57 protein-coding genes (2 of these 57 only partly in view) are annotated in these 57,671 nt (G+C 29.0%); 29 read left to right on the forward strand and 28 right to left on the reverse strand.

Annotated elements, in window-relative coordinates:
• The 4 genes from CHB63_RS06890 to CHB63_RS06905 all read right to left on the reverse strand — a co-directional run.
• On the reverse strand, positions 1-91 hold the 5' portion of the coding sequence (locus tag CHB63_RS06890) for an acyl-CoA thioesterase (protein ID WP_089377724.1). The gene continues 455 nt to the left of window position 1, outside the view; 91 of the gene's 546 nt are visible here — the first part of the coding sequence; its start codon is at positions 89-91; its stop codon lies beyond the left edge, outside the window.
• Positions 92-96: 5 nt separating this feature from the next.
• On the reverse strand, positions 97-444 hold the full coding sequence (locus CHB63_RS06895) for a 6-phosphogluconate dehydrogenase (RefSeq protein ID WP_089377725.1): 348 nt from the start codon (positions 442-444) through the stop codon (positions 97-99).
• 70 nt (positions 445-514) lie between these two features.
• Positions 515-2,689 (reverse strand): xanthine dehydrogenase family protein molybdopterin-binding subunit, encoded by a 2,175-nt coding sequence (locus CHB63_RS06900; protein ID WP_089377726.1) that lies wholly within the window; start codon positions 2,687-2,689, stop codon positions 515-517.
• Positions 2,686-3,168, reverse strand: a complete 483-nt coding sequence (locus CHB63_RS06905; RefSeq protein WP_089377727.1) for a (2Fe-2S)-binding protein — start codon at positions 3,166-3,168, stop codon at positions 2,686-2,688. Before CHB63_RS06905 ends, CHB63_RS06900 begins: the two co-directional genes overlap by 4 nt.
• 222 nt (positions 3,169-3,390) lie before the next feature.
• On the opposite strand from CHB63_RS06905, the gene CHB63_RS06910 reads away from it, so the two are divergent.
• A complete protein-coding gene (locus CHB63_RS06910; protein ID WP_176420293.1) occupies positions 3,391-4,311 on the forward strand; it encodes an SPFH domain-containing protein in 921 nt (306 codons plus the stop codon).
• A gap of 70 nt (positions 4,312-4,381) precedes the next feature.
• On the opposite strand, the gene tatA is transcribed toward CHB63_RS06910, so the two are convergent.
• The 4 genes from tatA to rnr all read right to left on the reverse strand — a co-directional run bounded on the left by tatA (position 4,382) and on the right by rnr (position 8,081).
• Positions 4,382-4,576: a twin-arginine translocase TatA/TatE family subunit gene (gene tatA, locus CHB63_RS06915; RefSeq protein ID WP_089377728.1), complete on the reverse strand. Its 195-nt coding sequence runs from the start codon at positions 4,574-4,576 to the stop codon at positions 4,382-4,384.
• Between the two features lie 105 nt (positions 4,577-4,681).
• Positions 4,682-5,356 carry a head GIN domain-containing protein gene (locus CHB63_RS06920; protein WP_089377729.1) on the reverse strand — a complete coding sequence of 225 codons (675 nt, stop codon included), beginning with the start codon at positions 5,354-5,356 and terminating at the stop codon, positions 4,682-4,684.
• A gap of 101 nt (positions 5,357-5,457) precedes the next feature.
• Entirely contained in the window at positions 5,458-5,847 is a 390-nt protein-coding gene (locus CHB63_RS06925) for a DUF302 domain-containing protein (protein WP_089377730.1), read from the reverse strand.
• 23 nt (positions 5,848-5,870) lie between these two features.
• The gene (gene rnr / locus CHB63_RS06930) at positions 5,871-8,081 is read right to left on the reverse strand and encodes a ribonuclease R (protein ID WP_089377731.1); all 2,211 of its coding nucleotides are present in this window, start codon (positions 8,079-8,081) and stop codon (positions 5,871-5,873) included.
• A gap of 112 nt (positions 8,082-8,193) precedes the next feature.
• Between rnr and CHB63_RS06935 the strand changes: the two genes are divergently transcribed.
• The 8 genes from CHB63_RS06935 (at position 8,194) to CHB63_RS06970 (ending at position 14,165) form a co-directional block, all read left to right on the forward strand.
• On the forward strand, positions 8,194-9,114 hold the full coding sequence (locus CHB63_RS06935) for a diacylglycerol/lipid kinase family protein (RefSeq protein WP_089377732.1): 921 nt from the start codon (positions 8,194-8,196) through the stop codon (positions 9,112-9,114).
• 750 nt (positions 9,115-9,864) lie between these two features.
• Entirely contained in the window at positions 9,865-10,302 is a 438-nt protein-coding gene (gene rpiB / locus CHB63_RS06940) for a ribose 5-phosphate isomerase B (RefSeq protein ID WP_089377733.1), read from the forward strand.
• A gap of 133 nt (positions 10,303-10,435) precedes the next feature.
• Entirely contained in the window at positions 10,436-11,347 is a 912-nt protein-coding gene (locus CHB63_RS06945) for a cation diffusion facilitator family transporter (RefSeq protein ID WP_089377734.1), read from the forward strand.
• A gap of 2 nt (positions 11,348-11,349) precedes the next feature.
• Positions 11,350-11,793 (forward strand): GNAT family N-acetyltransferase, encoded by a 444-nt coding sequence (locus tag CHB63_RS06950; RefSeq protein ID WP_089377735.1) that lies wholly within the window; start codon positions 11,350-11,352, stop codon positions 11,791-11,793.
• Positions 11,794-11,820: 27 nt separating this feature from the next.
• Entirely contained in the window at positions 11,821-12,411 is a 591-nt protein-coding gene (locus CHB63_RS06955; protein ID WP_089377736.1) for an NUDIX domain-containing protein, read from the forward strand.
• A gap of 208 nt (positions 12,412-12,619) precedes the next feature.
• Positions 12,620-13,333, forward strand: a complete 714-nt coding sequence (locus CHB63_RS06960; RefSeq protein WP_089377737.1) for a 3-ketoacyl-ACP reductase — start codon at positions 12,620-12,622, stop codon at positions 13,331-13,333.
• 72 nt (positions 13,334-13,405) lie between these two features.
• Positions 13,406-13,765 (forward strand): hypothetical protein, encoded by a 360-nt coding sequence (locus tag CHB63_RS06965; RefSeq protein ID WP_089377738.1) that lies wholly within the window; start codon positions 13,406-13,408, stop codon positions 13,763-13,765.
• 10 nt (positions 13,766-13,775) lie between these two features.
• On the forward strand, positions 13,776-14,165 hold the full coding sequence (locus CHB63_RS06970; RefSeq protein ID WP_089377739.1) for a YchJ family protein: 390 nt from the start codon (positions 13,776-13,778) through the stop codon (positions 14,163-14,165).
• A 22-nt stretch (positions 14,166-14,187) separates the two neighbouring features.
• On the opposite strand, the gene CHB63_RS06975 is transcribed toward CHB63_RS06970, so the two are convergent.
• The gene (locus CHB63_RS06975; protein ID WP_089377740.1) at positions 14,188-14,529 is read right to left on the reverse strand and encodes a cupin domain-containing protein; all 342 of its coding nucleotides are present in this window, start codon (positions 14,527-14,529) and stop codon (positions 14,188-14,190) included.
• A 95-nt stretch (positions 14,530-14,624) separates the two neighbouring features.
• Here CHB63_RS06975 and recA point away from each other — a divergent pair, with 95 nt between their 5' ends.
• The 5 genes from recA (at position 14,625) to CHB63_RS07000 (ending at position 19,070) form a co-directional block, all read left to right on the forward strand.
• Entirely contained in the window at positions 14,625-15,632 is a 1,008-nt protein-coding gene (gene recA / locus CHB63_RS06980; RefSeq protein ID WP_089377741.1) for a recombinase RecA, read from the forward strand.
• Between the two features lie 210 nt (positions 15,633-15,842).
• Entirely contained in the window at positions 15,843-16,289 is a 447-nt protein-coding gene (locus CHB63_RS06985; RefSeq protein ID WP_245856843.1) for an ATP-dependent zinc protease family protein, read from the forward strand.
• Complete coding sequence (gene rimK / locus CHB63_RS06990) at positions 16,290-17,165, forward strand: 30S ribosomal protein S6--L-glutamate ligase (protein WP_089377742.1); 876 nt, start codon at positions 16,290-16,292, stop codon at positions 17,163-17,165. It begins immediately after the preceding gene.
• Positions 17,155-18,114 (forward strand): succinylglutamate desuccinylase/aspartoacylase family protein, encoded by a 960-nt coding sequence (locus CHB63_RS06995; protein WP_089377743.1) that lies wholly within the window; start codon positions 17,155-17,157, stop codon positions 18,112-18,114. The genes rimK and CHB63_RS06995 overlap by 11 nt, the downstream gene beginning before the upstream one ends.
• A gap of 5 nt (positions 18,115-18,119) precedes the next feature.
• Positions 18,120-19,070 carry an ABC transporter ATP-binding protein gene (locus CHB63_RS07000; RefSeq protein WP_089377744.1) on the forward strand — a complete coding sequence of 317 codons (951 nt, stop codon included), beginning with the start codon at positions 18,120-18,122 and terminating at the stop codon, positions 19,068-19,070.
• Here CHB63_RS07000 and CHB63_RS07005 read toward each other — a convergent pair whose 3' ends face one another.
• The 6 genes from CHB63_RS07005 to CHB63_RS07030 form a co-directional block, all read right to left on the reverse strand.
• Positions 19,071-20,060, reverse strand: coding sequence for a sensor histidine kinase (locus tag CHB63_RS07005; protein WP_217898403.1), 990 nt, complete (start codon positions 20,058-20,060; stop codon positions 19,071-19,073). It abuts the gene before it with no gap.
• Positions 20,061-20,498: 438 nt separating this feature from the next.
• The gene (dut, locus tag CHB63_RS07010; protein WP_089377746.1) at positions 20,499-20,930 is read right to left on the reverse strand and encodes a dUTP diphosphatase; all 432 of its coding nucleotides are present in this window, start codon (positions 20,928-20,930) and stop codon (positions 20,499-20,501) included.
• Between the two features lie 34 nt (positions 20,931-20,964).
• Positions 20,965-21,405 (reverse strand): SRPBCC family protein, encoded by a 441-nt coding sequence (locus tag CHB63_RS07015; RefSeq protein ID WP_089377747.1) that lies wholly within the window; start codon positions 21,403-21,405, stop codon positions 20,965-20,967.
• Positions 21,406-21,425: 20 nt separating this feature from the next.
• Positions 21,426-22,259, reverse strand: a complete 834-nt coding sequence (locus CHB63_RS07020; protein ID WP_089377748.1) for an alpha/beta hydrolase — start codon at positions 22,257-22,259, stop codon at positions 21,426-21,428.
• Positions 22,256-22,633: a hypothetical protein gene (locus CHB63_RS07025; RefSeq protein ID WP_089377749.1), complete on the reverse strand. Its 378-nt coding sequence runs from the start codon at positions 22,631-22,633 to the stop codon at positions 22,256-22,258. Before CHB63_RS07025 ends, CHB63_RS07020 begins: the two co-directional genes overlap by 4 nt.
• 9 nt (positions 22,634-22,642) lie before the next feature.
• Positions 22,643-24,100 carry an oligosaccharide flippase family protein gene (locus CHB63_RS07030; RefSeq protein WP_089377750.1) on the reverse strand — a complete coding sequence of 486 codons (1,458 nt, stop codon included), beginning with the start codon at positions 24,098-24,100 and terminating at the stop codon, positions 22,643-22,645.
• A 104-nt stretch (positions 24,101-24,204) separates the two neighbouring features.
• Here CHB63_RS07030 and CHB63_RS07035 point away from each other — a divergent pair, with 104 nt between their 5' ends.
• From CHB63_RS07035 to CHB63_RS07060, 6 genes are all read left to right on the forward strand, one after another.
• Positions 24,205-25,074, forward strand: a complete 870-nt coding sequence (locus tag CHB63_RS07035) for a fructosamine kinase family protein (RefSeq protein ID WP_089377751.1) — start codon at positions 24,205-24,207, stop codon at positions 25,072-25,074.
• A 51-nt stretch (positions 25,075-25,125) separates the two neighbouring features.
• Positions 25,126-26,121, forward strand: a complete 996-nt coding sequence (locus CHB63_RS07040) for an NAD(P)H-dependent glycerol-3-phosphate dehydrogenase (protein ID WP_089377752.1) — start codon at positions 25,126-25,128, stop codon at positions 26,119-26,121.
• 95 nt (positions 26,122-26,216) lie between these two features.
• Positions 26,217-26,408, forward strand: a complete 192-nt coding sequence (locus CHB63_RS07045) for a cold-shock protein (protein WP_089377753.1) — start codon at positions 26,217-26,219, stop codon at positions 26,406-26,408.
• A 153-nt stretch (positions 26,409-26,561) separates the two neighbouring features.
• Positions 26,562-27,089, forward strand: a complete 528-nt coding sequence (gene hemG, locus CHB63_RS07050) for a menaquinone-dependent protoporphyrinogen IX dehydrogenase (protein ID WP_089377754.1) — start codon at positions 26,562-26,564, stop codon at positions 27,087-27,089.
• A gap of 42 nt (positions 27,090-27,131) precedes the next feature.
• The gene (locus CHB63_RS07055) at positions 27,132-32,048 is read left to right on the forward strand and encodes a hybrid sensor histidine kinase/response regulator (RefSeq protein WP_089377755.1); all 4,917 of its coding nucleotides are present in this window, start codon (positions 27,132-27,134) and stop codon (positions 32,046-32,048) included.
• Positions 32,045-32,959, forward strand: a complete 915-nt coding sequence (locus CHB63_RS07060; RefSeq protein WP_089377756.1) for a PD40 domain-containing protein — start codon at positions 32,045-32,047, stop codon at positions 32,957-32,959. The genes CHB63_RS07055 and CHB63_RS07060 overlap by 4 nt, the downstream gene beginning before the upstream one ends.
• Here CHB63_RS07060 and CHB63_RS07065 read toward each other — a convergent pair.
• Genes CHB63_RS07065 through pheS form a run of 3 tightly spaced genes read right to left on the reverse strand, consistent with a single transcriptional unit; the run spans position 32,948 to position 35,485 of the window.
• On the reverse strand, positions 32,948-34,000 hold the full coding sequence (locus CHB63_RS07065; RefSeq protein WP_089377757.1) for a lactonase family protein: 1,053 nt from the start codon (positions 33,998-34,000) through the stop codon (positions 32,948-32,950). The genes CHB63_RS07060 and CHB63_RS07065 overlap by 12 nt on opposite strands.
• 17 nt (positions 34,001-34,017) lie before the next feature.
• Positions 34,018-34,419 (reverse strand): hypothetical protein, encoded by a 402-nt coding sequence (locus CHB63_RS07070; protein ID WP_089377758.1) that lies wholly within the window; start codon positions 34,417-34,419, stop codon positions 34,018-34,020.
• Positions 34,420-34,465: 46 nt separating this feature from the next.
• Complete coding sequence (gene pheS, locus CHB63_RS07075; RefSeq protein ID WP_089377759.1) at positions 34,466-35,485, reverse strand: phenylalanine--tRNA ligase subunit alpha; 1,020 nt, start codon at positions 35,483-35,485, stop codon at positions 34,466-34,468.
• 263 nt (positions 35,486-35,748) lie between these two features.
• On the opposite strand from pheS, the gene gdhA (CHB63_RS07080) reads away from it, so the two are divergent.
• From gdhA (CHB63_RS07080) to gdhA (CHB63_RS07090), 3 genes are all read left to right on the forward strand, one after another.
• Positions 35,749-37,092: an NADP-specific glutamate dehydrogenase gene (gene gdhA, locus CHB63_RS07080; protein WP_089377760.1), complete on the forward strand. Its 1,344-nt coding sequence runs from the start codon at positions 35,749-35,751 to the stop codon at positions 37,090-37,092.
• Positions 37,093-37,219: 127 nt separating this feature from the next.
• A complete protein-coding gene (locus tag CHB63_RS07085; protein ID WP_089377761.1) occupies positions 37,220-40,249 on the forward strand; it encodes a PEP/pyruvate-binding domain-containing protein in 3,030 nt (1,009 codons plus the stop codon).
• 180 nt (positions 40,250-40,429) lie between these two features.
• A complete protein-coding gene (gdhA, locus tag CHB63_RS07090) occupies positions 40,430-41,767 on the forward strand; it encodes an NADP-specific glutamate dehydrogenase (RefSeq protein WP_089377762.1) in 1,338 nt (445 codons plus the stop codon).
• Positions 41,768-41,893: 126 nt separating this feature from the next.
• On the opposite strand, the gene CHB63_RS07095 is transcribed toward gdhA (CHB63_RS07090), so the two are convergent.
• Positions 41,894-43,198 carry a M18 family aminopeptidase gene (locus CHB63_RS07095; RefSeq protein WP_089377763.1) on the reverse strand — a complete coding sequence of 435 codons (1,305 nt, stop codon included), beginning with the start codon at positions 43,196-43,198 and terminating at the stop codon, positions 41,894-41,896.
• A gap of 79 nt (positions 43,199-43,277) precedes the next feature.
• Here CHB63_RS07095 and dinB point away from each other — a divergent pair, with 79 nt between their 5' ends.
• Entirely contained in the window at positions 43,278-44,372 is a 1,095-nt protein-coding gene (gene dinB / locus CHB63_RS07100) for a DNA polymerase IV (protein WP_262494205.1), read from the forward strand.
• A gap of 144 nt (positions 44,373-44,516) precedes the next feature.
• On the opposite strand, the gene CHB63_RS07105 is transcribed toward dinB, so the two are convergent.
• The 6 genes from CHB63_RS07105 to CHB63_RS07130 all read right to left on the reverse strand — a co-directional run bounded on the left by CHB63_RS07105 (position 44,517) and on the right by CHB63_RS07130 (position 49,660).
• A complete protein-coding gene (locus tag CHB63_RS07105) occupies positions 44,517-44,723 on the reverse strand; it encodes a hypothetical protein (protein WP_089378121.1) in 207 nt (68 codons plus the stop codon).
• Between the two features lie 13 nt (positions 44,724-44,736).
• Positions 44,737-45,867, reverse strand: coding sequence for an MBL fold metallo-hydrolase (locus CHB63_RS07110; protein ID WP_089377764.1), 1,131 nt, complete (start codon positions 45,865-45,867; stop codon positions 44,737-44,739).
• 55 nt (positions 45,868-45,922) lie between these two features.
• Positions 45,923-46,504, reverse strand: a complete 582-nt coding sequence (locus tag CHB63_RS07115) for a TetR/AcrR family transcriptional regulator (RefSeq protein WP_141107282.1) — start codon at positions 46,502-46,504, stop codon at positions 45,923-45,925.
• Positions 46,505-46,639: 135 nt separating this feature from the next.
• Complete coding sequence (locus CHB63_RS07120; protein WP_089377765.1) at positions 46,640-47,773, reverse strand: saccharopine dehydrogenase family protein; 1,134 nt, start codon at positions 47,771-47,773, stop codon at positions 46,640-46,642.
• A 159-nt stretch (positions 47,774-47,932) separates the two neighbouring features.
• Positions 47,933-48,661, reverse strand: coding sequence for a sulfite exporter TauE/SafE family protein (locus tag CHB63_RS07125; protein ID WP_245856845.1), 729 nt, complete (start codon positions 48,659-48,661; stop codon positions 47,933-47,935).
• A gap of 57 nt (positions 48,662-48,718) precedes the next feature.
• Positions 48,719-49,660 (reverse strand): TIGR01212 family radical SAM protein, encoded by a 942-nt coding sequence (locus tag CHB63_RS07130; protein ID WP_089377766.1) that lies wholly within the window; start codon positions 49,658-49,660, stop codon positions 48,719-48,721.
• A gap of 51 nt (positions 49,661-49,711) precedes the next feature.
• Between CHB63_RS07130 and CHB63_RS07135 the strand changes: the two genes are divergently transcribed.
• On the forward strand, positions 49,712-50,167 hold the full coding sequence (locus CHB63_RS07135; protein ID WP_089377767.1) for a 3-oxoacyl-ACP synthase: 456 nt from the start codon (positions 49,712-49,714) through the stop codon (positions 50,165-50,167).
• Between the two features lie 78 nt (positions 50,168-50,245).
• Here the strand turns inward: CHB63_RS07135 and CHB63_RS07140 are convergent, their stop codons facing one another.
• On the reverse strand, positions 50,246-52,390 hold the full coding sequence (locus CHB63_RS07140) for a prolyl oligopeptidase family serine peptidase (RefSeq protein WP_089377768.1): 2,145 nt from the start codon (positions 52,388-52,390) through the stop codon (positions 50,246-50,248).
• A gap of 86 nt (positions 52,391-52,476) precedes the next feature.
• Positions 52,477-52,842 carry a DoxX family membrane protein gene (locus tag CHB63_RS07145; protein WP_089377769.1) on the reverse strand — a complete coding sequence of 122 codons (366 nt, stop codon included), beginning with the start codon at positions 52,840-52,842 and terminating at the stop codon, positions 52,477-52,479.
• A gap of 150 nt (positions 52,843-52,992) precedes the next feature.
• Here CHB63_RS07145 and trxA point away from each other — a divergent pair, with 150 nt between their 5' ends.
• On the forward strand, positions 52,993-53,352 hold the full coding sequence (trxA, locus tag CHB63_RS07150) for a thioredoxin (protein ID WP_089377770.1): 360 nt from the start codon (positions 52,993-52,995) through the stop codon (positions 53,350-53,352).
• A 75-nt stretch (positions 53,353-53,427) separates the two neighbouring features.
• Here the strand turns inward: trxA and CHB63_RS07155 are convergent, their stop codons facing one another.
• Positions 53,428-54,432: an aspartate-semialdehyde dehydrogenase gene (locus CHB63_RS07155; protein ID WP_089377771.1), complete on the reverse strand. Its 1,005-nt coding sequence runs from the start codon at positions 54,430-54,432 to the stop codon at positions 53,428-53,430.
• A gap of 205 nt (positions 54,433-54,637) precedes the next feature.
• On the opposite strand from CHB63_RS07155, the gene CHB63_RS07160 reads away from it, so the two are divergent.
• The 3 genes from CHB63_RS07160 to CHB63_RS07170 form a co-directional block, all read left to right on the forward strand.
• A complete protein-coding gene (locus tag CHB63_RS07160) occupies positions 54,638-55,984 on the forward strand; it encodes a Kelch repeat-containing protein (protein WP_089377772.1) in 1,347 nt (448 codons plus the stop codon).
• Positions 55,985-56,129: 145 nt separating this feature from the next.
• Positions 56,130-57,161 (forward strand): oxygen-dependent tRNA uridine(34) hydroxylase TrhO, encoded by a 1,032-nt coding sequence (gene trhO, locus CHB63_RS07165; protein ID WP_089377773.1) that lies wholly within the window; start codon positions 56,130-56,132, stop codon positions 57,159-57,161.
• A 2-nt stretch (positions 57,162-57,163) separates the two neighbouring features.
• Positions 57,164-57,671: the 5' portion of a peptidase U32 family protein gene (locus CHB63_RS07170; protein WP_089378124.1), read on the forward strand. Its footprint extends 737 nt past the window's final position; 508 of the gene's 1,245 nt are visible here — the first part of the coding sequence; its start codon is at positions 57,164-57,166; the stop codon falls past the right edge of the window.

Genomic DNA, 57,671 nt, shown 5'->3' on the forward strand with positions numbered 1-57,671 from the left:
GAATTTTTCCACTAAAATTAGAATGTGAAGGCAGCATTAACTCTGTTAAAGTAATTTTGGATTCTTCAGGTTTTTTGAAAATTTGATCCATAAATACTATTCTGTTTTTTCAACCTTAATTATAAAATATTTGGTATCTCCTAACCAAGGAAATGTGCCAAATCGCTCTTTATATGTTAATTTTACATCTTTTCCTTGTAAATCCTGAAGCGATTTAATAACCTCTTTTTCTTTATCTTCAACTGAAAAGGTAAAAATTTGAGCTTCAGAAACACCTTGACTTATTTCTCCTTCCCAAGTTTTAAACATAATACCCTTATGACTGAATTTAACCAGTTCTCCTGCTCTATAACCTTCGCTGTATGTTATATAGTATATTACCGAAAAATAAAGCACCAAACCTAAAACTACAATTCCAATGAAACCAATTAGAAATTTTTTCATATGTTGTTATTAAGTCGGTAAATATAATAAATAAAGCAATGTGAGTTCTAATTCAAAAAAATCCGCTTCATTATTTCTTAATTGCTGCTAAAATTCGTTCAGGTGTAACTGGAATACGATTTACACGTGCGCCACAAGCATCAAAAACTGCATTTGCAATAGCACCTCCAACACAAATTATAGCTGGTTCTCCTCCACCTTGCGGCTTCGAATCCATTTTATCTCTAAAAACACATTCTATTTCAGGAGTTTTTGAAAATTTAGTTATTGTATAATTCTTAAAATTTTTCGACTTTACTTTACCTCCCACAAATTCAACGTCTTCATATAAAGCATATCCTAAACCCATAGTTAAACCACCTTCTGTTTGAACAGTTGCTCCATGTGGATTCACTACTTGTCCCATATCCTGAGCACAAACCATTTTTATTGGTGTCACTTCCCCAGTTGATTTATCAACAAATACTTCTGCTAAAATTGCAACACAAGTTCCTGCATCTTCTCCTAGTGCAATTCCATACCCATGTCCATCTTCTTTTTTCCGTGTCCAACCAAAAGTTTCAGCAGCTAGTTTTAACGTGACAATCATATCTACATTCTTCAAATTATTTAATCTGAATTCTAAAGGATCAATTCCAGCTGCTAAAGCAGTAGTGTCTATATGTGATTCTCGGGCAAACGTAGTAGAATTATTTCCTGGAGCTCTCCAGGCACCCGTTCCAAAAGGGTGAACACTTACATTGTTTAATCTATTTGTATGACTATCTCCCCTTACATTTTTTTCATTAAACATTCTTGTTCGGTTGTTTGGAACATCGTAAAAAAGTTTTGTTCCTCTAGTTCCTGCACAATAAATATCAAACTCCCATAAATTCAATTTTCCTTTATCATCAACTCCTGATTTAACATTCATTAATGCAGCTGGTCTAAACCTATCATACATAAATTCTTCTTTTCTACTCCAAACCAATTGTACTGGTTTTCCACAAGATTTAGCAATTTTAGCTGCTTCAATAGCTTGTTGGTTGTATATTTTACCACCAAAACCACCACCTAAAAATATTTGTTTGATATGTACATTTTCTAATGGAATATTTAAGGTATTTGCTAATTGCTCACGTGTACCAAAAGGTGTTTGAGATGAAACCCACATGGTAAGTTTATCCTTTTCAAAATAACAAGTTGCAGCATGTGTTTCAATTGGTGCATGCGCTTTATAACCATCTTGGTACGCAGTTTTTATTATTTTTGTTGAAGTTTTATTTCCTATTTCTAAATTTCCAGCTTCTTCATAAACGTTACTATCTTTAATATGTGCTTCTAAATATTGAAAAATACTTTCATTATCAGCTCTCGCTTCTGGTGCTTCCCAAGATACTTTTACTTTTTTAGCAGCTTTATTAGCTATTTCAGGATCAGCATGAATAACAGCTACCAAATCTTCTTCTTCAATTAGTTGAATTCCTTCAAAAGCAGCTAAACCAGATGCATCAACCTTAAGTTTTTTTGAACCATAAACTGCAGGCCTTACCACGGTAGCATACACCATGTTTGGTAGTTTAATATCTCCAGAATACATAGCTTTTCCTGTAACTTTATCAACAGCATCGGCACTTATGGTAGGTTTCCCAATAATTTTAAACTCTTTTGAAGTTTTAATTGAGGGTTTCTTACTTAAACTTTGAACAATTTTTTTTCCTTTGGTAATTTCAGCAAATGTTGTTTTTATTGTGGTATTGTTTTTAACAAAAATTACACCTTCTTCAATTGTTAATTCTTCTTTATTTACATTCAATTTTTCAGCCGCCAAATCGATTAAAATTTCACGAGCTTCTGCTGCTGCAGCACGAATAACAGGATCTGCAAAACGCGTTGTTAAAGAACCCCAGGTTCCGGCATCATAAGGGCATAATTCTGTATCACCCATAATCATATCAACCGAAGAAATTGGAACTTCTAATTCTTCAGCTAAAACCTGTGCCAAAGAAGTTATTATTCCTTGTCCCATTTCAATTTTACCAGTATAGCAATCTACCCTACCATCTTCTTTAACTCTTAAATAAGCATTAAAATTTAATTCATCTGCAGCATCATTTTGCCCCCAACCGTCTAAAAGTGAAAGTTTTCCTAAACAGAAAACAACAATAATTCCGCCGCCTAATTTCTTTAAAAATTCACGTCGGTCTAATCGAATAGGTTCATTAACATCGCTAAAATATAATTGGTCTATTTTATTTGGTTTCATATCTTAACTTTTTGGTTCATTTCTTTTGCTGCTAATTGAATTGCATCAATAATTCTATTATAAGAACCACATCTACATAAATTTTCTTCCATACCGTAAATTATTTCATCGCGTGTTGGAGTTGGGTTTTTGATTAATAAACCAAGAGCATTCATTATCATTCCTGGTGTACAAAATCCACATTGAAGGGCATCCAAGGTTACAAATGCTTTTTGAATTGGATGCAAAATTTCACCAGAAGCAAGTCCTTCAATGGTAATAATTTCTTTTCCTTCTATATCTTCTACTATAACCATACATGATCTTGTAGCTTCATTATCTATTAAAATAGTACAGGCACCACAATCTCCTAAACCACATCCAAATTTAGTTCCTGTTTTATCCAAATAAGTTCGAATTACAGTTAAAAGTGATTCATCTCCATTAACATCAACCGATACATTTTGATCGTTTAGTTTAAAACTAATAGTTTGTTTCATATCTTTTATTCTTAAATTCTATTAAAATTTAATACTAATTACTCTTATTTTATACTGTAACAAATTTAAGCATAAATTTTTATTTTAAAATTTTTAATTATTAAACAGCTAAACTGTAACATTATTAAACTTTCAACTACCTATAAGCTGAACAATGTTTTGATTTAGAAATTAAATCATTGTATCTTTAAGTCTTACATTAATCTCTAAAAAAAAATTAAAATGATTGGAACGTATGTTATTCTATTTATTGTTGTAGTTCTTATTGTATCTGGCTTGTTTACAGTAAAACAACAAACAATTGCTATTATAGAACGATTTGGTAAATTTCAAAGTACTAGAAGTCCTGGTTTACAACTTAAAGTGCCATTAATTGATAAAGTTGCTGGACGCGTTAGTTTACGAATACAGCAATTAGATGTAATTGTAGAAACTAAAACACAAGATGATGTTTTTGTACATTTAAAAATTTCAGTACAGTTTTTAATAAGACCAGATCACGTTTATGATGCTTTTTACAAACTTCAAAATCCGCATGAGCAAATTACAGCCTTTATTTTTGATGTTGTACGTGCTGAAGTACCAAAAATGATATTAGATGATGTTTTTGAAAAGAAAGAAGAAATTGCATTAGCTATACAACGAGATTTAAAACAAGCAATGCTTGATTATGGATACGATATTATAAAAGCATTAGTAACAGATATTGATCCTGATGAAAATGTAAAAATAGCCATGAACCGTATTAATGCCGCAGATCGTGAAAAAATTGCTGCACAACACGAAGGTGATGCACAACGTATTTTAATTGTTGAAAGAGCAAAAGCAGAAGCGGAAAGTAAGCGTTTACAAGGTAAAGGTATTGCAGATCAACGAAGAGAAATTGCCCGTGGTTTAGAAGAAAGTGTGGTTGTTTTGAATAGAGCTGGTATTAACAGCCAGGAAGCCTCAGCATTAATTATTATTACACAACATTACGATACTTTACAAAGTATTGGATCTGATACTAAATCTAATTTAATTTTGTTACCAAATAATCCAAATGCAGCAAGTACAATGCTTAATGATATGGTTACCAGTTTGGTTGCTGCAAATAAATTAAACGAATCGACTTTTGAAGAAACTCAAAAACCTAAAAAATAATTTAAATTTAAAGCATAAAAAAACCTGTACAAAATGTACAGGTTTTTTTTATGTAATAACAGTTTATGACCTACTTTTTATCTTCAACTTTTTTATTTTCTTCATCCTCTTCTTTAGTAGCTTTCTTAAATTCTTTAATTCCGCCTCCAAGACCTTTCATTAACTCAGGTAATTTCTTTCCACCAAACAATAACAAAATTGCAAGACCAATAATTATCCATTGCCAAGGACCAACCATTCCTAAAAATATATGTAATGCATTCATAATTTAAAATTTTGAGTTACAAAGATAGTAATTAATTAAGAACTAAACTTATCTTTTGTAAAACAGACAATTGTTTAGATTTTCATTAATAAATCAATAAAAGTTTTAATTTCTATCTTTAATTACTCCTCCAATAATTTTTTTAGTTTTAAGCACCTCTGGATTTCCTCTGTAATGGATTGTTCCACCAAAACGTACTATAGCATCTAATATTTCTGAAGCATTAACTTCAGTTCTAGCACCCGATGCAGCAACAACTATAGTTTGTTTACATTTTAGATTATAACCCTCATAAATACCTCCGGTAGTAGCTTCAATATTCTGATTTTCAGTAACGCCAGATAAATCTATAATTCCACCAGATACTGCTTTCACAGTTAAATGTCTGGTAGCTACAGCAACACTTATTTTAGCACCTTCCTGAGTTCTAACTTCCAAATGTTGTTGTTTAATTGTTTCATCTGATAAAATAGTTGCGCCCTCATTAGCATCTAAAACATCGATGTTTTCATTGTAAAAAAGAATAATTCTTAGGTCTTCAGAAGTAAAACCCTCTGGAAATTTTAAACGAATTTTTAAAACTCCATCTGAATTTTTAACAGTTACATGATCTGATTTAGCGCCTGAAATTTCAACTTTAGATTCTTTGGATTTTTGTAATTCAACCGTTAATCCATTAAATACTTTTAAGGTATTAAAATCACCTAAATTTTTTGAAATTGTTCCTTGTGCAAATGATATTGAACAAGTTAAAAATAATAGTAAAGCTAATTTTTTCATTTTTGAATAGATTTTTTATTATAACAAACTAAATAAACAATAATTGTGCCTTTTTAGTTAATTATTTCTCAATCTTTAATCTGCTTTAATTTAGTTTAGAACTATAAGTTAGCTATTACTTTTTTGAGTTTTTGTTGAATCTCACTTGCGATAGAACCTAAAGCTTCATTTTTAACAGAGCTCATAGATGCAATTGGGTCAACAGCTGATACTTCAATATCTCCATTTTCATGTGCTTCGACTATTACATTACAAGGTAAAAAGAGTCCAATTTTATCTTCGCTTTGCAAAGCTTTATAAGCAGCCCGCGGATTGCAAGCACCTAAAATTGTGTATTTTTTAAAATCTACACCAATTTTATTTTTTAAGGTTTCATCTATACTAATTTGAGTAAGTACTCCAAAACCTTCTTTTTTTAATTCCGCTGTTACAAGCTCAATTGCTTCATTGAAGCTTCTATCTTTTAGTATTTTGTTAAAATAATAGCTCATCTGTTTTTTTTATAGAGTATTAATTATTTTTCAGCCTTTCCTAATAAAGTAAAATCTAAATGTTTTCGTTCTAAATCGGTATTTTTAACTTTAATTAAAACGTGATCTCCAAGCTGATATAAATTTTTTGTTGATTGCCCAACTAAGGCATATTGGTTTTCATCATACAAATAATAATCATCTTTTATATCACGAATTCTAACCATTCCTTCACATTTGTTTTCGATAATCTCCACATAAATTCCCCATTCCGTAACACCTGAAATTACACCTTCAAACTCCTGATCTTTATGATCTTCCATATATTTCACTTGCATGTATTTTATAGAATCTCGTTCAGCTTTTGAAGCTAAATATTCCTGATTAGAAGCATGTACACATTTTTCTTCATAAGCTTCAGCTTTTGGAGATTTTCCACCTTCTAAATAATGTTGCAACAATCTATGCGTCATAACATCTGGATATCTTCTAATTGGTGAGGTAAAATGACTATAATAATCAAAAGCTAAACCGTAATGACCAATATTATCAGTTGTATAAACAGCTTTGCTCATGGTTCTAACCGCTAAAGTTTCAATCATATTTGCTTCACCGGTTCCATGAACATCTGTTAATAATTGATTTAAAGAAGATGAAGTTGTTTTTTTATCTTTTGTATCAATTACATTTTTGTATCCAAACTTACTAACTATGGTTTGTAGTTTTGCTAATTTTTCTAAATCCGGTTCATCATGAACACGATATATAAAGGTATTTTTAGATGGAACACCTTTTTTGCTTCCAATAAATTCGGCAACTTTTCGGTTTGCTAATAACATAAACTCTTCAATAAGTTTATTAGCATCTTTAGATTCTTTAAAAAAGACACCTATTGGCTCTGCTTTTTCATTTAAATTAAATTTAACCTCTACTCTATCAAAAGTAATTGCTCCCTGCTGTAATCTCTTCTTTCGAAGTTTTTTAGCAAGTTCATCTAATTGTAAAATGGCATCTACAATTTCTGGTTGCACTCTATAAGATTCTCCGGTAATTGAAACCTCTTTTGAAATAATATTACCTTTTGTTTCTATAATTTCCTGAGCTTCTTCATACGCAAAACGTTTATCAGAATAAGTTACTGTTCTTCCAAACCATTCGTTTAAAACATGCCCTTTTTCATTCATTTCAAAAACAGCAGAAAAGGTTAGTTTTTCCTCATTTGGGCGCAAAGAACAAACTCCGTTTGATAAAACTTCTGGCAACATTGGTACTACTCTATCAACTAAATAAACAGAAGTTGCACGGTCATAAGCTTCATCTTCTATTATTGTATTTTCTTTTACATAATGTGAAACATCTGCAATATGAATTCCTATTTCATAATTACCATTTTCTAATACTTCAAAAGACAACGCATCATCAAAATCTTTTGCATCTTTTGGATCTATGGTAAAGGTTAAATCTTTACGCATATCTCTTCTTTTTGCAATTTCTTCTTCAGTAATTTCAAAAGAAATTTTACTTACTTCATCTTCAACATTTTTAGGAAATTCGTAAGGTAAACCGTATTCTAATAAAATGGAGTGAATTTCAGTTTCGTGATCTCCAGGCATTCCTAAAATAGTAACTACTTCTCCAAACGGATTTTTAGAATTTGAAGGCCAATCGGTCATTTTAACTAATACTTTTACACCATCTTCTGCATTTTTTAATTTGTTTTTTGCAACAAAAATATCTGCATACATTTTAGCATCATCCGGAACTACAAAACCAAAGTTTTTATTTAGTTGTAAAACTCCCACAAATTCGGTTTTTGCTCGCTTAATAATTTCAACTACATCACCTTCTTGTTTTGTACTATTTCTTCGATTGTATAAATAAATTTTTACGGTATCTTTATCTAAAGCCCGGTTTAAATTACGAGCTGGTATGTAAATATCTTTTTCTAATTCTTCGCAAATAAAATAAGCATTTCCATTTGTAGTTGCATCTAAAGTTCCAATGTAATATTTATCCATTGGTAAAACTCTAAATTTTCCTCTATCAGCTTCTTCAACCTTTTTTTGGCCTTTTAATTCTTCTAATTTCTGAATAATTTGATTTCTTCCGTTTGCATCCGTAATATTTAATTTAGCAGCAATTTGCTTATAATTGAAACTGCTACTTGAATTTTGATTTAATAGTTTTAAAATTTTTCTAGTTAAATCCTTGATTACGTTTCCTTTCTTTTTATAATTTGATTTTTTATTTGTCATTAATTCTTTTAATTTATATACATCAAAAATACAAATAATTAAACATGAATGTGTTAAATAAATGGTATATAAAATTCAATTTGTATTTTGCTAACTATTTTAAAATTTATTTATGATTGATAAATGGTTTGTTATTATAAATCCTACTTCAGGTAATGGAACATCAAAAAAGCAATGGCCTCTTATTTTTAATGAATTAAAAAATCAACAATTTGAGTTTGAATTTTCTTTTACCGAATATGAAAAACATTCTATAAAATTAATTCAAAAAACTATAAATGAAGGATTTAAAAAATTTATTTGTATTGGTGGTGATGGTACCTTACATAATATTGTTAATGGAATATTAAGTTTAAATTCTATAAATATATCAGAAATAAAAATTGGAATAATTCCTATTGGAACTGGTAATGACTGGGTTAAAACATACCACATTCCAAAAGATTATAAGAAAGCTATTGAAATAATTAAAAATAAGTATTCAGTAAAACAAGATATTGGTAAAATAACTCTTGAAACGCTTAAAACCACTATTTACTTTAATAATTTGGCAGGAATTGGTTTTGATGGTTATGTTGTCAATAAAGTACATAACTATAAAAATTTAGGGTTTTTAGCTTATTTAACAGGAGCATTAGTAAGTTTAACCAGTTATAAAAAACCTTTATTAGAAATTTCTTTTGACAATACAATTATTAAATCTAAAACATTGATGTTATTAATTGGTTTATGTAAGTTTTCAGGAGGAGGAATGCAGTTAACAAAAAATGCCAATCCAGCAGATGGTTTATTTGATATTTCGTTTATTAAAAATATTTCACTTTTTAATATTTTAGGTAATCTTCCAGGGCTTTTTAATGGAAAAATTACCAATCATAAATTAGTTACTAATTATAAAACTTCATATTTAAAAATTAAAGTATTAGATACTATAGAAACGTATATTCAGGCAGATGGAGAATTGATAGGATCAGGAGATTTTACGGTTTCTATACTTCCAAAAGCATTAACTTTTATCGTTCCTAAAAAATAAAAGTTAAAATTTTCTTAATAAAAGTGTAACAAATGTTAAATTAATTCGTCTATTTTAACATAGAACACATTATTAATGAAACGATTATATAAAATAATTATCTTATTTCTACTTATATTTTTTATAGGAATTTTCTTCACTATAAAAAGTATAAATAGTTCTTTTTCTACTGATACTGCCGTAGAAACCGTTTCTATACCTTCAACTATTTCAAAACTTACAATTAAGTTGTAGTTATTAACATATACTATTATTATAAAAAAATATTTTTAAAAATTAAAAAAAAAATGTTTGTTATTATAGTCTGTTAATATGTACAATAAAAAGGTTGTTTTTTATTTTGAATATTCACTTATTAAAAACTACTAACATTTTATAAAAATTTAAAACCTTAATAATCATATTAATTAGTAAGGTTATAAACAATCTATTTACAGTCTTAATTAACCACTTTTTTGAATAACATTTTATGTTTATAATGTTTATAACCGTTTAAAATCTGTTCACAACTTCTTTTAAAAAATCAATAAATAAATTAGGTTAATTGATACCGGTTTTTACATTAGTTAATTCAGTTTAATTATCAAAAAAAAGTTTCCTTTTTTAAATGTAAACTTATTCACAATGTTAACTTAATGTAATGTAATTATAAATCAATGATTTAAAAATTACTATTAACAATCATATTTTTTATAGTTAATAACCTTGAATTTGTACTTTTGTAATCTAACTTATTAACAAAAACAAAAAATGGTAATTGCAATTGGTAATGATCACGCTGGTACTGAGTACAAATTCGAAATTATAAAACTTTTAGAGCATAAAGGTATAAAAGTTTTAAACTTTGGAACCGATTCTAATGGAAGTATGGATTATGCAGATGCAGTACATCCTGTTGCAAATGCTGTTGAAAATGGTGAAGCAACTTATGGTATAGTAATTTGTGGAAGTGGTAATGGCGCCCAAATGACTGCAAATAAGCACCAAGGTATAAGAGCTGGTTTGGTTTGGAATAATGAAATAGTTCAATTAATAAGACAGCATAATAATGCAAATGTGTTAGCTATACCTGCCAGGTTTGTTTCTGTTCAGCAAGCTTTAGGTTTTGTAGAAATATTTTTAAATACCGAATTTGAAGGAGGTAGACATCAAAACAGAATAGATAAAATTCCAACAACTTGTTGTTAAATAAATAGTTTTAAAAATAAACTTAAGAACTGCAATACTATAAATATTGCAGTTTTTTTATTTCATTTAATTTTAATTATTATTTTAAACTTACGTAAATTTGATACTTAATTTTATGATTTAAAAAATAATAATGAGTCATAACCATTCTCACAATCATCCAACATTATCAGGTAAAAATTTATTACTATCTATAGTTTTAAATTCTGTAATTACCGTTGCTCAACTTATTGGAGGTATTATTTCTGGTAGTTTAGCTTTAATTTCTGATGCAGTTCATAATTTTTCAGATGTTATATCATTAATAATTAGTTACGGAGCAAATCTTTTAGCAAATAAAAAAAAGCAAACAAAAGAGTATACTTTTGGGTATAAACGTGCAGAAATAATTGCAGCATTTATAAATGCAGCTTCGTTAATTGGGATTGCTTTTTTTTTGGCTTTTGAAGCTATTAAACGACTTTTTGAAGACCAACATGAGATTAAAAGTGATTTAGTTATTTGGCTAGCAATTTTAGGAATTGCAGTAAATGGTTTTAGTGTTTTATTATTAAAAAAAGACGCTAAGAATAACCTAAATATGAAGGCTGCCTATTTACATTTATTAGCGGATATGTTAACTTCTGTAGCTGTTTTAATAGGTGGTTTATTAATGAAATTTTATCATATATATTGGATTGACGCACTGTTAACACTACTAATTTCTACATATTTAATTTATATGAGTTGGAGTATTTTTACTACTTCATTAAAAATATTAATGCTTTTTGCACCAAAACATATAAAAATAGATGAAGTTGCTAAGGAGGTTTTAACTTTTAAAGGAATTAAAAATATTCATCATGTTCATATTTGGCAATTAAATGATCACGACTGTCATATCGAAGCTCATTTAGAATTTAGAGAAAATATAAAATTGAGCGATTTTGATAGTATTTGCGAGCAAGTTGAAAAAATGTTGTTAGATAAATTTCATATAACGCATTGTAATTTTCAACCAGAATTTAAAAGAGATGATTTAAAAGAAATTATTATTCAAGATTAATTATGTTACATGTAATAACAAAAAAATTCTCAGATTTATCTGCAGATGAATTGTATGCAATATTACAATTACGAAGCGAAGTTTTTGTGGTTGAACAAGATTGTGTGTACCAGGATATTGATTATAAAGATCAAAAAGCAATTCATGTTTTAGGTTATAAAAACAAAAAATTAGTCGCTTATACTCGTATTTTTAAACCAGGAGATTATTTTAATGAAGCTAGTATTGGTAGGGTAGTTGTAACTAAAAATGAACGTAAATTTGGATACGGACATATAATTATGAAATACTCTATTGAAGCAATAAAAAGTTTTTTTGATGAAAAAGTTATAAAAATCTCTGCTCAAAAATATTTAAAAGAATTTTATGAATCCCACGAATTTATTCAAGTTGGAAAAGAATATTTAGAAGATGGAATTCCTCACATTGCAATGGTTAAATTTTAAAACTACTTAAAAAACTGTTACTTATTAATGAATAATTCTAAAGTTAAAATAAATAGCATTAAGAATTTAGCTAATGATCACTACAAATTAGACAAAGTAAACTTTGATTACCAAACCAAAGATGGAACTTGGCAAAACCAAAGTAGAGAAAGTTACGATAGAGGAGATGGAGCTTGTATTTTACTATATAATTCAGATAAAAAAACGGTTATTTTAACCAAACAATTTAGAATGCCAAGTTATTTAAATGAAAATGAAGATGGAATGATGATTGAAGTTTGTGCAGGTTTATTAGATGAAGATGATCCAATAACTTGCATAAAAAAAGAAGCTGAAGAAGAAACAGGTTATAAAATTACAGAGCCTAAAAAAGTATTTGAATTATACTCTACTCCGGGTGCTGTAACTGAAAAAATTCATTATTTTATTGCAGAATATAGCGATTCTATGAAAATTAGTGATGGTGGTGGAATTGAAGATGAAACTGAAGAGATAGAAGTTTTGGAATTTAGCTTTAAAGAAGCATTTAACATGATATCTACAGGAGAAATTTGTGATGCTAAAACTGTTATTTTACTCCAATACGCACAAATTAACAATCTTATACACAGTATTTAAACCAAATCCGTTGGTGTAAGAACATCAACATAAAAACAACTTGGGTAAAAAGCACTTCCGAGGCTATTTTTGATCCTTGGGGAAACAATAGTTAGGTGGAGCGAATAGAACCAGCTGAAATAATTAGTGGAATTACAGAATTATCTTCAAAACTTAAACATTAACTTTGCGCTACAAATAGTTAAATTTCACTTCAACATAAAATAAAATGGAATTAAAAAATAAAAAAGCCATCATTACAGGTGGAAGTAGAGGGCTTGGAAAAGCGACAGCAATAGCATTTGCAAAACTTGGAATTGATGTTGCCATTACTGGTAGAAATGAAGAAAAATTACAAGAAACTGTTTCTGAACTAAAAGCTTTAGGTGTAAATGCTTTTTATGAAATATTTGATGTTGGTAATTATGAAGAAGTAAAAGTTGGAATTAAAAAATGTATTTCAAATTTAGGATCTCTAGATATTTTAGTAAACAACGCAGGAATTGCTGCTTTTGGTTCTTTTACCGAAATGGAAGTTAGTGTTTGGGAAAACATTATTAAAACCAACGTTTTAGGCATGTATTATGTTACCAAAGAAGTGTTGCCTTATTTAATTGATAAAAATGAAGGAGACATTATTAATGTGTCATCAACCGCTGGTTTAAATGGAAATGCAAATATTTCTGCATATTCTGCTTCAAAATTTGCAGTTATTGGCATGTCACAATCATTAATGAAAGAAGTTCGTAAAAAAAATATTAGAGTAAATACATTAACGCCAAGTACCATTGCAACTGAAATGGCCTTAGAATTAGGAATAACTGATGGAAATACAGAAAAAGTATTACAACCAGAAGATTTTGCACAATTAATTGTGGCTGGTTTACAATTACCTAGACGAGCAATGATGGCAAATGCCTCATTATGGTCTACAAATCCATAATTTACATAAAAGTTTAAGTTATTTTTAGCGCTTTTTTGATCATAAATTCATAAAATTAAAACAGGTAAATAAATGATAATAAAAGATCTAGTTGGTACCTACAATATTATTGGTAGTAACCAAGATGCAGCTGAGAATACCTATAATGGAACACTTACTTTATCACTTGATAGTAACAATAGAATAATTGCTAAATGGTTCATAAATAATGAGCAAGAACAAATTGGAACCGGATTTTTTAAAAACAATATTTTAGTAATTAACTTTAGTTATCAATCGGAAGACGAAACTACTTATAAAGGGGTAGTTGTCTATCAATGTATTTCGGATTCTGTTTTAGATGGATTTTGGTCAGAAAAACACGGAGATCCGTTGTTTTTGGGCTCAGAACGCTGTTTTAGAATTAAAGAACAAGAAGAATTATTAAATTAAATAATACACGATGCAATGTCCTTGTAGTATTGAAAAAAAATACAGTGATTGTTGTAAAAAAGCACATCAAAATATAGGTTCAGTTTCTTCTGCTGAAGCATTAATGCGCTCTAGGTACAGCGCATTTGTGTTAGCAAATATTGAATATTTGCAAAAAAGTCACCATAGTAAAACAAGGCCGTTAAAAAAAGAGAAAAGGGATATTGAAAAATGGACAAAATCTGTAAAATGGTTAAAATTGGAAGTACTAAATACTACAAAAGACACCACTAATGATTCTACAGGAACCGTTGAGTTTAAAGCTTTTTTTATGGAAAATGGGAATATTAATGTTATTCATGAAAATTCAAAGTTTGTTAAAGAGAATAACCATTGGGTTTATGTAGGTGCGCATGATTAAACCAAATAGGGTATTCTACATTTTAATTTTCTGAAACTTTTATAACACGTTCAACAGTATCTAATTTAGATAGTGTTAATCGAACAATACTATCTGCTTTTGCAACTAAATCGTGAGGAACACTAGCTTCAAGTGAAACTAAATCACCTTTTATTAAATTATAAGTAGTACCATTTACCCCAAAATCTATAACGCCTTCAAAAATTTCAACAGTAATTGGAAAGGATGTTTTATGTTCTTGCATTACCTGATTTTTCTTCATTAAAACTCGAATTTCTTTGGTAGTATCTGTTTCAAATAATACTGAAATTGAAGGTTTTACTTGATTAAATATGATATTTTCCGTTAAGGATGATTTTTTCATAAAATTGGTTGATATTATTATAAATAAACAATAAATATACTCAATACTTTTTTATATTTTAGCAACAAACTATTTTAACTCATTTTATAAAGATTATGGCAGAAGACAAAGAAAAAGCAGCAAAATTAAAAGCATTACAACTTACTTTAGATAAATTAGATAAAGCTTATGGAAAAGGAACCGTAATGAAAATGGGTGATGTTGCTATTGATGATATAGATGCAATTTCAACAGGTTCATTGGGATTAGATTTAGCTTTAGGTGTTGGTGGATATCCAAGAGGTAGAGTTATTGAAATTTACGGACCAGAATCATCGGGTAAAACAACTTTAACATTACATGCAATTGCTGAAGCGCAAAAAGCAGGAGGTATAGCGGCTTTTATTGATGCAGAACACGCTTTTGATCGTTTTTATGCTCAAAACTTAGGTATTGATATTGATAATTTAATTATTTCTCAACCAGATCACGGTGAACAAGCATTAGAAATTGCCGATAATTTAATTAGTTCTGGCGCAATTGATATTGTAGTTATTGACTCGGTTGCTGCACTTACACCAAAAAGTGAAATTGAAGGTGAAATGGGTGATTCTAAAATGGGATTACACGCACGTTTAATGTCGCAAGCACTTAGAAAATTAACCGGTACTATTCATAAAACAAATTGTACAGTTATTTTTATTAACCAATTACGTGAAAAAATTGGGGTAATGTTTGGTAACCCTGAAACAACAACTGGTGGTAATGCACTTAAATTTTACGCATCAGTTCGTTTAGATATCAGAAGACGTACACAAATTAAAGACGGGGATAAAGTTATAGGGAATAGTACTAAAGTTAAAGTTGTAAAAAATAAAGTGGCTCCACCTTTTACAATTGCAGAATTTGATATTATGTACGGAAAAGGAATTTCTAAAACAGGTGAAATTCTTGATTTAGGTGTTGAATTTGGAATTGTTAAAAAAAGTGGATCTTGGTTTAGCTACGGTGAAACAAAATTAGGTCAGGGTAGAGATGCTGTAAAAGCTTTAATACAAGATAATCCAGATTTAGCCGAAGAATTAGAACAAAAAATTAAAGAAGTTATTAATAGCCAAGAATAGTATTAATTATTAAATAGGCTAAATATCATTAGAAGGAGGGGGATTTATATTTCCCTCCTTTTTTTTATTAAATAATCGATTTATTTATAGCGTTTTAGGTTATAAAAAAAAATATTAAAAGTTTTGCTGTTATTAATATTAGTCTATTTTTGACAAAGTTTAAATAATTTGAATTATTATTTTATAACTTTAAAAATTTACTAATATCTTTTGAAAACTAATACTATAAAAACGCTACTTGGTAGATCAGACATTGTCGATTTTCCTGAATTGGAATTATTCGGTATCGATATTAAAGTAGATACCGGGGCATATACATCAAGTTTTCATTGTCATCATATTGAAGTGGAAAATAATGTTTTAAAATGTCAATTTTTAGATCCAAAACATGAAAAATACCACGATAAATATTTTACTTTTAAAGAGTTTATTCAAAAAAATGTAAAAAGCTCAAACGGAATTACAGAAAATAGATTTATCATAGAAACTAAAATTCTTATTTTTAATGAAATTCATACAATAGAATTATCTTTAACAGAAAGAGGATCAATGACATACCCTGTTCTTTTAGGAAGAAAATTTTTATCTAAAAAATTTATTATAGACACGGCTAAAAAAAATCTATCTTTTAAAAAACTAAATAAAAAAATCGAATAAATGAAAATTGTTGTTTTATCAAGAAACCCAAATTTGTATTCTACAAAAAGGCTTATTGAAGCTGGAAAAAATAGAAATCATGAAATGCTAATTGTAGATCATACTAAATGTGATATTATAATTGAAAAGAAAAAACCAGCTATAAGATACAAGCATGAACTTTTAAAAGATGTAGATGCCGTAATACCTAGAATAGGTGCATCTGTTACATTTTTTGGAACTGCAGTTGTACGTCAGTTTGAAATGATGAAAGTATTTACGGCAGTTGAATCTCAAGCGTTAATGCGTTCAAGAGATAAATTAAGGAGTCTACAAGTATTGTCTAGAGCTGGATTGGGTTTGCCTAAAACGGTATTTACAAACTATTCAAAAAACGTAGAGGATGTAATTGAAGATGTAGGAGGGACACCATTAGTAATAAAATTATTAGAAGGTACTCAAGGTTTAGGTGTGGTTTTAGCTGAAACTGACACTGCAGCAACTTCAGTATTAGAAGCTTTTAATGGATTAAAGGCAAGAGTAATTGCTCAAGAATTTGTAAAAGAAGCTAAAGGTGCTGATATTAGAGTTTTTGTGGTAGATGGTGTGGTTGTTGGAGCAATGAAAAGACAAGGTAAAGAAGGAGAGTTCCGTTCAAACTTGCATCGTGGAGGTTCTGCGGAAATTATTAAATTATCTATAGACGAAGAAAATGCAGCATTAAAAGCAGCTAGAGTTATGGGGTTAGGAGTTGCAGGGGTAGATTTATTACAATCGGCCAGAGGTCCACTTATTTTAGAAGTAAATTCTTCTCCGGGACTTGAAGGTATTGAAGCAGCAACAGGTATTGATATTGCAGGTAAAATAATTCATTATATTGAGCGTCATGCCGAATGATTTTAAAATTCTAAACCAAAAAATTGGTTTAGGAGAAACAGTAACCATAAATATGGATATTGCGCGATTAACTACGCGTTCAAAAATTGATATTCCTATTATTGTTTCCAGAGGTAAAGTTGATGGACCTTGTTTATTATTAATTGGCGGTATTCATGGTGATGAAACAAATGGAATAGAGATTGTACGTCAAATAGTGGCTTCCGGTCTTAATAAACCTGAAAAAGGAACTATTATTTGTATTCCTTTATTAAATGTTTTTGGTTTTTTAAATCAAACAAGAGAATTTCCTGATGGTAGAGATTTAAACAGAATGTTTCCTGGTTCTAATACAGGTTCATCAGCTAGTAAATTTGCCTATTATTTAATGACGAAAGTAATTCCAAAAGTAGATTATTGTATAGATTATCACACTGGGGGAGCACAACGTTTTAATTATTCTCAATTACGTATAAATGGCACCGATGAAGAAACCTTAAATTTGGCAAAGATTTTTGGAGCTCCATTTATTGTGTTTAGTAAAAGTCAAGAAAAAACCTTTAGAAATTCTATGGTTAAATTAGGCAAAAAGGTACTACTTTTTGAAGGAGGAAAATCATTGAATTTAGATAAGAGTGTTACAAAAACGGGGATTCAAGGCGCTATAAATGTCATGCATCACTTAGGGTTACAAGATTTTTCTTCAAAAATTTCAAAAGCAACTAAAGAAAATCCGCCAGTTGTAATTAAAAGCTCAAAATGGATACGAGCTAAACATTCGGGCATGTATAGATCTAGTATAAGTGCTGGTCAAAAAGTTGAAAAAGGGGTAAAACTAGGTAGTATTTCCGACCCTTATGGAAGTTATGAAAATGCTTTTAAAAACCCGCAGGAAGGGTATATTTTAAACTCAAATCATTCTCCTGTTGTTATTCAGGGAGACGCGTTAATTCACATAGGTTTCGAATAGTATAAATGTTAAAAGTAGATAACATATCATTTGGTTATACAGCTAAAGAAGTTTTAAAAAATCTTAGTTTTACTGCAAATAAAGGAGATTACATTGCAGTGGTTGGTGAAAGTGGCTGCGGAAAAAGTACATTATTAGAAATTATTTACGGTTTACTTCATATTGATAAAGGAGCAGTTTATTGGAATAATGAAAAGCTCCTTGGTCCAAAATTCTATTTAATTCCTGGGGAAGATTTTATGAAATATTTACCTCAGGACTTTGATTTAATGCCTTATATAACTGTTGAAGAAAATATAGGTAAAAATATTTCTGTATTAGACGATAACAGACCACAACGAATAAAAGAATTACTTGAAGTTGTGGATATGTCTAATTTTTTAAAAACGAAAGTCAAAAATTTAAGTGGAGGTCAAAAGCAACGTGTAGCAATTGCTAAAGTTTTAGCAAAAGAACCAGAAGTTTTATTATTAGATGAGCCTTTTAGCCACATTGATAATTTTAGAAAAAATCATTTAAGAAGAAGTCTTTTTAAATACTTAAAATCGAAGAATATTTTGTGTATTGTAGCAACACATGATACTACGGATGCTCTTTCTTTTGCGGATGAAATAATTGTTTTAAAAGACGCTAAAATTGAAGCAAAAGGTACACCGGAAGAAATTTATAAGCATCCAAAATCAGCGTATGTTGCATCTTTTTTTAATGAAATTAATGAAATTCCATTAAGTTTAATAGATACTGGAGTTTCAACAAATGAAACTATTTTGCTGTACCCAGATCAAATAAAAATAGTTGAAAAATCGGCTTTAAAAATTGAAGTTAAAGCTACTTATTTTAAAGGCAGTTATTATCTAATTGAAGCAATACTAAATGATACAATTATTTATTTTGAAAACTCTGAAAAGTTAGAAATTAATCAACAGGTTTTTATAAAAAAACTAATAAAAATGTAATTAATTAACAATTTTATTAGTTCCTAGCGGTAATGAAACATAAACACTAGTTCCGCTATTTACATTGCTTTCGATCCAAATATTTCCTTTGTTTAATGTTAAAAATTCTTTGCAAAGTTTTAAACCTAAACCAGTCCCTTTTTCTTTATTAGTTCCTAAAGTTGACAATGTAGAATCTATTTCAAAGACTTTTAACTGAGAATGTTTATTTATACCAATTCCATTATCAATTATTGCAATAGTACAGGTGTTATTTGTTTTATCAACTTTAGCTAAAATGATTTTAATTTCCCCACCATTCGGAGTAAATTTTATAGCATTTGATATAAGGTTTCTAATAACGGTATCTATCATATCATGATCTGCATAAACAAACAGATCATCTTCAAAATCACAATGTAACTTGAGATTTTTTAACTTAATTTGAGATTGAAAAAGACGAATATTAGTAAGTATAATTTTATGAAGGTTTAGGTTGTTAGGTTTAGAAGTAATTAATCCAGCGTTTGCATTGGACCATTTCAATAAATTATCTAAAAGGTTAAATGTATTTTTACTGTTTTGGTAAAGAGTTTTGGTTAGTTTTTCTCTTACTTCATCAGTAATATTATTTAACCAAAGTAGCTCCCCAATCTGTTGAAGACCGCCAAGTGGACCTCTTAAATCATGTGCAATAATTGAAAAGAATTTATCTTTACTTTTTATCAATTCATTTAATTTTATATTGTCTTTTTCTTTTAAAATAAAAATTAAAAGTAATGGGAAAATCAAGTTTAGAATTAAGTAAAACATGACAGGTATCACCATAACATAATTCATTGAATACATTTCAACTCCCTTTATGCTTAGAGCTCCAAAACTACGTGTTAAAATTAATAATGAAATTATAACGAATATGTATCCTGTTAAGTATTGTATTTTAGTTTTTCCTTTTTCTGTTAAAAGTAAATAACTAGAAATCACATACATTATAGCAACATTTAGTGACATAATAGCAATTCTGTTACTCTCGGAATTGGTAATAAAAAAATAAGATATAATAGATAAAATTAATGGGATTAATAGGAATCGTTTAAAGTGCTTAAAATTAAATTCTCGTTCAATAAAAGAAATACAATAAAGTTCGTAATACACAAGAAATAAATAGATAGTGCTATTTATAATAATATTTAAATGGCCTGGTAAACTATCTCTTAATGAGAGTATTATTAAAAAAACAATTCCTAATACTCTTGATAATACAAAAATGTTAATAATAGGGTTTTTTAACTTATATACTTTGATATAAGTAGCAAATAAGCAAATAATAAAAATATTTGCGGCTGCAGAAAAAATGAATAAAGTTTTTACATCAATATTTATCATTACTTTTTTAGTTTTTGTTTAAGTAATACTATAATAAATGTTTAAAAGATAAAATATTTATTTCTAAACTCCTGTACTTCCAAAACCGCCAGCGCCACGTTTAGTTTCACTTAAAATTTCAACAACTTGCCATTCTGCACGTTCGTGTTTTGCAATTACTAATTGAGCAATACGTTCTCCATCATTTATCACAAAATCATCATTAGACAAGTTTACCAAAATCACTCCAATTTCACCTCTGTAATCCGCATCAACAGTTCCGGGTGCATTTAAAACAGTAATTCCTTTTTTAGCAGCTAAACCACTACGAGGGCGTACTTGTGCTTCTGAACCAACTGGTAATGCAATAAACAACCCTGTTTTAATAATAGCACGCTCTAAAGGTTTTAAAGTAATCGCTTCGTTAATATTTGCGCGTAAATCCATTCCGGCTGAGGCAATGGTTTCGTAACTTGGTAATTCGTGTTTTGATTTGTTGATAATTTGTATGTTCATTTTATAAAATGTTTGATATTATTCAATATTAAAACTAGTATTCTTTATTTTCAAGATAATTTTTAAGATTCTTTTTTATAAAATAATTCCAACCTTCTCTACAGCTTTCGCTTTTAAATTCGGGAACATTTTTTGGGAAACTTTCAATTACTTTTGATGTAACTTTTAAGATAGTACTATGTTCTTTTTTAAATAGTTCGAAGTGCACAAAAGAATCTCCCGGATATGTGTCATATTTCCAGTTGTAAACAATTTTTACAAAAGGCTCAACTTCGGTTATTTTCCATAAATGGGTAAAAATTCTGTCTTGGGAGTTTACTTTAAACTCAGTTTTAAATCCAACTTCTGGTTTAAACGATTCAATATTAGAAAAAAACCATTGTTTCATTTCATTAATATTGGTGATCGCATTCCAAATTCTATCCGCAGGTAAATTAAATTGCTGCTCTACACTAATAATTTCGTTTACTTTCATTTATTCAATATTTTAAACAATTATTTTATAGTGTATAACCATTGTATAATATTTAAAAATTCACTACTCCAAAAGGCCTCATTATGTTCGCCTTCTGGATTAATTTTAGTTGCTATATTTTTAGATTCAAAGCCAGTTTTAAGCAGTAAATTTTTCATTTTTTGGGTAGCTGCCGTCATATCTTCACCTTCTTTTCCGCCAACTAAAAGATATAATTTTGAAGTTTTATTATTCCCATTTTTAATAGTGAAATCTTCAACTTGATTAGAAAACCAAAACGAAGTAGATAACGCTCCTATTTTCCCAAAAGTTTTGGGATATTTTAGTCCGCCATAATATGAAATTAAACCACCAAGTGAACTTCCAATTATTGCAGTATGTTTAGCTTGTTTTTTGGTTCTATAATTGGCATCAATAAAAGGTTTTAAGGTGTTTTTTAAAAAATCGATATAAATAGCTCCTTTCCCACCTGCGTATTTTTTATGAGGCCAAGGGGTGTATTCGTTTATTCGTTCTTCACCACCATTTTCAACAGCCACTACAATAAACCCTTTTTTAGTTATTTTATATAATTCATTTAAAGTTTCATCAACTTTCCATTCACCAGCATATGATGTTGCATTATCAAAAACATTTTGCGCATCATGCATATAAATTACTGGGTATTTCTTTGAAGAAGTCTTGTAATTTGGAGGTAAATACACCCAAATTTTATGGTTAATAGAATTTAGATTTGGAATTAAAAATTCCTTTTCAATTATTGAAACATTTGAAGTAGCTGTTGATTTGTTTTCTTGAGAAAGACCAACAATAATACTTGTAAAGAAGAAAAAAAAAGTTAAAAAGGACTTCATATTTTTTGTTTATTTAACCAGGTAAGAGCAGCATTTTTAGAAGCAAATATTTCAAATTTGTACTTCTTAGTTTTTGCAATTTCTTTGTATAATACGGATAGAACGGTATTCTTTGGATTGTTAATAATAATAGCATCTATAATACCGTTATAATTTTCTAAAGATTTATAGTTTTCTTCCACAATAACACTTAAATCTTCAATGGAAAAATTAAATTCAGCATCTCTGGTATCAGAAATAATTTTTAAAATTCTTGGGTACTGCTTATTATTTTTTGTAGCAATAATGTAATTTACAACTTCAGATAAATTAACATTTCCAATATATGCTGTTTCAAGTATATTAGTTGTTTTATTAAATTTTTCTTTAACCATAACTAATTGTTATTTACGTTTTAATAGTTCCAGAATTTCCTTTTTTTCATTGAAATAAATCAAAATTCCAAAAAGTAAAACCAATCCAATAGAAACTAAATAATTTTCTCTAAAGTGGTTAAAAGAAATATAGGAAACTACAATTGAAACTACTAAATAACTTCCAGACTTTTTTAGGTTATATGGCACTGGGTAATGTTTTTTTCCAATAAAATAGGAAAGTACCATCATAGTTCCATAAGCCAATAATGTTGCCCAGGCAGAAGCTATAAACCCAATTTTTGGAATCATTACTACATTTATTACAATGGTTATAATTGCTCCAATTATAGAAAAGAGCATTGCATAACGTGTCTTGTCAGTTAGCTTATACCAAATTGCCAGATTATGATAGACCCCTAAAAATAAATTAGCTAAAAGTACTATTGGAACAATTATTATGGCTTCCCAATAAGCTTCATTAATAAAAGGGCGTTTTAAAACATCAATAAAAACAACAATTCCAACAAAAACTAAGGAACCAACTATTATAAAATAATTTAGAATTTTAGCATAGGTTTCTTTAGCGTCTTTTTTATGTGAATGATTAAAAAAGAATGGTTCAGCACCCAATCTAAAAGCCATAATATATAAATTCATAAAAATTGCTAATTTGTAACAAGCAGCATAGATTCCCATGGCATTTTTATCAATTAGTTTACCAATTAATATTTTATCTAAATTCTCGTTAATTACATAGGCAACTCCAGCAACTGCGATAGGCCAACTATAAGAAATTAATTTTTTGAAAAGAACGGAATTAAAACTCCACTTAAACTTCAATAAATATGGAATTAACAGCAAAAATGAAAAAGCACTACCAATAATATTAGCAATAAATATAAAGTTAACTTTTTGTGTACTGGTGGACAGTTCATTCAAAAAATCTGGTATGGATTTTCCGTTTGCTAAAAACTCAGGAATAAACTTTAAAAATAATAAGTTAATAGCTACAATAATTCCAACATTAATTAATTTGATAGCAGTATATTTTAAAGGTCTTCCAGAAGCTCTTAAATAGGCAAATGGCACTACCATTAGGGTATCTAATGCTATAATTCCTATCAATAATTTAAGTTGCAACGGATTTTGATTAAAGTCGAAAATTGAAGTAAAAAATTCCGAAAATAAAAATGCAATAATTACAAACAAAGTGACGGTAACGAAAACACTAATAAATGCGGTTGAAATTAAGGAGTCTTTTTTTTCTTCAGTTTTATAAAACCTAAAAAAAGCGGTTTCCATTCCAAAAGTTAATAAAACAGATAAAAGCGCTATCCAAATATAAAAATTTGTGTTTTCGGCATAGTTATTAGTTGGTAAAGCATCCGTGTGTACTCGAACTAACAAAAAGTTAATAATACGAGGTAAAACAGCTGCAATTCCGTAAATTAGGGTGTCTTTAAAAAATCGTTTAAGTGCGCTCAAATTGAGTTTAGTGAAATAGTGTTATAAAACATAAATGTACAAAAGTATCATTTCATTTCAATAAAATTAATTTTAAGTTTAGTTATAAAGCTTATTTTAAAATAATGGATTTAAAATTACAGCAACATATAGAAAGTGAAATTAACATAAAATTAAATCGAAATTTAAGATTTAATTGGCAAGCTGTTGGTGGAGGCTCAATAAATACAACTCATAAAATTTCTTCTGAAAATTTTAATTATTTCGTTAAAACAAATACTACTTCAGTTTTTAAAAACGGATTTAAAGAAGAGGTTCTAGGTTTGCAGTTTTTAAAAAAACAAGATACAATAGTACCAAAAATTATTATTGAAGGAATTTTTAATAATCATATTTATTTAGTGTTGGCTTGGATAGATGAAGGAGATAAAACAGTACAATTTTGGAAAAATTTCGCATTCCAATTAGCGAATTTACATCAACATTCATCTGAACAATTTGGATTGGAATACCCAAATTATATGGGAGAATTACTTCAAAAGAATGCTTTTTATAACGATTTTTTTACTTTTTTTATTGAAAACAGATTAAAACCTCAAGTGAAATTAGCATTTAACAAAGGATTAATTCAAACAAAAGAGCTGTCTCATTTTGAAAACTTATATAAACAATTACCAAGTTTATTCCCAATAGAAAAACCAAGTGCGGTTCATGGAGATTTATGGAGTGGAAATTTTATTTGTTCCCTTAATAACAAAGCCGTTTTTATAGACCCTGCTGTCTATTATGGACATAGAGAAATTGATTTAGCTATGAGTACCTTATTTGGTGGGTTTTCACTTGAATTTTACAATGCTTACCAAGAAATACTCCCTTTAGAAAAAGGTTTTAAAAGCAGAAAGGATATTTATAATTTATATCCACTATTAATTCATTTAAACTTGTTTGGGAGATCATATTTTAGAAGTATAGAAACCATTGTTTCAAAATTTTAAGACTACAATTCATTTTGTTTTTTTACTTTTGGCATAACTAAATCTTAATAAATGAGTAAAAACCCTAAAATTGCCGTTTTTGGCGGTGGAAGTTGGGCAACAGCCATTGTGAAAATGTTGTGTGAAAATTTGGAGCAAGTAGGTTGGTATATGCGTAACCAAAACGCAGTAGATTATATTAAAGAAAACGAACACAATCCAAATTATTTAAGCTCTGCAGAGTTTAATGTAGACCAATTATTCCTATCAAGTGATATTAATGAAATGGTGCGCTATGCAGATATATTGATATTTGCGATTCCTTCTGCATTTGTTAAAGTTGAACTTGATAAAATTACTGAAGAATTATCCTCAAAAATTGTGTTTTCAGCTATAAAAGGAATTATCCCTGAAACCGGATTAATTGTTGGTGAACATTTTAATAAAATGCATAATGTACCACTTGAAAACATTGGTGTAATTACAGGCCCTTGCCACGCGGAAGAGGTTGCTATGGAACGCTTATCCTATTTAACTATTGCAAGTAAAGATGAGGAAATAGCGAAGGTTATGAGTAAATACTTATCGAGTAATTATATTAAAACCAAAATTTCAGATGATATTATTGGCACTGAATATGCTGCAATGTTGAAAAATATTTATGCGATGGCTGCGGGTATGGCTCATGGTTTAGGTTATGGAGATAATTTTCAGGCGGTATTAATGTCAAATTCAATTCGTGAAATGAAGCGTTTTATTAAAAAGGTTCATAAAATGAAACGTAATATTAATAACTCTGCTTATTTAGGAGATTTATTAGTAACGGGTTATTCAGTTTTTAGTAGAAATAGAATGTTTGGAAATATGATTGGTAAAGGATATACCGTTAAAAGTGCAATGATGGAGATGAGTATGATTGCGGAAGGTTATTATGCTTCAAAAAGCGCTTATTTATTGAATGAAAAAAACAACATAAATACTCCAATAATTGATGCTGTATATCAAATATTATATCTTAATAAAAACCCTAAGACAGTATTTAAAAACTTAACTAATCTTATAGATTAGTAACCTACTACTTAAGAAGTATTTAATAAATTTTAAAATAATTGTTTAAAACAACTAAATAATACTAACTTAGCTCTTTAATTTATTTTTTAACAATGAAAACAGGTACAGTAAAATTTTTTAACGAGGCTAAAGGCTTTGGGTTTATTACAGATCAAGAATCAAACACAGATTATTTTGTTCACATTTCAGGATTGATTGATGAAATCAGGGAAGGTGATTCAGTTGAGTTTGAGCTTAAAGAAGGTAAAAAAGGTTTAAATGCGGTAAACGTAAAAGTTGTTTAATTAACAGCTAAAAATCTTTTAAAGTATTAAAACCCGTTCTAATTAGAATGGGTTTTTTTGGCTTCATATTTTAAGATGTTTTATAGTTGATATATGTCATAATATTCCCATTACCTTTTTGTTAATTTTGATACGGTAAACAAAACCATAGATATGGCTAATAGGATTGGTATTTTATATGCAACTGTTGACGGACAAACATTAAAAATTTGTAATGAACTTGTTAAAACACTTCAAAAAAATAACATAAATGTAGAATTATTTTCTATAGATAATTTTAATGAAGATGTTTCAAGTTTTAAAAAACTTATAATAGGTTCTAGTATTAGATATGGAGTTCATAACGAAAAAATTATTGAATTTATAAATACAAATAAAGCAACGTTAGATACTATTAAAACGGCATTTTTCTCAGTAAATTTAGTTGCAAGAAAACCTGAAAAAAACAAACCAGAAACCAACCCTTACGTAATAAAGTTCTTTAAAACTATTGATTGGAAACCAACAATTGTTGAGGTTTTTGCAGGAATGTTAGACTATAAAAAATACAAAACTTTTGATAGAATAATGATCCAATTTATTATGTGGATGACCAAAGGCCCAACAGATAGAAATACCAAAATTGAATATACAGATTGGGAAAAGGTGAAATTATTTGCGGATGTAATTCGAACTTTTTAAATAATTGTATTATCTTACGGATAGATAAAAGGCCCCAATAATATGGTAAATGAATATATTGATAAAACCATAGAATTTATTTCCAATAATGGTTATAAATCAAAAGAGGATTTGTTTTTAAAAAAAGCAACCATTTTTTTAACTGAATTATTAGATGTTAATTATGTTATAATAGATAAATACTCAATTGAAGAGCCTAATATTGCTGAAATTGAATGCTTTTACACAAAAAAGGAAAAAAAATTCTTCCCTAAAAGGCCTTATAATTTAGCTAGTACACCTTGTAAAAATGTTATAAACAAAAGCATTTGCAGTTATTCTTCCAATACCAAAAATTTATTTCCAAAAGATGCTTTATTAACTGAACTAAGTATTGAAAGTTATATTGGGATTCCATTATGGAATTCGAAAAATGAACCAATTGGATTAATTGCTATTATGGATGATGAACCAATTGTTGATGTTAAAACGGTTGAGAAAATAATTCAAATAATAGCTATTAAAATTGAAAATATTTTAGAAAATATTATTTTTAATGATCAAATTACTATAAAAAACATAGACATTGAAGCTTCTCATAAGAATTTTGAGAAATTATCTAATTTAACGTTTGAAGGGATTTTAATTCATAAAGAGGGTGTAGCAATTGATGTAAACCTTTCTTTTGTAAAAATGTTCGGTTACAAAAAAGAAGAATTAATTGGCAAAAATGTGGTTGACCTTCTTTTTGACAAACAATTTCATCAACAAATTTATAATAGTTCTAAAAAATCACATGCATTTCCTTATGAAATTTATGGAATAAGAAAAGATAACTCAATAATTATTGTTGAAGTAGAATCTAAATTTATCCAATTAGGAGATTCTAAAAAAATAAGAGTTGCAGCAGTTAGAGATATTTCCAAAAGAAAACAAGCTGAAAATAATTTAAATGAAGCTCAAAAAATCGCAAACATTGGAACTTTTGTTTTGGATATTGCTACAGGTTTTTGGGAAAGCACACCTGTTTTGGATGAAATATTAGGAATTGATACTAATTTTATTAAAAATTCTGAAAATACTGTACTCTTTATTCATCCAGAAGATCAACAAATAGTTTTAACTGATATTAAGGATTTACTTGAAAATAAAATAGAATTTTATAATAGAGAATATCGAATTTTAAAATATAATGATAAAAAAGAAGGTTGGATAAACACAATAGGAAAATTAGAATTGGATATAAATGGAAATCCCGTTAAATTATTTGGAACAGTTCAAGATATCACTTTCTCAAAAAATAGAAATAGAGAGCTTAAGAATGCATTAAAAAAAGCTGAGGAGAGTGAAAATAATTTGTTTGAGGCGCAGAAAATTGCAGGTTTAGGATCTTATTCATTTGATATTAATTTAGACTATTGGAGTAGCTCCATAATATTAAATAATATTTTTGGTATTGATTCAAATTACAATCAAAATTTTGATGGATGGCTTCAGTTAATTCATCCTGATGACAGAGAACAAATGACTTCTTATTTAGAAGAGGATATTTTAACGAATCATATGTTTTTTGATAAACAATATCGAATTATTAGAAATAATGATAAAGAAATTAGATGGGTTCACGGTTTTGGAAAATTATATTTTGATAAAAATGGAAATCCAATCCAATTGATAGGAACAATTCAAGATATTACTTCAACAATAAAAATACAAGAAGAACTTCAAAAGGCAAAACAAATTGCTGAAGAAAGTGAAGTTAAGTTTAAATCCTTGATAGAGCAGGCAGGAGATGCTTTATATTTATACAATTTTGAAGGCAAAATATTAGAAATTAATAATACATCTATAAATAATACAGGATACAGCAGAGAGGAATTACTATCTATGAATGTACGTGATTTAAATGTTGAATACCTGGATCTAGAAAAATTAAAGGGAATTTGGTCAACGCTTACAGCTGATAAATCAATTACAATAGAAAGTTGTCATAAACGTAAAAACGGTACTACTTTTCCAACTGAAATTAGAATTTGTGCCATTTTTTTAAATGGCGAAAAGTTAATTTATGGGCTTGCAAGAGATATTTCTATAAGGAAAAAAGCTTCAGAGAAACTAAAACTTTTGTCCGCAGCAGTTTCACAAAGTGCAAACTCCATTATTATAACTGATAATAAGGGAGATATTGAATTTGTAAATCCTAAATTTTCAGAATTAACAGGCTATACATACCAAGAAGTAGTTGGTAAAAACCCACGGATATTAAATTCTGGAACACATAATGAAAGATTTTATGAAAATTTATGGTCAACAGTATTAAATGGGAATATTTGGCAAGGACAAATTCAAAATAAAACAAAATCTGGGGAATTACTATGGGAACAATCAACAATAACTCCTATAAAAAATGAATTGGGTGCTATCACTAATTTTTTGGCAATTAAAGTTGATGTAACCGAACAAAAAAAGTCAGAGAAAAATTTAAAAGTTGCTTATACTAAAATAGAAAAAAATGAAGATTACTTAAATCAGATTTTACAGACGGCTAATGAAGGTTTTTGGATAATTAATGGCAAGGGCGAAACTACTGATGTTAATATAAAAATGTGCAGTATTTTAGGGTACAATAAAGAAGAATTTATTGGTAAATCTATTTTTACATTTATAGATGAAAATAACAATAAAATATTTAAAGAACAAATCCGATTAAGAAAGAAAGGGCAATCTTCCAGTTATGAAATTGAACTGATAAAAAAGGATGGAAATAAAGTTATTTGCTTATTTAATACATCACCAATTTATGACAGTGAAAATAACTTAAATGGATCTTTTGCTTTAGTTACAAATATTACAACTTTAAAACTTGCATCTAATAAACTTAAAGCAAGAAATACAGAATTAAATAATTTGAGTAAAGAATTGTTTGATAAAAATAAATTGTTAAATGATTCAAGAAATAGGTTTGTGAATTTATTTGATTATAGCCCAGTATCTTTATGGGAAGAAGATTTTTTTGAAGTAAAAAATTTAATAAAAAATAAAGGTATTAAAATTGAAGGCTTAGAAGAATATTTTAATAATAACCATAATTTTTTACTAGAGTGCATCTCTAAAATAAAAATTTTAAAAGTAAATAAAAATACACTAAATCTTTTTGGAGCAAAAGATATTGCAGAATTAAAAATACATTTAAAAAATAGTAATACAGATCTATCTTTTAATGTGCTAAAAAAAGAGATTGTAGCAATTGCTTCAGGTAATGCAAATTTCTCTTGCGAGACAGAATTCACAAAAACTGATGGAACCTTAATTTCTGCAATTATAAAGTCTGAAATTGACAGTGATGGAAAAGCAATTGTTTCGGTATTAGATATTACAGATATAAAAAACACAAAAAATCAATTGAATAAGGCCAAATTAAAAGCCGAAAAAAGTGATGAACGTTATAGATTGGCAGTTTCAGCTACGGGTTTAGGTATTTGGGATTGGGATGTGATTTCAAATAAAACACATTATTCAAAGCTGTATAAAAAACAAGTAGGATATGAAGAAGATGAATTAGAAAATAAATTTTCAACTTGGAAAGATTTATTGCATCCAAATGATAGTGAAGCAGTAGAGCTTAAATTTGATAATTATTTAAAAAACCCTGTAGGACAATATCTTTCTGAATTTAGATTGCGACACAAGAACGGATCCTATATTTGGATACTTTCAATGGCAGAGTCTATTAAAAATGAAAAAGGTGAGGTTATTAGAATGTTTGGCTCCCATAGAGATATTACTATAAGAAAAAAAGCACTTTCAAAACTAGAGAAACAAACGGCAGAACTGGTTAAATCAAAAGAAAAAGCAGAAGAAAGTAATAGGCTAAAAACAGAGTTTTTAAATAACATGTCTCACGAAATTAGAACACCTATGAATGGGATTTTAGGTTTTTCTGAATTTTTATCTGACGAAAATTTACCAATTTCAAAAAGAAATTATTTTATTAAAATAATTCAAAATAGTGGTAATCAGTTGCTTAGAGTAATTGATGATATTTTGGAAATTTCACGACTTGAAACAAAACAAGTTAAAGTGATTGAAAAACCTGTTTGTCTCAATGATTTATTAATGGAATTATTTTCTATTTTTGATATAAAAGCTAAAGAAAATAAAATACCATTATATATAAAAACTGAACTTACTGATGAACAAAGTATCATTTATACAGATAAGTCAAAACTGAATAAAATAGTAAGTAATTTATTGGAAAATTCTTTAAAATATACCAATAAGGGAAATATTAGTTTTGGTTATAAACTTATTAATAACAAGATAGAAATCTTTGTAAAAGATACAGGAATAGGTATTAATTTAGAAAAACAGAAAATTATTTTTGAAAGGTTTTCACAAGAAAATGAAGAAACTTCTCGAACTTTAGGCGGGTTGGGATTAGGATTATCAATTGCAAAGGAAAATACTGAATTATTAGGAGGTGAAATTTCTGTAAATTCTATAAAATGGCAAGGATCAACTTTTGTTGTATCGATTCCTTATAAGCCAGTAAATATAAATTCTGAAATTGATAATGTTAAAAATAATATTATAGAAACTAAACCAAAGTATGTTATTTTAATAGGGGAAGATGAAGAAATAAATTACTTATTTATTGAAATTTTGGTTTCAAAAATATTTGACGATAATTGTGATATTTTACATGCAAAAGATGGTGTTGAAGCTGTTGAATTGTGCAATAAAAGAGCAGATATAGATTTTGTGTTGATGGATATAAACATGCCAAATATGAATGGTTTTGAAGCAACAAAAATAATTAGAGAATTAAGGCCAAATTTACCAATAATAGCTCAAACGGCATATTCATCGTCTGAAGATAAAGAAAAGGCTTTTTCAGCAGGTTGTAACGATTTTATATCTAAACCCATAAATAACAAAGAGTTAAAAACAATTATAGATTATCAATTACGTTTGAATTGAAAAATAAAAAAGTAAAAAACAGCATTTTATTTGTACTGGTTATACTAGTTTTAATTTTTTTTGAAATTAAGGCGCAATCCAATAACCTTATTTTTGAAAATAATGATCTGCAATTATTTGAAACCTATTTATCATTAAATTCGGAAGGAAATATTTTCCCTTCTTTTTTAAATAACGGACTGTTATATACTTCAAATTATAAGTCAAAAAATTACCAACTTTTTTATTCAGATCTAAAATCGGAACCTATTAAATTTAAAATTGGATCCAAATACCAATTAGGGGCAGTTCCAATTTTTAATAATGAAATTTACTTTACTGGGATCTCCAAAAAATTAAGTTCTCAAGGATTCAATAATTTTACAATTTACAAAGGGGTGGTTGAAGGGCTTAAAGTTTCAAAGATAAAACGACTTTCAATTTGTAACCCTAATTTTTCATACACGTATCCTACAATTTCAAAAGATGGAAATAAAATGGTTGTGGTTTCAAACGAAAAAGGAAGCATACATTTGTTGGAACTTAAGAGAAACAGTAATAACCAATGGGAAAAAGGTGAAGTAATTTTTATTTCTCAATTGGATTATGAAATTATAAACCCTTTAATTTTTGATGAAAACACTATTTATTTTGCATCAAATATGACTGATGGAAAAATTACTAGGGTTGTTTATAATACCAATGAAAAAGGTGAGCCAGAGGTTATAGATGTAGAAAGAGAAAAAGGGGATTTTAATATATTTAAAACTGTTAAAACAGGTATAAGCTGGGGATTACCTCAAAAAGTTGAAATGTTTAATTCCGAGTTCGATGATTTAGGGGTGTTATTTATAAATGATAAAAGTGGTTATATTAATACATTTAGATATAGTGATAATGACAATATTTATTATTTTAGATTAAAACAATAAGCAAACTGGAGTGCCAGTTTCCAAACTGTTTATAAAAGAAAGTTTACCCGATTTTTTAGCTACCTTATAAATACTAATATTATTACTTTTTTGGTTTGCAACTAATAAAAATTTTCCATTTGGTGAAAGGGTAAAGTTTCTTGGCCAATTACCATTAACACTTATGTTTTGAATTTTTTTAAGCATTCCACTTTTTTTGTCTCTTTTATAAACTACAATGCTATTTTCACCTCTGTTAGAGCCATATAAAAATTCCTCATTTTTAGATAAATGAATATCTGCACAAAAACTTTCTCCAGTAAAATCATCGCTTAAAGTGCTTATGTTTTGAATATTAGAATAATTTTTATGTTGTTTTTTAAGCACTGTAACGGTAGAGTTTAATTCGTTTATTACATAAATAAAGTTTCCTTTTTTTGAAATTTCAAAATGTCTTGGTCCAGCTTTTGGCTTCATATTGAAATTTTCTTTCAGTACAAACTTGTTGTTTTTTTCTACATATTGTGCTAAAAAGCCCCGACCTAAATCAGCTACAAATAAATTATTTTTTAAAAATTTAGCTGAATGTGCGTGCGATTTTAAAGTTTCAGTATTGTGATTTATTACTTGAAAAGCTTCGTTAAGACTTCCATTTTTATTTATATCATAAATTGAGACTGTTCCTCCTCCATAATTTGAAACTACTGCTAAATTCCCCTTTTTATTTAGTTGAACATGACAAGGTCCGTTTCCATTACTACTTACTTTATTTAAAAAGTTAAGGGTCTTATTTTTATTAACAGTAAAAGCCGAAACACTGCTTCCTTCCGAGGCTTCACTAACTGCATATAGAATTCTTTTATCTGCAGAAAAAGTCAAAAAAGAAGGGTTTTCTGTTTTTACAGCTAACTTTTTATTAGTTAATTCGCCTGTTTGCGTATTAAAATCAAAACTATAAATACCTTCACTATTTTCTCCAGTATAGGTACCAACAAACAAAGGAATATTTTGAGCTGTTAAAAAATGAAAGCTAAACAAAAATAGGATTAAATTATATTTCATAATATTAAATGTAAAAATTATTTTGACAATATACCACGTTTATTTAACGTAGGTACCATTCTTAAATTTCCTTCTTTAATTGTGCCTTTTTCGAATACGAATTTTTTATCAAACATTGTACTTCCTTCAAAAAAAGTAACATTAAAAAAGTTTGTAAGTTTTAAAACATCTTCTTGTAATAATTCAACTTTAGCAAAAGATTGTGCAGGGAGTTTTTCAATTTTATGTCTTAAAACTGCGGTTTCAATTAATTTATCTTCATCATAACCTTTTGAGACAATTAACACCATTTCTAATTCAACCTCTTTGTTATTAATAATATATGCGTTCCAATCTTCACATTTAAAGGTATCATTATATTCTTTAACAATAGCCATAAATACGTTAGTAACCTCAGGTAATTGAATATCTTTTTTCATAAAAATAATATTAAAAAAAATTCCGCTTGAGAGCGGAATTTATAATTTATATAACAGATTTAAATTGCTCTAAAAAACGAACATCGTTTTCATAAAACATTCTAATATCTGGTATTTGATATAATAACATTGCAATGCGTTCAATTCCCATTCCAAATGCATAACCAGTATAGACGTCTGGATCTATACTAGCGTTTTTAAGAACATTTGGGTCTACCATTCCACAACCCATAATTTCTAACCAACCAGTTCCTTTGGTGATTTTATAATCGGTTTCAGTTTCCAATCCCCAATAAATATCAACTTCTGCACTTGGTTCAGTAAATGGAAAATAAGAAGGACGTAAGCGTATCTTAGATTTTCCAAACATTTCCTTGGTAAAGTATAATAATGTCTGTTTTAAATCTGCAAAAGAAACATCTGTATCAATATATAAACCTTCTACCTGGTGAAAAATACAATGAGAACGTGCCGAAATATCTTCATTTCTAAATACACGACCAGGAGAAATTGTTCTAATAGGTGGCTTGTGATTTTCCATATAACGTACTTGTACAGATGATGTATGGGTACGTAATAAAATATCTGGATTAGTTTCTATAAAAAAGGTATCCTGCATATCACGTGCTGGGTGATATGCTGGTAAATTTAACGCTGTAAAGTTGTGCCAGTCATCTTCAATTTCAGGACCTTCAGAAACTGTAAATCCAATTCTGGAAAATACATCAATAATTTTATTTCTTACAATTGAAATTGGGTGACGAGAACCTAATTCAATAGGTTCAGAAGGGCGCGTTAAGTCTCCATAACTACCTTTTTGCTCAGTTGTATTTTCAAGTGCATCTTTAAATAAGTTAACCTTATCCTGTGCAGCATTTTTTAAGGTATTTAAGGCTTGACCAAATTCCTTTCTTTCCGCTGGTGCTACATTTTTAAATTCAGTAAATAAATCATTAAGCAATCCTTTTTTGCTTAAAAATTTAATTCTAAAAGTTTCAATATCTTCTTTCGTTTTTGCATTAAAAGCAGCAACTTCACCAATCAATTCTTTTACTTTATCTAACATTTTTAAAATAAAATTAGTGTGCAAATTTACATAATTTTATTTTGTTTGTAGCAAATTTGAATTGAATCATAATTATGAAAAAAATTAAGTAAATTCAATGTTAATAAGTGCTCTAATATATTGATTTATCTAGGCCATACGAAAACGTTTTAGTTTAATGTAAATTTCACATTAAAATTTTATTTGAATTTACATAATATGTTAAAAATTAAGTATATTTGTATTGAATATTATATAAAATATAAAATAACACATCATAAATTATGGAATCAAAAATAAAAGAGTTTATGGATTTGGTGAAAGTCCGTAACCAACATGAACCAGAATTTTTACAAGCAGTGGAAGAGGTAGCTGAGACAGTTATTCCTTATATTGCAAGTCAGGAAATTTATAGTGGTAAAAACATTTTGTTAAGAATGGTTGAACCAGAAAGAGTTTTGATGTTTCGTGTTCCTTGGATTGATGATACAGGTGAAATTATTGTAAATAGAGGTTTTAGAATTCAAATGAATTCCGCTATTGGCCCATATAAAGGAGGTTTACGTTTTCATCCAACGGTTAATTTAAGTATTCTTAAATTTTTAGCTTTTGAACAAGTATTTAAAAATGCACTTACTACTTTGCCAATGGGTGGAGGTAAAGGAGGTTCAGATTTTGATCCAAAAGGAAAATCAGATGATGAAATAATGCGTTTTTGTCATAGTTTTATGGCTGAATTATGTCGTCATATTGGTGCTAATACAGATGTGCCTGCTGGAGATATTGGTGTAGGAGCCAGAGAAATTGGTTTCTTATTTGGTATGTATAAAAAAATGAGAAATGAGTTTACGGGTGTATTAACAGGTAAAGGAATGTCTTGGGGAGGTTCTTTAATTCGTCCTGAAGCTACTGGTTATGGTACGGTGTATTTTGCGCAAAGTATGTTAGAAACCAGAGGTGATTCATTAAAAGGAAAAACGGTTACGGTTTCAGGTTCTGGAAACGTAGCTCAATATGCTTGTGAAAAAGCAACTCAATTAGGAGCTAAGGTTGTTACTTTATCAGATTCTTCAGGTTATATTTATGACGAGGAAGGAATCGATGAGAAAAAATTAGCATTTGTAATGGATCTTAAAAATGTAAAACGTGGAAGAATAAGTGAGTATATTGTAAAATATCCTAAAGCAAAATTTGTAAAAGGGGAAACTCCTTGGAGTGTTAAATGCGAAGTTGCTATGCCTTGTGCAACACAAAATGAAGTAAATGGAGATGATGCAAAAACACTTTTAAAAAATGGTTGTTTTGTTATTAGTGAAGGTGCAAATATGCCTTCAAAACCAGAAGCAATTATAGCTTTTCAATCAGCAAAAATATTATACGCACCAGGAAAAGCATCAAATGCTGGAGGTGTTGCAACTTCAGGATTGGAAATGAGTCAAAACTCATTACGTATCAATTGGTCTCGTGAAGAAGTTGATGACAGACTTAAAAAAATAATGAAAGATATTCATGACTCTTGTATCAAATTTGGTAAAAAAGATGATGGATATATTGATTATGTAACTGGAGCTAATATTGCTGGTTTTGTTAAAGTAGCAGATGCTATGTTAGCACAAGGAGTAGTTTAATTTTAATTTACACTTTAATATTTACACTTGAAAAAGGGTTGCAATTTGCAACCCTTTTTTATATGGAACAAAATATCTAAATAATTAAACTAAATTTATATCTTTAAGAGTAAGATGAAGGAATAAAATGACAAAAAAACAATTACCAGATTTAAGAACTTACGAGTTTGAAGATGTTGCATTTGATCAATTAATGCAAAACAGAATCTATAAAATTCTTATTGTTTGTTCTAACTATGATTATTATATGTTAGAGGAAGATGGTAGAATTGATGAGCGTATTTTTAATGAATACACAGCTTTAAACTTACGTTACCCTCCTAGTTTTGAACATGCAAACTCTGCAAAGAGAGCAATTATTGCAATGGAAACTACTAAAATTGATTTAGTGATTACCTGGCTTGATATTGGAAATTTTAAAACGGTAGAAACATCAAAAAAAATAAAGGCAGCATTTCCTAATGTGCCAATTGCGGCTATAAGTCATTATTCAACACAATTAAGAGAAAAAATAAGTAGCGAAAGCTCAGGAATTATCGATTATGTTTTTCATTGGAATGGAAATGCAGATATTATTTTAGCTATCATAAAATTAACTGAAGATAGAATGAATGCTGAAAAAGACATCAATGAAATTGGTGTAAAAGCTATTTTATTAGTTGAAGATTCTTTAAAGTTTTACTCAAAATATTTACCAATTTTTTACAAAATTTTACTGAAGCAAACAGGTTCTTTTATGTCTGAAGGACTGAATGCTCACCGTACAATGATGTTAATGAGAGGTAGACCAAAAATTTTATTAGCTACTAATTATGAAGAAGGTTTGCATTTTTTTAAACAATATAAAAATAACCTTCTGGGAGTAATATCGGATGTTTCATATTTTAGAGAAGGAAAACGAGATTCAAAAGCAGGGTTTCATTTTTTGGAATATGTTCGAAGCTTTAAACGGTATTTCCCTTTTTTAATACAATCTTCTGATAGTAGTAATGAAAAGTTTGCTTTAGAATTAAAGGGAAAATTTTTATATAAACACACCGAAACTTTAGAAGAAGAGATAAAAAACTACATCAATCAATATTTTTCATTTGGTGATTTCGAGTTTTGGGATCCGGTTCAAATGAAAGTATTGGCAGTTGCAAAAGACTTAACAACTTTTCAAAAAGCACTTGATAAAGTTACACCCGAATGTATTGCATATCACGCAAAAAGAAGTGAGTATTCAAAATGGTTAAAATCTAGAGTTTTGTTCCCTTTAGCAGATTTATTTAGTGAAGTTGAATATGATGATTTTGATGATTCTGAACAAGCAAGAACTTATTTAATTAACGCTATTAAGGCTTATAGAGGATTCCGTGCGCGTGGAATTATCTCAAAATTCAATAAAAATAAATTCGATGAATTTTTAGGTTTTTCAAGAATAGGCGATGGTTCTTTAGGCGGAAAAGGAAGAGGATTGGCCTTTATTGACTCATTTTTAAAACGCCATAAATTAAGACAACAATTTAAGGATGTTAAAATTTCTATTCCAAGAACGGTGGTTTTAAGTACTGAAGTTTTTGATGAATTTATTGAAACTCATAAATTAATACGATTTGTTGGTAATTGTAATAATGACGAAGAAATTTTAAATAAATTTATTTCAAAACCATTACCAAAATGGGCTATAGAAGATATTGAGGCTTTTTTAAAAGTAACAAAAACTCCTATCGCCGTTAGATCTTCAAGTGTTTTAGAAGATTCTCATTACCAGCCTTTTGCTGGAATTTTTGCAACATACATGTTGCCAAATACCAAATTAGATAAAATGTTAGAAATGGTTTGTAATGCTGTAAAATCAGTGATTGCATCTTCATTTTTTAGCAGTAGTAAAGTGTATTTGAAAGCCACTTCACATACTATAGAGGAAGGAAAAATGGCAGTAATTCTTCAAGAAGTTATAGGGAAACAATATGATGATGTGTATTACCCGAATATTTCTGGAGTAGCGCGCTCTATTAATTTTTATCCAATAGGAAATGAAAAACCAAATGAAGGAATTGCCAATATTGCCATTGGTTTAGGAGAAATTATTGTTGGTGGTGGAAAAACTTTGCGCTTTTCTCCATATCACCCTAAAAAAGTACTTCAATTATCATCACCTGGCTCAACTCAAAGGGATACCCAGCAATATTTTTATGGACTAGATATGGATCCGGATAGTTATAAAGCATCCCTTAGCGAATCCATTAATAAAAAGAAAATAACTATTAGAAAGGCAGATAAACATGGTTCTTTAAAATTTGTTGCCTCCACATACGATTTACAAAATAATGTAATTAGACCTGGTGTAATGCATGATGGGATTAGAGTAATTACATTTGATAATATTTTAAAATATAACACTTTTCCATTACCGGAAATTTTGCAAGATTTATTGCGAATTGGTCAGCGAGAAATGAGAAACCCAATTGAAATAGAATTTGCGGTTAATTTAGACGTTAAAATGGGCGAGCCAAAAGAGTTTAGTTTTTTACAAATTAGACCTATTGTTGAAAGTAATGAAACAATGAGCAAATTACCCGAAAACTTTAATGTTTCAGATACAATTATCTATTCGGAATCTGCTTTAGGAAATGGAAAATATGAACACATTCAAGATGTAGTATATGTAAAACCTGAAACTTTTAATTCAGCAAATACACGAGAAATTGCAAATGCAGTTGAACAAATAAATAAAAAATTTTCAGCACTAGACCGAAATTATATTTTAGTAGGTCCGGGAAGATGGGGATCCAGCGATCCTTGGTTAGGAATTCCTGTAATTTGGCCACAAATTTCAGCAGCCAAAATTATCGTAGAATCAGGGCTGAATGATTTTAGAATAGACCCAAGTCAGGGAACTCATTTTTTTCAAAATTTAACATCGTTTAAAGTTGGTTATTTAACAATAAACCCATTTATAAATGATGGTTTTTTTGATGTTGATTATTTAAATAAGCAAGAGGCGGTTTATGAGGATACCTACTTACGTCATATTTGTTTTAAAGAACCTCTAAAGGTTATAATTGAAGGAAAAAATAATAAAGCTGCAATTTTTAAAGAAGGGTTTTTAATTGAAGAGACTATAAAAAATGTGGATTCTATTGAAGAATTACCACCGGATGGATTTATGTAATTGTTAGTTTTAAAAGAATTTGAAACCGTTTAATTGTAACAATTATTCCATATTGACAAAATATCAATAATAAAATAGAAAAAGCAAAAAAATACTGTATCATTTTTATGAATAATTGAATTTAATATCACTAATTTTGTATCCGATTTTATTTTTTAATCACCTAAAAACTATACTAATATGAATGTAAAAGATATACTTACCAATTTAGAAACTAAACACCCTGGAGAAAAAGAATACTTACAGGCAGTTCATGAAGTTTTAGAGTCAATTGAGACTATTTATAATGAAAATCCGCAGTATGAAGCTGCAAAAATTATTGAGCGTTTGGTAGAACCAGATCGCATCTTAACCTTTAGAATTTCTTGGATGGATGACGCTGGCAATGTTCAGGTTAATTTAGGACATAGAGTGCAATTTAACAATGCGATTGGTCCGTACAAAGGAGGTATTCGTTTACACCCTAGTGTAAATTTAAGTATCCTTAAATTTTTAGGTTTTGAACAAATTTTCAAGAACGCCTTAACTACGTTGCCAATGGGTGGTGGTAAAGGAGGTTCAGATTTTAATCCAAAAGGAAAATCTGATGCTGAAATTATGCGTTTTTGTCAAGGTTTTATGTTAGAGTTATGGCGAGTTATTGGTCCTAGCACTGATGTACCTGCTGGTGATATTGGAACTGGTGGTAGAGAAATTGGATTTATGTATGGAATGTACAAAAAACTACAACATGAAAATTCAGGAGTATTTACAGGTAAAGGTTTAAATTGGGGAGGAAGTTTAATTAGACCAGAGGCTACAGGATTTGGCGGAGTGTACTTCACAAAAGAAATGTTAGAAACTAAAAATGATACTTTTGAAGGTAAAATTGTGTCACTTTCTGGTTTTGGAAATGTTACTTGGGGTTGTGCTTTAAAAATTACCGAATTAGGTGGTAAAATTGTTACAATTTCAGGTCCTGACGGATATGTTTATGATGAAAAAGGATTAGATGAAGATAAAATTGATTACTTATTAGCATTAAGAGCTTCAAACAATGATATTGTTTCACCTTATGTAGAGGAATTCCCAGAAGCGAAATTTTATCCAGGTGAAAAACCTTGGGGAGTTGCTTGTGATATTGCAATGCCTTGCGCCACTCAAAATGAATTGAATGGAGAAGATGCTGAAAAATTAGTTGCGAATGGTGTTAAGTATGTTGCAGAGGTTTCAAATATGGGTTGTACACCTGAAGCTGTTGATGTGTTTCATAATGCCAAAATTTTGTATGCACCAGGTAAAGCTGTAAATGCGGGTGGTGTTGCTGTTTCTGGTTTAGAAATGTCTCAAAACGCAATGAAATTAAACTGGACTAAAGATGAGGTTGATGCTAAATTACACCAAATAATGCATTCTATTCATACAGCTTGTTTAAAATACGGTACACAAGAAGATGGTTATATAAACTACGTAAAAGGTGCTAATATTGCTGGTTTTATTAAAGTTGCAGATTCGATGTTAGACTTAGGAATTGTATAAAAACAATTATTTTTATATTTAAAAGGGTTGCTTATTAGCAACCCTTTTTGTTTGTTGTATATGCAATTTAGGGGTTATTCTTATTCTTGGTTAACCCACGAATTAGCATTGTAGTTTGCTTGAGAATTAATTTATCTTATAAAAACTACTAAAAGCTTTTGTAATATGAGTATGATCATCAACTCCACTGGTTTCTCTAATGGAATGCATTGCCCACATTGGACTTCCTATATCCACTGAACGAATTTCTAACTGACTAGCAGAAACATTTCCCAAAGTACCACCACCTAACATATCTGAACGATTTACAAACTTCTGATAAGGAATTTTAGCTTCCTTGCAAATCATTTCAAAAACAGCGCTTGAATCACTATCAGTTGTATATTTTTGATTTCCTTCAATTTTAATTACAGGACCACCATTAATTACTGGCCTATTAACCGGGTCGTGTTTATCTGGATGGTTTGGGTGTAAAGCGTGCGCCATATCAGCACTTACCATAAAAGAATTATAAACAGCTCGTTGAAAATCTTCTTCATTTTTATTCTGAACTAGTGTAATACGTTTTAAAATATTTTTTAGAATTGGAGAACCAGCACCTTGTTTTGAACGACTTCCAACTTCTTCATTATCAAAAATTGCCAGCACATTTGTTGACTTGCAAACAGGCGCATCTAATATTGCAGTTAATCCTGCATGAACCATTGCCAAATCATCTAATTTACCTGATGAAATAAACTCTTTATTCAACCCTATAATACTTCCTTTTGAAAAATCATATAAATTTAAATCTACCTCTAAAATATCCTCTACTGGGACATTTATTTCTTTAGAAATAGTACGAGTTAATAATAAATCGGTGTTCAATTCTTTATTTATTAGTGCAGTTACAGGCAACATATCAACTTGCTTATTGAGCGCAATACCTTCGTTTACTGTTCTGTTAAAGTGAATAGGTAAATTTGGAATTACAAGAATTGGTTCTTTAATATTTACTAAATAGGTTAATGGGTTCAGTAGGTTTTTTCCTTTTACACTTACTCTTCCAGCCAAAGATAAAGGTCTGTCTAACCAAGAACTTAAAATTGGACCACCATAAGTTTCTGTATTAAATTTTATGTACTTGTCGGCTACTGAAATTTCGGGTGAAGGTTTAATTTTAAATGAAGGAGAATCAGAGTGCGCTGCAACAATTTTATAGCCAGATTCTTCAATTTCGCCATTACCAACTATAAATGCAAAAAGTGATGTGTTATTTTGACTTACAAAATATTTTCCACTTTTTTTAATTTTCCATTTATCAATAAGTTTAAGCTCTGAAAAACCATTATTTAAGAGTTCTATTTTCGTATTTGAAATTACATGATATGGGCTTGGACTCTCATAAATAAAATCTATTAAATTTTGAGCATGTCTCTGTGTTTTGTTCATAATTGAATGTTCTAATTAATACACGAATATACTAAGAATTGAGTTTAAAATAGATCGTAAAGTTTTGTAGTTTTATAATGTGGAAATAGACAATCAATACCGCAAAATAATTCATATTGATATGGATGCATTTTATGCATCTGTAGAGCAATTGGATGATCCGGATTTAAGGGGAAAACCAGTTGTTGTTGGTGGAGGGGGAGAACGCGGAGTTGTGTCAGCAGCAAGTTATGAAGCTCGTAAATTTGGAGTGCGTTCGGCTATGAGTGGTGCAATTGCAAGAAAAAAATGTCCGCATATTATTTTTGTACCTCCAAGATTTGAGCGATACAAAGAGATTTCACAAAAAATTAGATCGATATTTCATGAATATACCCACTTGGTTGAACCATTATCTTTAGACGAAGCTTATTTGGATGTTACTGTAAACAAAAAAGGAAACCCTTCAGCGAGTTTAATTGCCAAAGAAATTAGACAGCGAATTTTTAATGAATTAAATTTAAATGCTTCTGCAGGAATATCTAACAGTAAATTTGTTGCGAAAATAGCGTCTGATATAAATAAACCAAACGGACAAAAAACAATTCCGCCAGAAGATGTTATTGAGTTTTTAGAAGAGTTGCCTATTAAAAAATTCTTTGGTATTGGAAACGTTACTGCTGCTAAAATGTATAATCTTGGAATTTTTACAGGAATGGATTTGAAGTTGAAAAGTGAGGAATTTTTAACTCAGAATTTTAAAAGCTCAGGAGCCCATTATTATAATATTGTTCGGGGTAATTTTTATAGTCAGGTAAAACCAAATAGAGAACGAAAATCGGTTGCCGCGGAACATACTTTTATAACTAATTTGACTTCTGAAATATTTATGCTCGAAAAATTAGAAAAAATTTCAAAGGAATTAGAAAAAAGATTAGTTAAATCGAAAGTATCCGGTAAAACAATTACCTTAAAAATAAAATATAGTGATTTTACCACTCAAACCCGTAGTAAAACATTGCCTTTTTTTGTGAAGGAAAATGCAATACTTTTAGAAACAGTAAAAGAATTATTGTTTCAGGAAAAAGTTATGAATTCTGTTCGTTTATTAGGTATTTCTGTTACTAATTTAAATATAAATTCGAAAAAGAAACCAGAAAAACCAATAAACGTACAATTGAAATTTGAGTTTTAATGATAAACGTCAACCTGAATTCTGTTCAGGTTTTCATAATAATCGATTAGACAAAATGAGATGCTGAAACAAGTTCAGTATGACGAATTTTAGACCCTTTAAAATCACTGAATCCAACATATTTCTGAAATAAATCTAGTTGAACTACTCCAATTCTTTACAATAAAACCCTTTTGAATTTAATAACAATTCTATTTCTGAAGTTATATCATTAGAGGTTTCAACCCTTAAAATTTTATCACAATCCTCAAAGTCAAAATCAATTCTTGAAATGTTGCTAAAAGTTGATAATACGGCTCTTACATGTATTTCTAATTGACGAAAAACATTTGTTTTAAATACTAAAACCATAATCTTATTATTTTTAATTAAGCCACCAGGATTCATTTGGAAAATTTTCTTGATTTAATACAATTGATTCCCCAACTTTAGGTGTTGAAAATTTTATATTTAACTCTTTTGCTTTGACCGAGGCTCTTAAAATTGGGTCGTCCCAACTATGTAGAGCTAGTTTAAAAGACCCCCAGTGAATAGGCATTGTAAGTTTACTTTGAACTTCAATACTTGCTATAATTGTCTCTTCTGGAGTCATATGTATTTGAGACCATTGCTCATTATATTGTCCGCATTCCATCATGGCAAAATCAAATGGGCCATATTTATCTCCAATTTCTTTAAAATGTTTTCCATATCCACTATCACCACTAAAAAATATACTTGAATTTTCAGATTTTAGCACCCAGGAGCACCACAAAGTACTGTTTCTATTGGTAACTCCTCTTCCTGAAAAATGACGTGCAGGCGTTGAAATAAATTCAATTCCTTTATAATTAATACTTTCCCACCAGTCAAATTCTATAATTTTAGTTGTATCAATTCCCCAAGAAGTTAAATGTGCTTTAATTCCTAATGGAACATAAAATTGGCCTACTTTGTCTTTTAGTTTTACTACAGAACCATAATCTAAATGGTCGTAATGATCGTGAGAAATTAAAACAACATCAATTTTTGGTAAAGAGTCAATAGAAATTGGCAATTCCTTCTGAAATCTTTTTGAGCCTAAAAGTGGATGAGGGGCAGGAACATCTCCTAACATTGGATCAATAAAAATGTTCATTCCTTCCATTTCTACAAAAGCTGCCGAATGCCCAAACCATGTAATTCTTGGTTGTTTAGGTTCATTTTCAAAATAACTTTTTGAAAGTTTTTCCATTGGCAATTCTACAGATGGAGTTTTATTATTTCCATCAGTAAAAAACTTAGGTATTGTACTCCATTTAAAACCTGTATTTTGTATTGTTTTTTCGCTGTTTTTAAATGCTCCATTTAAAAAGTTAGGAGATTTTCTGATACGCTCTAAACTTACATCTTTAGCATCAGATCCAAACTGTGGACTAACATTTACAAAGGCAACACCAACTAAGGTAATTACCACAAAAATTGATAGAATTCCAATCATAATTCTTTTAAGTATTTTAACTATTTTTTTAATCATTTTTATAGAATAATTATTTAAATTGACTATTTACTCAAATAACACGTCAATTTTTTTAGGGTTTTAAGTAATTATAAAATTGTTCCCAGGCTTGTTCTATAAAAGCCTGGTCGTTTCTTTTTTTCGGAAATAGTGTTAAATAAGTAACCATTGAAGTAATTAAAGCAAACATTGAACCCATTAAAAAATAAGTATCAATATTTTTAACAAGTTCTTTATCAACATATTCTTGAATGAAGTTTTTAAATTTTTCAAATTTTGCAATAATTTCGGGATGACTTTTTACTCTTTCGGAACAATTTGTATTGTCTACTTGTAATAAAAACTTAAATTTTAAATTGTTATCTATCGCCCAATTCCAAGAGTTTGACCATATTAAACGTAATTTCCCAAGGTCTGATTTAATTCTATCTATATCATTTAATATAGAAGAGGTGTACTCTTTTTTAATTGAAACATACAATTCATCAATTAAATCATCTTTGGTTTTAAAATAATGGAACAGAATTCCTGCACTTACTCCAGCTTCTTTTGAAATTGCTGAAGTTGGTGTAGCATGTAAACCTCTTTCTACAAACAGTTTGGTTGCTGCTTCTAGTAATAATTCTCGTTTATCTATTTTTAATTGACTAATCACTCAACAAAAGTACTATATTTTTTTATTCTACCAAAAAATCGTGAGAATTAATTAATGTTTAACTTTAATTTGAGTATTCTTAATTAAGCTGTCATACCTGCCTTCGCAGGTATGACAAAAATCGATAATAAAAAATTACAACTCTTCTAATTTGTAAACTACATTTCGCTCTTTTAAATAGTTTAAAATATAGTTAAAACAATTTTCGTTTTTACCAACTAATTCAGGTGGGAAAACACCTTTTTCTTCAAATAAGCCATCTAAAAACAGATTTGCTGCTGCAGTTGCTGTATATCCTGTTGTTCTTGCCATAGATGAGGTTTTGGTTTTGGCGCAATATTCATCATGTAAATTGTAAACAATGGTTTTTTGCTCACCTTTTTTATTAGTTCCCTTTAACGAAATTCTCATTACAGTAAGCTCTTCTTCGGTGTCGCCTAGTTTCCATTCATTAAATAATATTTTTGAAGTAAAATCTAAAGGAGAAATTTCAGAGCCGTTCAATGTAATTTTTTCTTCATTAAAAAAACCACTTTCTTTCAATACTTTAATATACTCAACATGCCCTGGATAACGTAACGTTTTTTCTTTCATATTTTTAATATGAGACATTGTAAAAATAATGGATCGCAAACCATCAGAATTAAAAGATTCCAAGGTTCCAACCCCATCAAAATCTACATACTCACAATCTGATAAAGCGTCTTTTACAATAATATTTCCATTTTCAACATAACGAGCCGGACGAGTATATTCTTCAATAACATCAATAGGAGAAAACGGAGCTTTATAGCTAAAAGGCCATTTTTTTATTTTTGGCAAACCACCAACCAAACATTCAAAATCTGTAAGGTCTAGTTTTCCATTGTAATATCCCAAAATAATATTTCCCATTCCCGGCGCAACCCCACAATCAACTATAGCGGTAACATTATGGTTTTTGGCCAATTGATTTAATTCTAAAGAGTTTTCAGGAAAAAAAGAAATATCGATTACATTTTTTTCTGCTTCAATTATTGATTTTAAAGTTTCAAAACCTAAAAAACCAGGAACAGCACAAATTACCAAGTCAAATGATTTTATTGTTTTTTGAAGTTCAGTTTTATTAGTGACATCTACTTGAATTGGGATTAATTGATCACATTTTTTTACTGCTTTATTTAAAGCTTCTTCACTAAAATCAGTAATTGTAACCGAATGTTTTTTAGCCATATCTATAGCCATTGTGCTGCCTACCATACCAGCACCTAATACAATAATATTGCTCATAATGTTTGTTTAATTTGATTGAAAAAAATTTAATTGAATAGTTTTTGTAAAAATTAAAGTTTTATAAAAACTTTAAACCTGGAATAAAAATCCAAGGCATTTCTGATAAGTGTTTTGTGTAGATAAAAAGCATAGTTAAACTTACAAAATATTAATTAACTACCCTATAATTATTTTGCCAAGTGTAATAAGGCCTATTATAAAAATAAGGATTAATACAATCGATTTAAATTTATCTTCAGAAATTTTAGTAAGAATTTTTTTTCCAATAAAGGTTCCAACAACACTTGCAACTAATAAGAAAGGAATTAAATATAAATAGTGGTTATGTACAAATCCGTTAGTGTAATACACAATACTTCGGCTAACATCTATCCCGAGATCTATAATAGCGGAAGTAGCAATAAAAGTTTCAATATTTAAATTAAATGCAGCTAATGTAATTCCCCTTATTGCACCTCCAGTGCCTATTAAACCCGCAACCAATCCAGAAAAAACACCTCCAGTTATTGAATTTTTAATAGTAGGTTTAACAGTTATATTTTTAAAAATAAGAAATGTTAAGCTTGTTATTATTAGAAAAATTGCGAGTAATGTTTCTAAAATATCAATTTGAATTAATTTACTTAAATAAGCTCCAATTATAACAAAAACAACAGCTGGTATTCCTAACCAGATTACTAATTTTTTATTGAAACCTTTTCTGAAAAATGCAATTTTTGTGATATTACTTGAAACATGAAAAATAGCAGTGATACCTAGTACAGAATGAAAGTCTAAAAAGAAACTGGCTATTGGTATAAAAAATAAAGAAGAACCAAAACCTCCAATAGTGCCAAGTATTTCAGCAAGCAGTGCTAATAGTATAAATAATATTAAATGATCCAAAACCTATTTTTTTGAATTAAACGGGCATTTTTGAAATTAATATAAAGTTACGGTATTTTAAACAAGTTCTGTTTTATAATATTTCCCCTGCCAAGTATCTTTTTCTACAAGTTTTTTGTCAATTTTATCTACAATTTCAAAGTTTTTAAGTCCACCCCATTTAGGTGCAATTAACAACTCTTGTGGAGCCTCACTAATAAATCGTTCAATAATAATATCCGGGCGAAGTTGCGTAATAAATTCAGATATAAAATCGATATAATTTTCAGAAGAAAATAAGTTGAAACCCTTGGGATTTCTATTGTATTGCACTGCCATTACAGAGTTTTTTACAATTTGTAAATGATGTAATTTTAAAGTATTAATTGGCAGTTTAGAAATTTCAATAGCATGGTTCAACAAATCTTGTTCGTTTTCTTCGGGAAGCCCTAAAATAATATGAGCTCCTAAATGAAACCCTTTGTTTTTACACAATTCAAAAGTTGCTTTGGTTTCTTCAAAAGTATGACAGCGATTTACAGAAAGTAATGTTTGTTCATTGGTACTTTCTACTCCAAATTCTAAAGAAATAAAATAAGTTTTAGAGAGTTCATCTAAATAATCAATAATTTCTTTTGAAATACAATCTGGTCGAGTTCCTATAACCAAACCAACAACTTTTGGAACGCTTAAAGCTTCTTCATACAGTTTTTTAAGCGATTCAAAATCGGAATACGTATTTGTATATGCCTGAAAATAAGCTAAGTATTTATTGTAGCTCTTTTTTTTTGAAAAGAACTCAATTCCTTGTTCTAACTGTTGTTTTATGCTTTTTTGAGGTTCACAATAATCTGGATTAAAGGTGTTATTATTGCAGTATGTGCAACCTCCATACCCTTTTGAACCATCTCTGTTAGGACAAGAAAAACCAGTATCTAAAGATATTTTTTGTACACGCTCACCAAATTTTAATTTGATGAATGAACTATAATCTAAATATCGTTTTCCAGTAATTTTCATTAAAGTAATTGTGCTGCAAAATTATGAATTGTTATTTTTACAACCATCTATATGAAAGAATATTTAAAAATAAAGCAGCAATTATTAAAAATGTGTTTTCAATTTGTTGAAGAAAAACACAATACCATTTCAAAAAGCATTGCTTCAAATAAAAAGGATTTATTTTCCGAAACAAAAAGTTCAGCAGGAGATAAACACGAAACAGGCCGGGCTATGATTCAGTTAGAAATGGAAAAAGCGGGTCAGCAACTTTCTGAAGTTAATAAAATGCAGGAAGCTTTAAGTAAAATAACTATTGAAAAAGAAAGTGAAGTTGTTTGCTTAGGAAGCCTAATTATAACTGACAAAGGAATTTTTTTTTTAGCAATTAGTGTTGGAAAAGCAATTGTTGACGCTAAAGATTATTTTGTAGTTTCTACAAACTCACCAATTGGAAATCAGTTATTGGGAAAAAAAACAGGTGAAATTATTCCTTTTAATAATGCTGAAATTTTAGAAGTTTATTAGTTGAGACTTTGTCTGTCTGAGCTTGTCGAAGACTTTTAATAAAACTTCAACAGGCTCAGTTTGACAAATTTTTATCAATTACCCTTTAATTTTCGTTTTACTTGGCAATTCTTTATAGCCCATATTGTATAAAGTAAATCCAAAAATATCGGCATATTGTTCAATGGTTTTTGAAACAGGAGTTCCAGCACCATGACCTGCATTGGTTTCAATTCTAATTAATGCAGGATTGTTGCCAGCTTGTTTTGCTTGTAATTCAGCAGCAAATTTAAAAGAATGTGCAGGTACAACTCTATCATCGTGATCACCAGTTGTAACAAGTGTTGCCGGATATTCAACACCTTCTTTAATATTATGAACAGGTGAATACCCTTTTAAATAGTCAAACATTTCTTTTGAATCTTCAGCAGTTCCATAGTCATATGCCCAACCAGCTCCAGCTGTAAATGTATGATAACGCAACATATCCATAACTCCAACAGCAGGCAGTGCTACTTTTATTAAATCAGGTCTTTGTGTCATTGTTGCTCCAACTAATAAACCTCCATTAGAACCTCCTCTAATTGCTAAATGGTCTGATGAGGTGTATTTGTTTTCAATTAAATATTCGGCAGCAGCAATAAAATCATCAAAAACATTTTGCTTTTGTAATTTAGTTCCAGCTTTGTGCCATACTTTACCATATTCACCACCACCACGTAAATTAGGAACAGCATAAATACCACCTTGTTCCATCCAAACTGCATTTGAAATACTAAAGCCTGGTGTTAAACTAATATTAAACCCTCCATAACCATATAAAATAGTTGGATTTTTTCCATTTAATTCTGTTCCTTTTTTATAGGAAATGATCATAGGAACTTTTGTACCATCTTTTGAAGTATAGAATACTTGATGCGATTCAAAATTATCAGAATTAAAGTCGATGGTAGGTTTTTTATATAATTCAGATTCACCATTATTTGGCTTAAATGAATAAATAGACCCTGGGGTTATATAATTTGAAAATGAATAGTAAATTGTTTCAGCATCTACTTTGCCACCAAACCCACCGGCAGTTCCAACTCCTGGTAATTCAATATCTCTAATTAACTCCCCGTTATAATCGTATTGTTTTACTTGTGAAACGGCATCAACCATATATTTTGTAAAAATATAACCACTCGCTTTAGAAGGGGTTAAAACATTTTTAGTTTCTGGAATTACATCCACCCAGTTTTTTGATTCAGGATTGTTAACACTTACCTTAACAATACGTTTGTTAGGGGCATCTAAATTAGTAACCAGTAATAAATTTCCATCTTTGTGATCTAACGCATAAGTATCATACTCAAAACCTAGAATAATTGGTTTTATTGGATTGTTTGGGTTTGATAAATCTTTGAAATACAATTCATTTCCAGAGGTAGATTCTGAAGCGCTAATCAATAAATAGTTTCCATCTTCAGTAACTGATCCACGAACATATCTTCTTTTATCTTTGTCACCAAAAAGAATTTTATCATCTGCTTGTTTTGTTCCTAATTGGTGGTAAAATAAGCGGTGTTGATCCGTTTTTGCTGAAAGTTCACTTCCTTTAGGCTTTTCGTAACTTGAATAATATAGCCCTTCATTTTCTTTCCAGGACATTCCACTAAATTTCACATCAATAATGGTGTCTTCTTTAATCTCTTTTGAAACAGCATCCATAATGATAATTTTTCGCCAGTCAGAGCCTCCCTCTGAAATGGCATAAGAAACCAAACTTCCATCTTTTGAAAAAGACAACCCTCCTAATGAAGTTGTTCCATCTTCAGAAAAAGTATTTGGATCTAAAAATACTTCTGGTTCTTCATCATTTTTAAATCTATATAAAACATATTGATTTTGTAACCCGTTGTTTTTATAAAAATAAGTGTAATCTCCTTCTTTAAATGGGGATCCTATTTTTTCATAATTCCATAATTTTTCTAATCGATTTTTTAGTTCTTCTCTATAAGGAATAGTTGCTAAATAATTAAAAGTAACTTCATTTTGAGAACTTACCCAGGCTTCAGTTTCATCACTCATATCATTCTCTAACCAACGATATGGGTCTTTAACTTCTGTTCCAAAATAATCTGTAATAGTATCAACTTGTTTTGTTGTTGGATAGGTCAATTTTGAAAGGTTTTTTTTGGATTCCGAATTTTTACATGAAAACATAAAAACGGCAATCATAGTTATTAATAGAATATTTTTCATTGTAGTTGTTTTTTGTATTTAACAAATTTAACTAAAAAAGGCTTATTCAGATGAATAAGCCTTTTATTTAGTATTTTTTTAAGAGTTTAAAAAAGTGTTTTAAATTTATTCCAATTGGCATAAATTAATACCGCATTTAAAATTGCAACTAAAGCTGCAGGTGCAATTGTTGAAATGTCAAAAGCTAAATGAAAAAACACAATATTTACTGAAATAGGCACCAACCAAACTAAGGCTAAACCTTTCCACTTATTTATCAGTAATAAAACACCTGGAATAATTTCTGATAAGGCAATTAAAGGCATCATATAACCTGTTGCAATTAAAGCAGCCATAAAACTTCCTTCTGGTGGAGCGTCCATTGGAATAAAACCGAAAAATTTGTTACTTCCAAATACAAGTAAAATAATTGCTAAAACAATTCTTAATGTCATAAGTAATTTTGAATTCATAATTTATTGGGTTTAGTATTATTAGTGAATTTAAGCATTTTATTATAGATGTAACTTTAGTTACTAAATTTATGTAAGTTTTTACGTCACTTTGTCGTCAAATAGTATGGTATAGAAATTGCTATATTATAAATATAAAAATTAAAAAGAATGACAGAATTATTAACAAAAGAAACTTTTTTAGAAAAGGTTTTTAATTTCGAAAAAAATAAAGAGTGGAAGTTTGAAGGTGAAATACCGTGTATAATAGATTTTTATGCAGATTGGTGTGGACCTTGTAAAATGGTGGCTCCAATTTTAGAAGAGTTAAGCGATGATTATAATGGAAAGGTTAATATTTACAAAGTAGATACAGAAGCGGAACAAGAGTTAGCTGCCGCTTTTGGTATTAGAAGTATTCCTTCTATGTTATTTGTACCTAAAGATGGTGAGCCTCAAATGGCTCAGGGAGCACTTCCAAAACATCAGTTAGAACAAATTATGAACGATGTTTTATCAGTATCAAAATAATCCCAAATAAACCCCAAAAAAAAGTCGCACTTTGTGCGGCTTTTTTTATGCTATTATGTAAAGTCAGTCAATTAGTTAAACTACAGCAGTTCCAACCAATGCGTTTTCAATTAAATATTCACCAATTTGAATGGTGTTTGTAGCGGCACCTTTACGCAAATTATCTGCAACAATCCACATATTTAATGTATTTGGTTGAGATTCATCTCTACGAATACGACCCACAAAAACTTCATCTTTATTATGCGCATAAATTGGCATAGGATAGGTATTTGTATCTAAATTATCTTGTACAATAACTCCAGGAGTTTCTACTAATAATTTACGAACATCAGCTAAATCAAAATCATTTTCAAACTGAACATTTACAGCTTCTGAATGCCCTCCAGAAGTTGGAATACGAACAGCAGTTGCTGTAATAGAGAAAGAATCGTCACCTAAAATTTTCTTAGGTTCTTTAACCAATTTCATTTCTTCTTTAGTGTAACCATTATCTAAAAAATCGTCACAATGAGGAATTGCATTTCTGTTTATTGGATAATGGTAAGCCATTTCTCCTTTAATTCCTTTAGTTTCGTTTTCTAATTGTTCAACAGCTTTTACACCTGTTCCTGAAACTGATTGGTATGTAGAAATAACTACACGTTTCATTTTATATTTATCGTGCAAAGGAGCCAATGCCATTACTAATTGAATAGTAGAACAGTTTGGATTTGCAATAATTTTATCATCCTTTGTTAATACATTTCCGTTAATTTCTGGAACTACTAACTTTTTAGTAGGATCCATTCTCCAGGCAGAAGAATTATCTACAACAGTACAACCAACTTCAGCAAATTTAGGAGCCCAAGCTTCAGAAGTAGTTCCACCAGCTGAAAATAAAGCAATATCAGGGCGCGCATCAACTGCATCTTGTAAACCTATAACCGTATAAGTTTTACCTTTATATTCCATTTGTTTACCCTTTGATCTTTCTGAGGCAACCAATAATAATTCAGTAATTGGAAAATTTCTTTCCGCTAAAACTTGTAACATTACGTTTCCTACCATACCGGTAGCGCCTACAACAGCTACTTTCATCTTTTTATTTTTTATTTTAATATTGATGCAAATTTTGTAAAAAAAGGTGACAAACCAATAGTAATAAATAAAAATTAACAAATAAATAATTTTTTGTTAAAAAGAGAATATTGAAATATTTAGGATTTTAATTCAATAAAAACCTATATTTTTATGTGTTAGGAATAGTTTTTGATGCTCTTTTACAACTCTAATCTACTTTGGAATGAAAAATTTTACACTCTTTTTCATCTTTTCATTTTCATCTTTTTTATCCTTTTCACAATACATAGAAGGAAAAGTATTGGATGCACAAACTAATGAACCTATTGAGGGGGCTAATGTTTATATGGAGGTAATAAATAGAGGGGCAGTAACTAATGAAAAAGGAGTTTACTATTTAAAATTTCCATATAAAATTGTAAAAAATGGGACTATTCGTTTTACACATATTACTTATAAAGAATTAGAAATTCCTTACGTTCCAAAGAAGAAAAATTATTCAGTTAATCTTTTAATTGATTTAAAGAAGTTGGATGAAGTGAATATTTCTCAGAGTAGAAACCTAAAAAAAACCATTTCATATAAAACGCTTTCTACAATGAAAAGTGCGGTGCATTCTTTTGGCTCTATACTAAAAGATGGAAAAATTTATGTTGTTGGTGGTGATACTTCTTTTGAACAAAATGAATTCAAGAGGTTATTGGAATATGATCCAGAAAGGGCTCTTAAAAGATTTATTGATGGAACAGCTCGAAATTTTAAGAAAGAAAGTTATAATGGAGATTTACAAACATATGATATTAAAAATAATGTTTGGACAAATTCAAATTCAAAATTTAAAAAAAGAGCCTATCATAATTTAAATTATTATAACAATAAATTATATGTATTAGGGGGTAAAAATATTTCTGCAAATGAAAAATTTGAATATTTAGATGATAAAATAGAAGTTTATGATGTAGATAAGGATACCATAATTATTGACAATACAAATCCCCATCAGGCAGTTGATTTTTCATCATTTATTTATAAAGATAAATTGGTTTTAATGGGAGGATCCCTAAAAATGAAAAATAATGGATTTAAAGAATATTTTAATAAAGTTCATTTGTATGATTTTAAGACAGGAAATTGGTATCAAATAGGAAATATGCCAATTGCCAAGGAGGTAAAAGGGGTTTTAGTAAATGATAAAATATATTTAATAGGAGGTTTTAATAAGCATTCTTTGTCATCCGTAGAAGTCTTTGATCTTAAAACTCAAAAATGGAAAAAAGAAGGAAATATCTTTTACGGAATTAATAAACCAGCAATAACGCATAATAAAAATGTGATTTATTTTTTTAATGATGGAAAAATAAACACCTACAATATTGATTCTAAAGAACTAAACGAGTATTTAATAGACTTACCCTTAGAAACTTCTGAGTTGTATTTTGCTGATAATAAATTATATATTTTAGGTGGATTTAGAAAAAATAACTACTCTTTATATCCATCAAAAGGGCTCTTTAGTATTGATATTAATGAATTTAATAATACAAAGATTAATAATTCAAAAACACTATAAATTATTACTTATTGTAATTCAAATCTAAATCAAAAACGATTATTTTTTTGAATAATCATTAGTTGTTAGAAAATACGTATTTTTGCAAAAATTCAAAAAGGATAATTTATTATTCTCAACTATTGTTTAACTAAAAAGGTATAGCATGCAACTGTACAATAAGTTAAGCGCCGAAGAACGTGCTCATTTAATTGATGAGGCGGGAAAAGACCGTTTAACCATATCATTCTATCAATATTATAAGATAGAAAATCCACAAATATTAAGAAACCATTTGTTTATTGAATGGGATAATCTTGAGGTATTAGGAAGAACTTATGTTTCTAACGAAGGAATTAATGCTCAAATTTCTGTTCCTGCAGAAAATCTGGCTGCACTAAAAGAGCAACTAGATAGTATTTCATTTTTAAAAGATTGTCGATTAAATATTGCCATAGAACAGGACAATAAATCCTTTTTAAAATTAAAGGTAAAGGTTAGAGATAAAATTGTTGCCGATGGTTTAAACGATGATACGTTTGATGTTACCAATATTGGAATTCATTTAGATGCTGAAGGATTTAATAAGTTATTGGAAGATCCAAATACTGTATGTGTTGATATGCGAAATCATTACGAAAGTGAAATTGGTCATTTTAAAACGGCTGTAACTCCAGATGTTGACACTTTTAGAGATTCTTTAGATATTATTGAAGAGGATTTAAAAGATCACAAAGAAGATAAAAACTTGTTAATGTATTGTACCGGAGGAATTCGTTGTGAAAAAGCCAGTGCATACTATAAACACAAAGGCTTTAAAAATGTTTTTCAGTTGGAAGGTGGAATTATAGAATATACTCGTCAAGTAAAAGAGCAAGAATTAGAGAATAAATTTATAGGTAAAAACTTTGTTTTTGATCACAGAAGATCTGAAAGAATAACAGAAGATGTTATTGCAAATTGCCATCAATGTGGTGAACCTTGTGATATGCATGTAAACTGTGCAAATGAAGCTTGTCATTTATTGTTTATTCAATGTGAAAAGTGTTCAAAAAAAATGGAAACCTGTTGTTCTATAGAATGTAAGGAAATTATACAATTACCATTTGAAGAACAAAAAGAATTGCGAAAAGGAATTCCAAATAGCAATAAAATATTTAAAAAAGGACGTTCAGAAGTTTTAAAATATAAAAAATAATGATGCAGAAAATTGAACTAATGGCTCCGGCTGGAAATTTTGAATCTTTACAAGCAGCATTAGATAATGGAGCAGATTCCATTTATTTTGGTGTAGAACAATTAAATATGCGAGCTAGAGCATCTATAAATTTCACTTTAGAGGATTTACAAGAAATTTCTGATAGATGTAAAGCAAAAAATGTTAGAACCTATCTTACTTTAAACACGATTATTTACGATCACGATTTATCAATCGTAAAAACCTTGCTTCAAAAATCAAAAGATGCAGATATAACTGCGGTAATTGCAATGGATCAGGCTGTAATTGCATCAGCTAGAGCAATTGGAATGGAAGTGCATATTTCTACTCAAATAAACATTACTAATATAGAAACGGCGAGGTTTTATGCAATGTTTGCTGATACTATGGTATTGAGTAGAGAATTGAGTTTACGCCAAGTGAAGAAAATTACCGAGCAAATAGAAAAAGAAAATATTTGTGGACCTTCCGGGAAACTTTTGGAAATCG

The organism is Lutibacter flavus (genome assembly GCF_900188355.1).
GTDB classification, from domain to species: domain Bacteria; phylum Bacteroidota; class Bacteroidia; order Flavobacteriales; family Flavobacteriaceae; genus Lutibacter; species Lutibacter flavus.

Coding starts and splice junctions, on each gene's coding strand:
- CHB63_RS07000 (WP_089377744.1), top strand. CDS start 18,120: ATGTTAAAAGTAGATAACATATCATTTGGTTATACAGCTAAAGAAGTT.
- CHB63_RS07130 (WP_089377766.1), bottom strand. CDS start 49,660: ATGAAAATTACTGGAAAACGATATTTAGATTATAGTTCATTCATCAAA.
- CHB63_RS07065 (WP_089377757.1), bottom strand. CDS start 34,000: ATGAAATATAATTTAATCCTATTTTTGTTTAGCTTTCATTTTTTAACA.
- trhO (WP_089377773.1), top strand. CDS start 56,130: ATGCAACTGTACAATAAGTTAAGCGCCGAAGAACGTGCTCATTTAATT.
- CHB63_RS07085 (WP_089377761.1), top strand. CDS start 37,220: ATGACAAAAAAACAATTACCAGATTTAAGAACTTACGAGTTTGAAGAT.
- gdhA (WP_089377762.1), top strand. CDS start 40,430: ATGAATGTAAAAGATATACTTACCAATTTAGAAACTAAACACCCTGGA.
- recA (WP_089377741.1), top strand. CDS start 14,625: ATGGCAGAAGACAAAGAAAAAGCAGCAAAATTAAAAGCATTACAACTT.
- CHB63_RS06925 (WP_089377730.1), bottom strand. CDS start 5,847: ATGAGCTATTATTTTAACAAAATACTAAAAGATAGAAGCTTCAATGAA.
- CHB63_RS07070 (WP_089377758.1), bottom strand. CDS start 34,419: ATGAAAAAAGATATTCAATTACCTGAGGTTACTAACGTATTTATGGCT.
- CHB63_RS06995 (WP_089377743.1), top strand. CDS start 17,155: ATGCCGAATGATTTTAAAATTCTAAACCAAAAAATTGGTTTAGGAGAA.
- CHB63_RS07055 (WP_089377755.1), top strand. CDS start 27,132: ATGGTAAATGAATATATTGATAAAACCATAGAATTTATTTCCAATAAT.
- CHB63_RS07105 (WP_089378121.1), bottom strand. CDS start 44,723: ATGGTTTTAGTATTTAAAACAAATGTTTTTCGTCAATTAGAAATACAT.
- CHB63_RS06900 (WP_089377726.1), bottom strand. CDS start 2,689: ATGAAACCAAATAAAATAGACCAATTATATTTTAGCGATGTTAATGAA.
- CHB63_RS07135 (WP_089377767.1), top strand. CDS start 49,712: ATGAAAGAATATTTAAAAATAAAGCAGCAATTATTAAAAATGTGTTTT.
- CHB63_RS07040 (WP_089377752.1), top strand. CDS start 25,126: ATGAGTAAAAACCCTAAAATTGCCGTTTTTGGCGGTGGAAGTTGGGCA.
- CHB63_RS06970 (WP_089377739.1), top strand. CDS start 13,776: ATGCAATGTCCTTGTAGTATTGAAAAAAAATACAGTGATTGTTGTAAA.
- CHB63_RS06965 (WP_089377738.1), top strand. CDS start 13,406: ATGATAATAAAAGATCTAGTTGGTACCTACAATATTATTGGTAGTAAC.
- CHB63_RS06945 (WP_089377734.1), top strand. CDS start 10,436: ATGAGTCATAACCATTCTCACAATCATCCAACATTATCAGGTAAAAAT.
- rimK (WP_089377742.1), top strand. CDS start 16,290: ATGAAAATTGTTGTTTTATCAAGAAACCCAAATTTGTATTCTACAAAA.
- rnr (WP_089377731.1), bottom strand. CDS start 8,081: ATGACAAATAAAAAATCAAATTATAAAAAGAAAGGAAACGTAATCAAG.
- CHB63_RS06905 (WP_089377727.1), bottom strand. CDS start 3,168: ATGAAACAAACTATTAGTTTTAAACTAAACGATCAAAATGTATCGGTT.
- tatA (WP_089377728.1), bottom strand. CDS start 4,576: ATGAATGCATTACATATATTTTTAGGAATGGTTGGTCCTTGGCAATGG.
- CHB63_RS07110 (WP_089377764.1), bottom strand. CDS start 45,867: ATGATTAAAAAAATAGTTAAAATACTTAAAAGAATTATGATTGGAATT.
- CHB63_RS07145 (WP_089377769.1), bottom strand. CDS start 52,842: ATGAATTCAAAATTACTTATGACATTAAGAATTGTTTTAGCAATTATT.
- CHB63_RS07020 (WP_089377748.1), bottom strand. CDS start 22,259: ATGAAGTCCTTTTTAACTTTTTTTTTCTTCTTTACAAGTATTATTGTT.
- trxA (WP_089377770.1), top strand. CDS start 52,993: ATGACAGAATTATTAACAAAAGAAACTTTTTTAGAAAAGGTTTTTAAT.
- rpiB (WP_089377733.1), top strand. CDS start 9,865: ATGGTAATTGCAATTGGTAATGATCACGCTGGTACTGAGTACAAATTC.
- gdhA (WP_089377760.1), top strand. CDS start 35,749: ATGGAATCAAAAATAAAAGAGTTTATGGATTTGGTGAAAGTCCGTAAC.
- hemG (WP_089377754.1), top strand. CDS start 26,562: ATGGCTAATAGGATTGGTATTTTATATGCAACTGTTGACGGACAAACA.
- CHB63_RS07155 (WP_089377771.1), bottom strand. CDS start 54,432: ATGAAAGTAGCTGTTGTAGGCGCTACCGGTATGGTAGGAAACGTAATG.
- CHB63_RS06895 (WP_089377725.1), bottom strand. CDS start 444: ATGAAAAAATTTCTAATTGGTTTCATTGGAATTGTAGTTTTAGGTTTG.
- CHB63_RS07035 (WP_089377751.1), top strand. CDS start 24,205: ATGGATTTAAAATTACAGCAACATATAGAAAGTGAAATTAACATAAAA.
- CHB63_RS06910 (WP_176420293.1), top strand. CDS start 3,391: ATGATTGGAACGTATGTTATTCTATTTATTGTTGTAGTTCTTATTGTA.
- CHB63_RS07025 (WP_089377749.1), bottom strand. CDS start 22,633: ATGGTTAAAGAAAAATTTAATAAAACAACTAATATACTTGAAACAGCA.
- CHB63_RS07045 (WP_089377753.1), top strand. CDS start 26,217: ATGAAAACAGGTACAGTAAAATTTTTTAACGAGGCTAAAGGCTTTGGG.
- CHB63_RS07140 (WP_089377768.1), bottom strand. CDS start 52,390: ATGAAAAATATTCTATTAATAACTATGATTGCCGTTTTTATGTTTTCA.
- CHB63_RS07095 (WP_089377763.1), bottom strand. CDS start 43,198: ATGAACAAAACACAGAGACATGCTCAAAATTTAATAGATTTTATTTAT.
- dut (WP_089377746.1), bottom strand. CDS start 20,930: ATGAACATACAAATTATCAACAAATCAAAACACGAATTACCAAGTTAC.
- CHB63_RS06950 (WP_089377735.1), top strand. CDS start 11,350: ATGTTACATGTAATAACAAAAAAATTCTCAGATTTATCTGCAGATGAA.
- CHB63_RS07160 (WP_089377772.1), top strand. CDS start 54,638: ATGAAAAATTTTACACTCTTTTTCATCTTTTCATTTTCATCTTTTTTA.
- CHB63_RS06960 (WP_089377737.1), top strand. CDS start 12,620: ATGGAATTAAAAAATAAAAAAGCCATCATTACAGGTGGAAGTAGAGGG.
- CHB63_RS07120 (WP_089377765.1), bottom strand. CDS start 47,773: ATGAGCAATATTATTGTATTAGGTGCTGGTATGGTAGGCAGCACAATG.
- CHB63_RS07005 (WP_217898403.1), bottom strand. CDS start 20,060: ATGTCACTAAATGTTGCTATAATGTATGTGATTTCTAGTTATTTACTT.
- CHB63_RS07015 (WP_089377747.1), bottom strand. CDS start 21,405: ATGAAAGTAAACGAAATTATTAGTGTAGAGCAGCAATTTAATTTACCT.
- CHB63_RS06920 (WP_089377729.1), bottom strand. CDS start 5,356: ATGAAAAAATTAGCTTTACTATTATTTTTAACTTGTTCAATATCATTT.
- CHB63_RS06935 (WP_089377732.1), top strand. CDS start 8,194: ATGATTGATAAATGGTTTGTTATTATAAATCCTACTTCAGGTAATGGA.
- CHB63_RS06955 (WP_089377736.1), top strand. CDS start 11,821: ATGAATAATTCTAAAGTTAAAATAAATAGCATTAAGAATTTAGCTAAT.
- CHB63_RS06975 (WP_089377740.1), bottom strand. CDS start 14,529: ATGAAAAAATCATCCTTAACGGAAAATATCATATTTAATCAAGTAAAA.
- pheS (WP_089377759.1), bottom strand. CDS start 35,485: ATGTTAGATAAAGTAAAAGAATTGATTGGTGAAGTTGCTGCTTTTAAT.